Raw genomic sequence first — 57,671 nt, forward strand, 5'->3', positions numbered from 1 at the left:
GGGGGGGGGGGGGGGGGGGGCCGCGGGTCTGCGGGGCGGGGGCGGCACTGTGGGGCTGGTTTCGGCGGCCCCGGGGGGCGGGCGGCCCCGGGGCCCGGCCCCCCCCCCGGCGGTCCGACGTCCCGTCAAGCCGTCGGAATCCGACGGTGGACGTCTTGGACCAGGTGGCTCATGGACACCCGGAAGACCTCGGCCTGATGGCCGCCCATGAACGAGGTGTGCCCGAACACCTCCAGCACGACCAGGCCGTGCATGTGCCCCCAGGCGCGCAGCATCAGGTGCACCCCGGCCGGCGGCAGCACGCCCAGCCCGCTCGGCGACAACTGCCCCAGGTGCGCGATGAGCTCCGGCGAGGGCCCGGGCATGTCGGCGGCCGCCAACTGCTCCGTCGTGAAGCCGGCGAACAACTCCCGTTGGAAGATCCCGCTCATGCGCTGCAAGGCCCGGGTGGTGGGGCCGCCGGGCGGCGCCGCGTAGCCGCGCAGCGGTGACCCGTAGATGAGCTGGAACCGCTCGGGGTGGGCGATGGCCCACCGGCGGTAGCCCTCGGCCGCGTGCACCAACCGCGGCACGGACGGGTCCTCGTGCGCACGGTCGACGGCCGCGAGCACCGCGTCGGCCAGGTCCTCGTACGCCTTGGTGATCAGCGCGGTGACGAGGTCGTCCCGGCTCGCGAAGTAGTGGTACAGCGCCTGCACGGTCATGCCCAGGTCGCGGGCGACCGCGCGCAGGGACAGGGCGTGCGGCCCGTTCTCGACGATGTGGCGCTCGGCGGCGCCCAGGATCTCCTGAGTGGCGACGGCCCGGCGCCGTTCGCGCAGGGTGGGCACTTTCGCGGTGGCTTCGGCGGGAGACATGACTCGACCGTACGCCGGCCCGTCGTGTGCCGTCAGCGAAAGTCTCACACCCGTAAAGAAATTCTCACACTGCCAAATCTTCTGCCGTCTCACTACCGTCGTCGCAGTGACGAGGAGCGCGGACGCGCGATCCCCTCCCGTCCCGAGTCGGCCTCTGCGCACCCGTGTTGGTGCGTTCCGGTCCGCCCACCGACGCCCCCACGGGCGGCACCCGGCCCCGGACCGGGGAGGCACTGCTTCCTCACCGTCCTTCACTGTCTTTCGCCACCTTTCACACCCTTCACCGTCCTGCACCGTGGACTGCACACAAGGAGAACGTGCGTGTTTGAACGCATAGCCGAACTGACGATCCGCCGGTCCAAGCCGGTGCTCGTCGTCGCCGCCCTGCTGGTGGTGCTGATGGGCGCCGTGGGAGCCGGCGCGTTCGGCAAGTTGGCCGGCGGCGGCTTCGACGACCCGGCCGCCGAGTCCACCCGGGCCGGGCAGGCGATCGAGGAGGAATTCGGCGGGGAGACGAACCTCGTCCTGCTGGCCCGGACCGCACAGGGCCGCGTCGACGCGCCAGCCGCCGAGCGCAGCGGCCGGAGCTTGGTCGCCGCCCTGAAGGAGGAACCGGGCCTCGGCAACGTCATCTCGTACTGGGACGCCCAGAACCCCGCCCTCCGTTCCAAGGACGGCCGCGAAGCCATGGTCCTCCTGCACGTGAAGGGCGACGAGAAGGAACAACAAGAGGTGGTGGAGCAACTTGTCGACACTCACGCCGGCTCCCGGGACGACGGGCTCACGGTCCGGGCCGGTGGCGCCGCCGCCGTCAGCAGCGACCTGTCCACGCAGGTCGGCAAGGACCTGCTGCTGGCCGAGGCGATCGCCGTGCCCCTGACGCTCCTGCTGCTCCTGGTCGTCTTCGGCAGCGTCGTCGCAGCCCTGCTGCCGCTGCTCATCGGTGTCATCGCGGTCGCCGGCACGTTCGCCGTGCTCGCCGTACTCGGCGGCGTCACGGACGTCTCCACCTTCGCCGTCAACCTGACCACCGCGCTCGGGCTCGGGCTGGGCATCGACTACGCGCTGCTGATGGTCAACCGGTTCCGGGAGCAACTCGGCACGGGCGCCGCAGTGGACGAGGCCGTACGGCACACCGTGCGCACCGCGGGCCGTACGGTCGCGTTCTCCGCCGCGACGGTGGCCGTGGCGCTCGCCGCCCTGCTGGTCTTCCCGCAGTACTTCCTGCGGACGTTCGCCTACGCCGGGGTCGCGGTCGTCGTCATCGCCGCCGTCGGCACCCTGTTCGTGATGCCGGCCGTGCTGAACGTGCTGGGGCACCGGGTCAACAAGGGGCGGGTGCCGCTGCCGAAGCCGGGGCGCGCCGGCACCCGGGCGCCGCTGTGGGGACGGCTGGCGCGCACCGTCATGCGCCGGCCCGCACTCACCTCGCTGCCCGTGCTCGCGGTCCTGCTGGTGGCCGCGAGCCCGCTGCTGGGCATCGGCTTCGGCACGCCCGACCAGCGCGTACTGCCCGAGGACGCCGGCAGCCGCCAGGTCGCCACGGCGCTGGAGCGCAACTTCGAAGGCAACGACGACGCGGCCGTCCGCATCGTCATCGACGGGCCCGTGGACGGCGCCGCCCTGGGCGCGTACGCGACCCGGCTGTCCGACCTCAAGGACGTGATCCGGGTGGAGGCCGCGACCGGGACCTACGCGAAGGGCTCGACCGCGTCCGCCGGCCCGGGCGCCGCGGCCCTCGGCCGGCCCGCCGCCCAGCGGATCAACGTGGTGACCGCGCTCGCCCCCAAGTCGAACGAGGCCCAGGACCTGGTCGAGCAAGTGCGGTCCGTCGCACCGCCGCAGGGTACCGATCCGCTGGTGGGCGGCACCGCCGCCGAGCAGGTCGACTCCAAGGACGCGATCGCCGACCGGCTTCCGCTGGCCGTCGCGCTCGTCGCCCTCACCACCTTCTTCCTGCTCTTCCTCTTCACCGGCAGCGTCGTCCAGCCGCTGCGCGCGCTCGCCCTCAACCTGGTCAGCCTGGGCGCCGCGCTCGGCGTGATGACGTGGATCTTCCAGGACGGGCACCTGTCGTCCCTGCTCGGATTCACCCCGCAGCCCATGGACGTGTCGATGACGGTGCTGCTGTTCTGCATCGCCTTCGGCCTCTCGATGGACTACGAGGTGTTCGTCACCAGCCGCATCAAGGAACTCCACGACCAGGGCGCGGACAACGAGTCCGCGGTGGTCGACGGCCTCGGGCACACCGGGCGCATCGTCAGCGCGGCGGCCTGTCTGCTGGCGGTCAGCTTCCTCGCCTTCGGCACCGCGGAGGTGAGCTTCATGCAGATGTTCGGCCTGGGCACCGGGCTGGCCATCCTGATAGACGCCGTCGCCGTGCGCGGCGTGCTGCTGCCGGCCGCGATGCGACTGCTCGGCCGCTCGGCCTGGTACGCGCCCGGCCCGCTGCGCGGGTTCCACGCGCGGTTCGGCCTCAGCGAAGGCGATCCCGCGCCGGTCCGCGCACCCGCCTCCGGGGCGTCGGAGTCGAAGTCCCGGGCGAACAGCGCGCCGGGAGTCTGAGGGCGCGTCCGCACGGTCGGGTCCGGTGCCGTCCCCCGGGCCCGACCGTCGGGTCCGGGGTCAGACGGTGCCCAGGGCCCGGCTGAGGGCGTCGATGGCCTGGGTGATGGCGGCTTCGGCCGCTTGGGTGCCGCGCAGCGCGTTGAGCATCACGAAGTCGTGGATGATCCCCTGGTAGCGGGTGGCCGTCACCGGCACGCCGGCCGCGCGGAGCTTGTTCGCGTACGCCTCGCCCTCGTCCCGCAGCACGTCTGCCTCGCCGGTGATGACCAGCGCGGGCGGCAGGCCCGCGAGCTGCTCGGTGCTGGCCCGCAGCGGGCTCGCGGTGATCTCCGCACGGGCGGCGGGGTCGGTCGTGTACTGGTCCCAGAACCACTGCATGGCGTCGCGGCGCAGGAAGTAGCCCTCGGCGTACTGGCGGTAGGACCCGGTGTCGAAGGCGGCGTCGGTGACGGGGTAGAACAGCACCTGCTGGACGAGGGGGACGCCGCCGCGCTCCTTCGCCATCAGGGTGAGGGCGGCTGACATGTTGCCGCCGACGGAGTCACCGGCGACGGCGATGCGGCTGGCGTCCAGGCCCTTGGCCGCGCCGTCGGTGACGACCCAGCGGGCGACGGCGTAGTTCTGCTCGATGGCGACCGGGTAGCGGACCTCGGGCGAGAGGTCGTACTCGGGGAAGACCACGGCCGCGTGGACGCCGACGGCCAATTCCCGCACCAGCCGGTCGTGGGTGCGGGCGTTGCCGAACACCCAACCCGCCCCGTGGATGTAGACGATCACCGGAAGGGTTCCGGTGACCCCGGCGGGCTTCACGATCCGGGCCCGCACGGAGCCGGTGGGGCCGCCGTCGACGGTGATCCACTCGTCGTCGACGGCGGGTGCTTCGACGTCGCCGGACTGCACCTCGTCCACCGTCTTGCGGCCCTCCACCGGACCGAGGTCGAAGAGGTACGGCGGGTTCGCGGTCGCCGCGGCGAACTCCGCGGCGGCCGGTTCGAGCACGGGGGAATTCGGAACGTACGCGGACATGGTCACAGCCCCTTTCAGGCTACGAGGGGGTACGGACCTCCGATGCGGCCGAAACCCGCCCACCTTGCCGGTGAACCGGCCGACTCCGTGCGCCGCCCCGGCCGCGCCGCGGTCGGGAGGCCCGAAGACCCACCTGTCGGTGCCCAGCTCCAGCACTGTGCAGGACCCGGGTCCGGCACGCAGCGGGACGCCGCCCGTGCCCGGGTCCCGGGGGTTCACCCGTGCATTGATCGCTTCCGCAGGAAGCTTCGCAAATTCTCCCGCTCCACGGCTGTGCTGATCGTGCACATCCCTGGTCCGAAAGTGCACATTTCAACGATGCTCATGCGCCGGGTCCGTCGTTCGGTGCCGCGAAGGGGCCGTCGGCCGCGAACGCGATGCGGGCGAAGTTCTCGGCGATGCGCCGGTGGCCCGCGGCGTCGGGGTGCACCGCGTCCGGCAGCGGCAGCTCGGCGTGGTCCGCCTCGCCGTAGAGCTCGCGTCCGTCGAGGTGGTGGAGGTGCGGGTCGTCCGGCGAGCGCTGCGCCACGATCCGGGCGAGCGCGTCGCGGATCACGCGGAGCGTCAGGCGTCCGGTGGCGACTTCGGCCGGGTCGCCCGTCGCCTTGAACCGCGGGGCGCCGCCGGAGAAGTCGGGCATGAGGGGGCCGGGGGTGTCCTCGTGGACGGGGCAGAGCACCGACGAGACGACCAGCAGGGGCGTCGTCGGATGCCCTTCCCGGATGGTGTCCAGGAAGCCGTGGACCGCGGGGACGAAGGCCCGCAGCCGCATCGCGTCGGTGTTGACGACGTTGATGCCGATCTTGACGCTGATCAGGTCGGCGGGGGTGTCCCGCATCGCCCGGGCGGTGAACGCGTCGAGCAGCGCACCGCCCCCGAAGCCCATGTTCACCAACTCCACCCCGCCCTGCGCGGCTGCCAGCGCCGGCCAGGTGGTGCTGGGGCTCGCGGCGTTCGAGCCGTGGCTGATCGAGCTGCCGTGGTGCAGCCACACCCGCCGTCCGTGCTCCGGCGCCGGCTCCACCGGAGCGTCGGTGCGCAGCGCGATCAGCTCGACGCCCTCGGTGTGGGGCAGCCAGATCTCCACGGTCTTGTCGCCCGGGGGCAGCTCGGCGAACCGGGCGGTGCCGGGCGGGCCCTCGTGCACCTCGACGGACTGGGTGGCGAAGTCGATCGTGCGGACGGTGCCGCCCGGAACGGTGGCCTGGCCCGTGAGCCGGCCGTCGACCAGCAGGTCGTAGGGGCCGTCCGGGGGAGTGGGCAGGCCCTGGTAGGCCCGCTTTACGGGCAGCGCGTCCAGCGCGACGGCGGTGGCGCGGGTGCGGAAGACCAGCCGTACGCCGGACGGCTGGGCCTCGGCCATCGTCAACTGCTCGTCGGGGATCTGCCGCCGGGCCGCCGGCGGCAGCCGGTGCGGCAGCAGGCCGTGCGCGGTGCGCTCCAGGTCCAGCGCCCCGCGCAGCAGATCAGCGGTGACGGGGGTGGTGATCCAGTCGTCCTCGGTGCTCATCGCCTCAGCCTAGATGTCGGGTCCCGGTGACTCCCACCGGCTTTCTTCCTGCCGGGCGCTGTCGTGAGCTGCTCGGTCACCACGGGGTTCCCAGGTCACCGGAAAGTGCGTTCTTCCACGTCAGGCTTGGCTCTCCTACGGTTTCCCAGTAACCAAGAGAGATCGCGTGTGCAAGGAGTCGTGCAACATGCCCATCAGCCTGATCAACCCCGGCGGACTGCCCGAGGTCGAGGTCTACAAGCAGGTGTCGATCGCCACGGGGTCGAGGTTGGTCCACGTCGCGGGGCAGGTCGCGGTGGACCCGGACGGGAACACCGTGGGCGCCGGCGACCTCGCCGCCCAGGTCGAGCAGAGCTATCTCAACGTCGGGACCGCGCTGGCCGCGGCCGGCGGCTCCTTCGACGACCTCGCGAAGCTCAACGTCCACGTCGTCGGTTGGACGCCCGACCAGATGCCCCTGCTGCTGGAGGGGATCGCCCGGGCGGCCCGCAGGATGGGCACCACCCCGATGCCGCCGGCCACCCTGCTGGGCGTCGCGGCGCTGGCGAGCCCCGACTACCTCGTCGAGGTCGAGGCCACCGCGGTCCTGGACTGAACCCGCCGCGACGACGGACCGACCCCCGCCGCTCGGTGCGGTGGGGGCCTGCGGTGCCGATGAGGCCGGTGGGGCCGTCAGTCGGTCGGCGCGTCCGGGGCGGCGAGGAGGACCACGCGCTGGTCGCCGATGGCGTGCGGACGCCACGCGAAGTGGTCGCGCGCAGCCGGACGCAGCTCCCGACGCATCCTCGCGTGCCCGGGTGGCCCTCGTACCAGAAGTTCACCGGGGTGGAGACGGCCGCCCGCCCGGTCTGGGCCGCGCCGCGCACGGAACCGGGGGTACGAAGTGGGGGCGCCCCCCCATGCTCGGGGCCGGCCCGGGACGCACGCATCACGGAGGGGCACCGAAGCATCGGGGCCGTCAGGCGGAGAGGCGCGCCGCCCGGACCGGGGCCGTACCGCTCCCTCACCCCCCGGCGGCCCGCGCCGGCCGGGCCGGCAGGGCGCCGGTGTCCGCCCGGGACGGCCCGTCGAGCGCGAAGGACCGGTTCACCTTCAGGAAATCCGGATGACGGCTGCCGCCCCGTCCGGCATGCTCGGTCCGTGTCCAGCTTCGAAGATCTTGTCGCCGAGGGCGCGGCCGTCCCCACGGAGGGCTGGGACTTCTCCTGGTTCGCCGGCCGCGCGAGTGAGGAACGCCCGTCCTGGGGGTACGCGGGGCTGCTCGCGCAACGCGTGGCGCGGGCGCGGGCGGTGCTCGACATCCAGACCGGCGGGGGCGAAGTGCTCGCCTCGGTGCCCGTCACGCCACCGGTCCTGGCGGCGACGGAGTCCTGGCCGCCGAACGTGGACATCGCCCGACGCCGGCTGGCGGAGCGCGGCGGCACGGTGGTCGAGGTCGACGACACGGCGGACCTGCCGTTCCCCGCCGACCACTTCGACCTGGTGGTGAGCCGACATCCGGTGGCGACCCGTTGGGACGAGGTCCGCCGGGTGCTGCGCCCGGCCGGTACGTACCTCTCCCAGCAGGTGGGGCCGGGAAGCGTGCGGGAGTTGACCGACTTCATGATGGGGCCCGGCGCGGTGGCGCCCCACCGGCCCCTTCCGGAACTCACCACGTCGCCCGGAGCGAGCGCGATGGCCACGGTCGCCGTGGCCGAGGCGGCGGGCCTTGAGGTGGTGGACGTGCGCCAAGAAGCGCTGCGGATGGAGTTCCACGACGTCGCGGCGGTGGTGCACTTCCTGCGCAAGGTGATCTGGATCGTGCCGGGCTTCACGGTGGATGCGTACCGCGAACGACTGGCGGAACTGCACGACTTCACTCGGCGCCACGGGCCCTTCGTGGCCCACTCGCAGCGCTTCCTCATCGAGGCCCGCAAGGGCTGACCGGCGGGCGGAGCCCCGTGCCCCCGCCCACCGGTGCGCCGCATGGTTACACCGCTCGCCAGGTGACGGGGAGTTCGTGGACTCCGTAGACGTTGGTGTGGTCGCGCATCGGCACCTGCTCCGGCGGCACGGCGAGACGCAGCGTCGGGAACCGGTTCAGCAGCGCCGGTATCGCGACGCGCATCTCCACCCGGGCCAGTTGCTGTCCCAGGCACTGGTGGATGCCGTGGCCGAAGCCCAGGTGCCCGTTGGCCGCGCGGCGCAGGTCGAGGGCGTCGGGCTCGGGGAAGCGCTGGGGGTCGCGGTTGGCCGCCTCAACGGAGAGGGTGACGGACTCACCGGCCTTGATCAGGTGCCCGTCCACGCGCACGTCCTCCAGGGCGGCCCGCACCCCCGTCGGCGCGATGGTCAGATAGCGCATCAACTCCTCCACGGCACCGTCGACGAGGTCCGGATCGCCGCGCAGGGCGGCGAGTTGCTCCGGGTGGCACAGCAGGGCGAAGGTGCCGTGCGCGATCATGTTGGCGGTGGTGTCGAGGCCGGCCGCCAGCAGGAAGCCCGCCACGCCGGTGAGTTCGTCGTCGGTGAGGTCGCCGGTGGTCAGATCGCTGAGCACGTCGTCGGTCGGCTCGGCGCGCTTGCTGAGGACCAGTGCCCGTACGTACTCCTGGAGCGCGACGTAGGCGGCGGTGCGCTCCTCCTCGCCGGCCGTCAGGTCCATCAGCGGCGCCGTGTGGCCCTGGAGGACTTCCCGGTCGGAGGTCGGGACGCCCAACAACTCGCAGATCACCAGCGCGGGCACGGGCTGTGCGAACGTCCGCACCAGGTCGACCGAGGGCCCTTGGCTCGCCATGAAGTCCAGCTGCGCCGCGGTGATCTCCTCGACGCGGTCGGTGAGTTGCCGCATCCGCCGTACGGTGAACTTTCCGGCGAGCAGTTTTCGGTAGCGGGTGTGCTCCGGGGCGTCGATGCCCGTCATGTCGCCCAGTGGCGCCGGGGGGAGGCCGCCCTCGTAGGGGCCGGGCAGCGGGAAGTGGATCAGCTCGTACCGCGAACTGAACCGCTGGTCGCCGAGGATCGCACGGACCGCGGAGTAGCCGGTGGCCAGCCAGCCGAGGTGGCCGTCGGGGTAGGTCATCCGGCGGAGCGGCTGCTCCTCGCGGTACCGCGCGAGGTCGGCCGGCGGGTCGAAGGGGCAGCCCTTGGAGCGGTCCGTCGGTAAGCCGGACAAGGGGCTCGCTCCCCCCAGGGGATCGGTGACCCTCGTGGATGCTTCGTCGTGCATGCGTGTCCTCCTATAAGGGATCGGAAGCCGGCGGCCGGGGCGAGCGACGCCCTGGTGCGCGGATCGCCTCGACCACGCGGTGATGGCTCCATTGAGCTGCCATGCTAGGCCACCATGGTGCCACTGTCACGCCAATGGCGCCATTCTGGCTCCATCTCGCCATCTCCTTGTTTGCCGGCTTCAGGGTGCCTGATGCGGGCGATGTCTTCTTGTGTGGCGCCATCGGCTCAGATTTTTGTGCCGGATTGGCTTGGATTGGCGTCACTCCTGGCGTGCGCGATTTCCGCCCCTCGGGCGGAGTGCCGGGTTCCCTGCGTCGACATCGCGCCGTGAAAATTTGGACAAACTATAACTTTTCCTCTAATTCCTGAGCGAAAGCGGGTGTTGGTGGTCAGGTGGGGAGAGTTCGCCGCGCAGTGGGCCCTTATTCCGTGACGGAACCGTGATGGGACGCACATCACTTACGAGCCCGCTTAGTGGATCGCTGCCGGTGCGCGGGCCCTGCGGAGGGGCGCTGGCGCCAGGCCGGCCGCCGATGCTCCCACTATCGCGCTTAGCAAAGAGGTCGTTGTCAGGATTCCGCGCTGCCGTTAAGAATCTGGCGCACCGCCGCCACCGGAGCGCTTTACGGCTCCTGTCCGTGCGCGGCTTCCCCACTCGAAGGGTGCTTCGGCATGTCCACTACCCGTCTGCGCATTCGCCGCCCGCTCGCGGCCCGCAAGACCACCGTCGGAGGTCTCGCCGTCGCCGGCGCCGCGGCGCTCGCCCTCTCCCTCGTGCCCGGGACGGCATCGGCCGCCACCACGACCGCCGCCCCGGCCGCCACCGCCACCGCGGTCGCCACGGCCTACCCGAACAACCTGAACGGTTGGATCACGGAGGCCCTGGACGTCATGGCCGCCAACGGCATCCCCGGCAGCTACGACGGCCTGCACCGGAACATCATGCGAGAGTCCAGCGGCAACCCGCTGGCCATCAACAACTGGGACATCAACGCCGTCAACGGCACCCCGTCGAAGGGCCTGCTCCAGGTCATCGACCCGACCTTCCAGGCGTACCACGTCGCCGGCACCCCGAAGGACCCCTTCCACCCGGTCGCCAACATCGTCGCCGCGGCCAACTACGCCGCCGACCGCTACGGCTCGATCGACAACGTCTTCGGCGCCTACTGACCCGCCCCCACCGATCCGCCGGATCGCCGGCGGTGACCTAGCGGGCCGCAAATGCGTTGCCCCGCACCCACCCCGTCTCACTAAACTCGCACCGCACGCCGCCACCACATCGCGGCGAGCGGGAATCCACGACGAGTCGAGACGAGGGGAGCAGGCCGTGCGTCAGCGCATCAGCCCCACCGCTCCCCGTGCCCGCTACGACGTGATCCCGGTGTCCTCGCGCTCCCGGTGCCGGCTGCGCGCCCGCCACCGGAAGTCCGTGCCGAACGCCTGACGCCCTTGAGCCCCCGCCGCCCGGCGGAGCCGTGCCCCGTCCCCGGGTGCACCGCCCCCCCGGGCGCGGGCTCGGGGCGCGCGGCCCCCACCCGCGGGCCGTGCCGTTCCGTCCGTCCATCGCGCTGACCTGTTCCCGAAGACCTCGGAAGGCCAAGCGCCGTGCGCGACGACCCGACACGCCGTACCACCACCGACCTGACCGCCGTCCGCAACCTGGGCATCCTCGCCCACGTGGACGCGGGCAAGACCACCGTCACCGAGCGGATCCTCTACCTCACCGGCGCCACCCACAAGCGCGGCGAGGTCCACGACGGCACGACCGTCACCGACTTCGACCCGCAGGAGCGCGACCGCGGCATCACGATCTTCGCCGCCGCCGTGAGCTGCGACTGGGACGGCCACCGGATCAACCTGATCGACACACCGGGCCACGTCGACTTCGCCGACGAGGTCGAGCGCTCCCTGCGCGTGCTGGACGGCGCCGTCGCCGTCTTCGACGCCGTCGCCGGCGTGGAGCCGCAGAGCGAGTCGGTGTGGCGCCAGGCCGACCGGTACGGCGTACCGCGCATCGCGTTCGTCAACAAGATGGACCGCGCGGGCGCCGACCTCGACGCCGCGGTCCGCTCCATCCGAGAACGCCTGCACGCCGTCCCGCTCGCGGTCCAACTGCCCATCGGCAGCGAAGGCGGCTTCACCGGAGTGGTGGACCTCGTCCGGATGCGCGCCCGGCAGTGGCGCGCTGGCGACGACGCCGTCACCGACGCACCCGTACCCAACGGGTTGCGGGCCGAGGCCGTACGCCGCCGCCGACAGCTCGACGAAGCCGTGGCCGAACTCCACCCGCAAGCCCTGGAGGAGTACTGCACGGGCGCCGCGGTCTCGGACGCGACCCTCGCCCGTGCGCTGCGGGAGCTGACCCGCAGCGGCGCGGCCGTGGCCGTGCTCTGCGGCTCGGCGTACCGCAACATCGGCATCGAACCCCTGCTGGCGGCGGTGGCCGCCTGGCTGCCCTCGCCCCTGGACGTACCACCGGTACGGGGCGGGGCCGCCGGCGCCGGCGAAGAGCGGGCCGCCGATCCGGGCCAGCCCTTCACCGGACTGGTGTTCAAGGTGACCGCGACCCCCACCGGGCGGCTGACCTTCCTACGGGTGTACGCCGGCACGCTCCGCCGCGGCGACGTCGTCCTGGACGCCGGCGCACGGCGCAGCGAGCGCATCGGCCGGATCCTGCGGGTCCGGGCCGGCCGGCACGCCGAGGTGGAGTCGGCCGTCGCCGGCGACATCGTGGCCGTGGTCGGGGTCAAGGCCGCCCGGGCGGGTGCGACCCTGTGCGACCCGGCTGCGCCGCTGGTGCTGGAGCCGCCGCCGGTCGCCGACCCCGTGGTTTCGGTGGCCGTCGAGGCGCGCCGCAGCCTGGACACCGACCGGCTGGCGCTGGCGCTCGCCCGGCTCGCCGAGGAGGACCCCTCGCTGAGCGTGCGCACCGACGCCGAGACCGGTCAGACCGTGCTGTCGGGGATGGGGGAGCTGCACCTGGAGGTGGCCGTGGAGAAGATCCGCCGCGACCAGGGCCTGGAGATCGGCGTCGGCCGGCCGCAGGTCGCCTACCGGGAGACCGTCGTCGGCACGGTGTCCGGGCTGGTCCACCGGCACGTCAAGCAGGACGGCGGCGCCGGCCAGTTCGCGCACGTCGTCATCGACGTGGCCCCGCTGCACCCCGATGGGGCCGGCGGCGCCGGGGCCGGGGACGCGGAGCACTTCGCGTTCCGGTCGACCGTCACCGGCGGACGGGTGCCGCACGAGTTCGTCCGCGCGGTCGAGGCGGGCTGTCGCGACGCCCTGGCCGAGGGGCCCGTCGGCGGCCACCCGGTCACCGGGGTGCGGGTGACCCTCACCGACGGCGCCACCCACGTGAAGGACTCCTCCGAGACGGCCTTCCGCACCGCGGGCCGCTTCGCCCTGCGCGAGGCGCTGCGCACCGTGCCCATGGCGCTGCTCGAACCGGTGGTCGAGGTCACGGTCACCGCGCCCGACGACGCCGTCGGCGCGGTTCTCGGGGACCTCGCCGCGCGCCGGGGCCGGGTGACCGGCTCCACCACCCGGGCCGGCACCTCGGTGGTCACCGCCACGGTGCCGCTCGCGGAACTGTTCGGATACGCGTCACGGCTGCGCGGCCGGACCCAGGGCCGCGGCACCTTCACCACCCGGGCCACCGGGTACGCGCAGGTCCCGGCGGGCGCCCACCCGCAGTCCGCGCCGACGTAGGACCCGCACCGCCAGCGGGTGCCCCCGTGCAGCACCGCACGGGGGCACCCCTCGCGGGCCCCGCCCGAACACGCCCGTACGGACTGCGGGTCGGGTAGCGTCGGCGCCGCAACGCCCCCTTGAGGGCCGGGCGTTGGAGGTCTCTCGAAGCGTGGGGGTGGCGCGATGTCAGGGGGGCGGACGAGGGCACGGGGCGACCGGGGCGGGCGGCGGCGCGCACCCCCGGACGCTCGACGCCCTTAAGGACGGCCGGATCGCCGCCGAACGGGCCGGGAAGGCGGGCCGCCCCGACGAAGCCGCCCGTCGCTACCGACGCCTGGTCGCCGCAACGACACCGCTGCTCGGCCCCGACCACCCCCGGGTGCTCCACCTGCGCCACCAACTCGCCCACTGGACGGGGGAGTCGGGGCAGCCGGACACCGCGATCGCCATGCTCACCGACCTCGCCGACGACCAAGAGCGGCGCCAGGAACTGCAGAACTGCTCCGCGGGGAGCCGCACTTCACCCCGGCCAGCGACGTGTTCTCGCTCGGCACCCTCCTCGCCCGGTTGAGCCTCGGCCGCAGCCCCTGGGGCACGGACAGCGCGTCCGTGGTCCACGCCATCCGCTCCGGCACGCCCGACCTGACGGGTCTGCCGCCCGCGCTCGCGCGGATCGTCCGCGAGTGCCTGCGCGCCGACCCGGCCGCGCGCCCCGCGCCCGCACAGGTCACGACGGCGCTGGTGCCCGGCGCGGACAGCGGCGTCGTCCATCCGCCCCGGCTGACCCCGCAGGCGCGGGACCTCGTCGCCGAACACACCACCCTCGCCGCGACGCAACGGCTCCCCACGCTCGGTTACACCCGCCACGCCGACACGACCACGCTGCCCCCCCTCATCCGTCTGCGGGTCACAGACGGGGTTTTAGGGGCGTAGGAAAACGGCGGCTACGTCCACCCGCACAGGGAAGCGCGCGGGCTTTTGCGGACGCGACCCAGTGCCCGCCCGTCCATGGCCCGTCGGGACGACCGCATCGAACCCGGGCGTGCTTCGTACGTGAAGCGGAACGGGGGAGAGGCGAGTGCGAGGCCGATTCCACGCGGAGGAGGCGGACCGCGCCGAGGACGGACACCGGAACCGACGGGGACCCGAGCACCACTTCCCCGACCGACTACCCGGGTGCGCGGTACGCCGGCGACGGACCCGGCGGCGCTGACGTGGCGCGAGGACCGGTTGGTGAACGGGCTGCGCGAATTGCCCGTCGACTGCTGACGGACTGACGGACTGACGGACTGACGGACTGACGGGCTGACGGGCTGACGGGCTGCGCAGGGCGGCGTCAGGACAGCGGAGAGGGGCGACGGGGCGGGGGCAGGGCGCGCAGGAGTTCCCACAGCGGGGTCGAGCCGGCGGCCCACTCGCCGAGGAGGTGCCGGTCCACGAGGTGGAGCCGCTGGGAGCGGGCGAACTCGACGGCCTTGGCCGTGATGCGGCCGTTGGTGACGAGGACGACGACGTCGCCGTGGTGGACCGGACGTCCCGTCCCGTTGAGCACGTGCAGGTCGGGCGTGCCGACCGCGGAGCCCTTCAGGCCGGCCTTGCGGTGCTTGCACTGGAGCACCCACAGCCGGCCGAAGGGGTCCGTGGCCTTGACGTCCGCGCCGTTGTCGCCGGCCCCGCCGACCCGGGTCGCATCGGCGCAGCCGTCCCGGTGCATCAGGTCCCGGACCGCGTCCTCGAACTGACGGTGGTGCAGGGCGTCGATCTGCGGCAGGGCGTAGCGCAGTCCCTGCTGCCGCACCCGTTCCCACCGCTGGTGCTCCTGCCGGCGTCGTACCCAGGCGACACCCGACATCAGCGCGGCGGCGAGCAGGACGAAGCCCACCACCGGGCGCTCGACGAGCCAACGCGCCACGGCCACCGATGCGCTGACGGCGCCGACCAGCAGGACGCCCCACAGCACGAGTCCGTCCGAAGCTCTCCCGCGCCGGGCCCGACCGGGACCCCTTCGGCGCGGCCGGGGCCGCGGCCGGCTGCGCTGTCGGTGGCCCTGCGGGCGCCGCCGAGGGGGCCGGCGCGCGCTCATCGGGTCGTCCTCGCGTCGTGCGTCACCACGTTCTCCTCATCCCGAAGCCGCCTCGGATCAGGCCCGTCCACCCGGAACTCCTGTGTAGCGGGAACCCGCCCCACGGCACACGGGAGTTACCGCTCCTTGACGGAAAGTGGTCGGGTGGCCGGTTTCTGCGTCGGTGATCGAGCGGAAGGCTGCAACAGGGGTGCCCTCTTGTGGAATGCGCGAACTCCCGTCAATCTTTGGTGCGGCAGCAGGAGTTGACATGCTCCTGACGTCTTTGGGGTGCGTTACGACGCATCCGCGGACGGCCCCGGGCCACCGTGCCCGGAACCGCCCGCACTCCCCCCACCAGCGCACCATCGACGAGGAGGAACCCTCAGATGGCAGTGACGCAGCACGACGGACCGCGGACCGCGGGCCGTTCGCGGCGCAAGCTCTCTCCCCTCGGCGCGGCCCTCGCGGGCGCCCTCACCCTGGGCCTCGTGACCGCGCTCCCCGCGACCGCCGCGCCCGAACCCCAGCGCGAAGGCCGGATCGTGGACGCCGGAGCACCCGGCGCGGTCAAGGACAGCTACATCGTGACCCTGCGGGACGGCGGAGTGCGGTCCGCCTCGGCGGAGGGCAAGGCGATCGCGAAGAAGTACGGCGCGAAGATCGAGCGCACGTACAGCACCGCGCTCAACGGCTATGCCGTCAGAGTCTCCGAGGCGCAGGCGAAGAAGCTGGCCGCGGACCCCGCGGTGGCCGCCGTGGCGCAGGACCAGACGGTCAGCATCCAGGCCACCCAGACCAACCCGCCGTCGTGGGGGTTGGACCGGATCGACCAGAAGCGGCTGCCGCTCGACCAGCGTTACACCTACCCGGACTCCGCCGGGCAGGGCGTGACCGCGTACGTCATCGACACCGGCGTGCGGATCTCCCACCGGGACTTCGGCGGCCGGGCCGTGAACGGCTACGACGCCGTGGACAACGACAACGTCGCCCAGGACGGCAACGGGCACGGCACCCACGTCGCGGGCACGGTCGCCGGCACGTCGTACGGCGTGGCCAAGAAGGCGAGGATCGTCGCCGTGCGCGTCCTCAACAACAGCGGTTCCGGCACCACCGCGCAGGTCGTCGCCGGCGTGGACTGGGTGGCCCGCAACGCCGTCAAGCCGGCCGTCGCCAACATGAGCCTGGGCGGCGGGGCGAACACCACCATCGACAGCGCGGTGCGCCGGGCCATTGCCGCCGGCGTGACCTTCGCCGTCGCGGCCGGCAACAGCAACGCCAACGCGGCCAACTACTCGCCGGCGCGGGTGACCGAAGCCATCACCGTGGGCTCCACCACGAACACGGACGCCCGCTCCAGCTTCTCCAACTACGGCTCCGTGCTGGACATCTTCGCCCCGGGCTCCGGCATCGCGTCCGCCTGGCACACCAGCGACACGGCGACGAACTCCATCTCGGGCACGTCGATGGCGTCGCCGCACGTCGCCGGCGCCGCGGCGATCTACCTGGGGGCGAACCCGTCGTCCACGCCCGCCCAGGTCGCCTCGGGCCTGATCGCCGCCGCGAGCACCGGCGTGGTCACCAACCCGGGCACCGGCTCGCCGAACCGGCTGCTGAACGTCGGCTGACGTAGCCTTCCCGCACCACGGTCCGAACGTGGCCGGCTACCGCACTGTGCGGTAGCCGGCCACGCCCGTGCAATCAGCCGTCGTGGCGTACGACGGCGTCCACGCGAGGTGCGGTCGTTCGTGCGGACGCCGCCGGTGCGGACGCGGCGGCCGCCCGGCCGGCCATTCGTGCGTCCCGGCGCTCCAACCGGCCCGCCCACACCGCGCAGGCCAGTCCGGCGAGGCCGAGTGCGGCACCCACCCAGGCGACCGAGGTGTAGCCCCAGTTCGCACCGATCGTCGCGGCGCCCAGCGCCGGGGCCACGGTGTTGCCGATGTTGAACGCCGCGGTGTTCGTGGCCCCGACCAGGGTGGGGGCCCCGGGGGCGAGCGTGAACACCCGGGACTGGAGCGCGGGGTTGGTGACGTACCCCGCGAACCCGAGGACGAAGACCAGGACCAAGGTGACGGCGACGTGCCGGGCGGTGAGCGCGAGCAGCGCGGACGCCGCGACGAGCACGACGAACCCGGCGATCAGGGTGCGCACGCCGTGCGTCTCGGCCAGCCGTCCGCCGGCGGTCATCCCGATGAGCCCGCCGACGCCGAAGAGCGCGAGGACGGCGGGCACCCAGCCCTCGGGCAGCCCGCTCACCTCCGTCAGCAAGGACGCGAGATAGCTGAAGGTGACGATGACGGCCCCGAAGGCGAAGGTGGTGACGGCGTACGACAGCCACAGTTGCGGTCGGGCCATCGCCCGCAACTCCGACCGCACGGTGGTGGCCTGTCCGGTGGCGCCGCGTCCGCCGGGGACGGCGGCCAGGGTGCACAGCAGGCTGACGAGGGTGAGCGCGGCCACGCCCCAGAACGCGGCCCGCCAGCCGGCGAACTGGCTCAGCACGGTGCCGGCCGGGACCCCGGCGATGGTGGCGAGGGTGAGCCCGGCGGCGACCACCGCCACCGCCCTGCCCTTGGCGTTCGAGGGGACCAGCGCCACGGCCGTGGCCACCGCCACGCCCCAGAAGCCGGCGTAGGCCAGTGCGCTGACGACCCGGGTGACGAAGAGGAGTCCGTACCCGGGTGCGAGCGCACCCACCACGTGCGCGGCGATGAAGACGGCCTGGAGCGCCACGAGCGCGGTGCGGCGCGGCCAACTGAGGGTGGCGACGGCGAGCAGGGGCGCGCCGACCACCATGCCGATCGCGAAGGCGGAGATGAGCAGGCCGGCGTCGGGGATCGAGACGCCGAGGTCGTCGGCCATGTCGGGGAGCAGCCCGGAGAGCATGAACTCCGAGGTCCCCTGGGTGAAGATGCCCAGTCCGAGGACGTAGACGGCCAATGGCATGAAAGTTCCTCCGGGGTGCGGGTGGGGTGGGTCAGGGCGACACGGCGAGCCGACCGCGGCCCGGCGGTGGCGAAGGGCGGGCCGCGGAGCATGACGCTAGCACGTTATGAAGCGGCTGCTTCAAAACGTTTTCGCCCGGGAGGCAAGGGAGTTGGCGGCGGCGGGGCGTCGTCGCGGCGGCGGACTGGACGGGTTTTCGTGCGACCGCTCCAAAACTTGTTAGGGTCGGAACATGGCCAGGCCCAGGAAGTTCGACGAAACCCGCGCGGTCGGCTCGGCGATGGACGCCTTCTGGCGCCGCGGCTACCGGGCCACCTCCACCCGCGACCTGAGCGAGAGCACCGGCATCGGCCCGTCGAGCCTGTACAACACCTTCGGCGACAAGCGGCAGCTGTATCTGCGCTCCCTGCGCCAGTACTTCGACACCCGGACCGTCGCGCAGACGGCGGCGCTGCGCGCAGCGGGATCGCCCCGGGCGCGGATCCGGGAGATGATGGCCGACGCCGTCGACCTCGACCTCGCCGGCACCGGACCCGCCGGCTGCTTCTCCATCAAGGCGCTCATCGAGATGGGCCACAGCGACCCGGACGTGGACGCCGAGTTGGCCCGGCACTTCGGCGCCGTGGAAGAGGCACTGCGCGAGACCGTCGCGGACGGGCAGGCCGCGGGGGAGTTCGCCCCGGACGGCGACCCGGTCGTGCTCGCCCGCCGGGTGATGAGCACGTACTACGGACTGCGGGTGCTGGTCCGGATCCACCAGGACCGGGAGGCGCTGTTGGACGTCGTCGACAGCGCGCTCGACGCATTGGGGCCGACCGCCACTCGGTGATCGACGCCCGCGCGCTGCGCGGCCCGATCACCGCGGTCCGCTGGCACCCCCGTCACGTGTGCCCGATGATCTTCGGGCGGACGACCCGCGTGGGGTGTGCCCCCCCGGTCGTGCCGCCGCAGCACACCGTCCGAGGAGAGGTCCAGGCCCATGACCGACACCGAACGAACCCGCCGGCAACAGGAGAGCGTCCTGAGTCGCCGGGCCGCGCTGCTCGGCGCAACCGCGGCGGCGGTCCCGGCAGTCGCCGTCACCGAGGCCACCACCGCGCACGCCGCGCCGACGCCGGTTCTGCCCGCGGGCGGCACGAGCTGGATCGACGTGACCGCCGCGCCCTACGGAGCCAAGGGGGACGACGCCTCCGACGACGGCGCCGCGCTCCAACGCGCCTTCGACGCCTGCCCGGAGGGCGGCACGGTGTACCTGCCCACGGGCAAGTACAAGACGACGCGCACGCTGCACATCCGCCGCCGCAACATCACCATCCGCGGCACCCACGCCGGCCGCTGGCCGTACGAGACGGCCGCGCCGTCCTGCATCAAGCCCATGTACGAATCCTTCACCGGCCCGGCGCTGCTGCGGATCGAGGACCGCAGCGAGCGCGGCGACGAACTGGACGTCGACGGCGTGCGGCTGGTGGACCTGGCGCTGAACGGGGTGTCCCAGAAGGGCGGCGTCCACGGGCTGCACGCCAGCGGACTCGTCCGGGACCTGCGCATCGACCGTTGCACCTTCTGGCAGTTCACCGGCCACGGCGTCTACACCAGCCGGGTCACCCGCGCCGACGGCAAGGGCTACTTCCCCAAGGGGTGGCGCCTGAACGAAGTCACGTGCTGGAACCTGAAGCCCGGTGCGAACGGCTTCCACCTGGAGCCCTTGACGGACGCGCAGCTCACCGACTGCCTCGCCGGCGAGTGCGACACCGGCTTCTACCACTACGCGCCCGGCGACGTCACGTACACCTCCTGTCGCAGCGTCTTCAACCGCAACCACGGCTACCACCTCGACCGCTACAGCGACGGCATCATCTACAACGCCTGCTCCACCGACCGCAACGGCGGCGACGGCTGGCACCTGAGCGCCCGCGAGGCGGCGAACCGCCCCGTGCTGATGACGGGGTGCTACGCGCGCCGCGACGGCCGCCACGACCCCGGCGGCGGCGCGGGCCTGCGGGTCGCGGGCACCGCGAACACGCCGCATCCCCCGGTGATCGTCGCGGGCTTCGTGGCCACGACGGGTCGGAACGACGCGGGCGACGGCCAGCACTCGCCCGCGTACGGCCTCCGCAACACGAACGGCGGCTTCACGTCCGTGAGCGGAGGGTACTTGGAGGGGGTGGTGGCCGGCACGCTTGAGGAGGGCGGCGTCCTGACCCACGACGCATCCGTCCGCACACAGCGCCCGCGCCAGTAGCCCCGGCGCCCCGGTGACGGGTTGACCGCGCAGTTCCGCCGCCTCGTCCCCAGAGGGCCCGGGGGACCACCAGCGTCCCGGGGGTGGATTGCCTCGATGCTCACCTGCAGGCCGGTGGAGGGTTGTTCGCGCAGTTCCCCGCGCCCTTGATGTGCTTGCCCCAGTTGGGTACGTGCAGGGGGACTGTTCTACGGCCGGAGGGTACGGGAAAGTGCTGGCCTCTGAGCATGAGCGACATGTGCCGTCCCGCAGATGACTGACAACCCCCAAGCCCCCAGGGGCGCGGGGAACTGCGCGAACAGGACTCCGCTGGGGGCGGGCGGGGGTCACGGTGGTGGGTCGTCGGCGATGCGCAGTGCCTCGGGCACCGGCGGAGACGAGAGCGCCGCGGCCGGGGAAAGCGCCGCGCCCCGCGCGAACGCCGTCGTGAATCCACGCTCGCCCAGACGCGAGCGCGTCGTCGACTCGGCGCGGCTCACGTCACCCCGCTCCGCCGCGGCGAGCGGCGCGCCCGTGGTCGCGCGGGCACCATGCGCCGCACCCAGGAGCAGCGCCGCCGCCTCGTCCGCGCCCGCGAGGGCCAGCGCGCAGGCCAGGCCCTCCAGGGCGAGTGCGACCGCCCGCAGGTCGCCGGTGGTGCGGGCGACTTCGTACCCGGCCCGCTGCCGCCGCAAGGCTTCCACCGCGTCCCCGCGCATCTCCGAGGCGAAGCCCAACTCCGCCAGGATCAGCGCGTTCCCGCCCTCCAAGCCGACCTTCCGGTGCCAGTCCAGCACCTCCTGCATGTGGCGCTCCGCCGCGTCGAGGTCGCCTTCCCGGCGGGCGCCGAGGCCCAGCCCGATGAGGGCGTTGATCTCGCCGGAGCGGAAGTCCAGCGCGACCGAGGCGCGCAGCGCCTGTTCGTGGTGGTCGCGTGCGGACGCGAAGTCGCCCGTGAGGAGGGCGAGTCGGCCGAGCCCCGACAGCAGCTCCGGCGTCTGGGTGGACAGCCCGAAGCGCCGCGCCGTCGCAAGGCCCTCCTCCCGCAGCCGCCGGGCCGTCGCGTACTCCCCGTGGATCTCGGCGACCGCCGTCAGCGGGAAGACCAGCCGCAGCTTCCCGCAGTCGTCGCCCAACGCGTCGAACAGCGCCGCGCCCCGCGTCGCGTCGCCCTGCGCCCCCGCCAAGTCGCCCCGGAGCAACCGCTGCACCGCACGGTCCGCCAGCGCGGCCGCTTCGCCCCACCGGTCGCCCGCCGCCCGGAACCCGTCGAGCGCCGGCCCGGTCAGCGCCTCGCTCGCAGGTAGGTCACCGGTGCCCTGGAGCGCGTGGCCCAGGAACCAGCGGGCCCGGGTCAGCGCCGTGCCCGCGGCGGCGTCTCCGCACTCCCCGGCCGCCGCGGTCTCCTCCAGCGCCGCGGCGATCCACGACGCACGCTCCGCGCTGTCCCCGGCCATGATCGCGACACCGGCCCGCAGCACGGCGACCCGGGCCCGCAGCGCGGCCGGGCCGCCCGGCGCGTCGAGGACGTACGTCAGGTACCGCCGCGCCTCGGCGAGTCGGCCCCGCAGCACCCAGTACCACGACAGCGCGTCCACGAGCCGCAGGGCCCGCTCGACGTCGCCCGCCGAGACGGCGGCTTCGACGGCCCAGCGCAGATTGACGTTCTCCGCGTCCAACCGGGTCAGCCACGCCAACTGCTCCGCGCCGCGCAGCAGCGGCGCCACGGTTTCGACGAGCCGGGTGTCGTGGTCCAGGTGCCGGGTCCGCACGGCGTCCAACTCGCCCGCTTCCCGCAGCCGCTCAAGGCAGTACGCCGCCACCGACTCCAGCAGGCGGTACCGGGTGCCGTCCCCGGTGACCTGCACCAGGGAGCGGTCCACCAGCCGGGCCAGCAGGTCCAGTACGTCGACGTCGGCCACCCCGTCGCCCGCGCACACCGCCTCGACCGCTTCGAGGGTGTAACCGTCGGCGTGCAACGCCAGTCTGCGCAGCACCGTCCGTTCGGGGGCGCCCAGCAGCTCCCAACTCCAGTCGATCATCGCTCGCAGCGTCTGCTGGCGCGCGGGGGCGCCCCGCCGTCCCGCGCTCAGCACCCGGAAGCGGTCGTCGAGGAGGCTCAGCAGCCGGTGCACGCCGAGGGCGCGGACGCGGGTCGCGGCCAGTTCCAGAGCGAGCGGCAGCCCGTCCAGCCGTCGGGCGATCGCCTCGACGGCCGCGCGGTTGTCGTCGCCGAGCCGGAACCCGGGCGCGCCGGCCGCGGCCCTGGCCGCGAAGAGTTCCACCGCGCCCCGCACGGACAGCGGCGGCACCGCCCACAGGGTCTCCGGCGCCAGCGCCAGGGACTCCTGGCTGGTGGTGAGGACGACCAGCCCGGGGGCCTCCCGCAGCAGCCGTTCCACGAGCGCTGCGGCCCGGTCCACCACGTGCTCGCAGTTGTCGAGGACCAGCAGCATCCGACGGCCCCGCAGCACCGCCGCGAGCCGGTCGTCCGCCGAGCCCGGCGGCCGTGCTCCCCACACGCCGTCGTCCCGCAGACCGAGGGACGCCGCCACGACCTCCGCCAGGTCCCCGCCCGCACCGGCCAGTTCGACGAGCCAAGCGCCGTCGGGGAAGCGCTCGACCATCCGGTGCGCGACCGCGAGCGCCAACCGCGTCTTGCCGACGCCGCCCGGCCCGGTGAGCGTCACCAGTCGACGGCACGCCAGCAGCCCGCAGACCTCGTCGACCGCCGTGCCACGGTCCACCAGGTCGTCGAGCGGGGCGAGGACGTTGGTGGCGGGCGCGGCGGCCCGTGCCGAAGGCGCATCCCGCGCCGGCCGCACCCCGCCGTCCGGGCGGGGCGACGCGTCCAACTCGGGGTCCTGCCGCAGCATCGCCGTGTGCAGGGCGACCAGTTCGGGGCCCGGATCGAGCCCCAACTCGTCGGAGAGCCGGCGCCGGAACGACTCGTACGCCGCCAGCGCTTCGCTCTGCCGTCCGCTGCGGTACAGCGCCCGCAACTGGACCGCCCGCAGCCGCTCCCGCAGGGGGTGGCGCGCCACCGGCTCCCCGAGCTCGGCCGCGACCGCCACGTGCTCGCCGCGGCCCAGTCGCGCCTCGGCCCGGTCCTCCACGGCGGCCAGGCGCTCCTCCTCCAGCCGGTGCGCAGCGGCCCGTACGAACGGCTCGTCGGCGAAGTCCGCGAACGCCGGCCCCCGCCACAGCGCCAGCGCCCCGTCCAGCAGCCGCACGCGCTCCGCGGCGTCACCTTCCGCCCGCGCCCGCTGCACCAGCGCCCGGAAACGGTCGGCGTCCACCGCGCCGGCGGACGCCACCAGTTGATAGCCCGGCGCCCGGGACGCGACGAGGCCCCGGCCGCCCGGCTCGGCGTCCTCCAGCACCCGCCGCAGCTGCGAGACCTTCGCCTGAAGCGCCCGCAGTGGATTGCCCGGCGGACGATCGCCCCACAGGTCGTCGACGAGGCGGTGCACGGCCACCGGGCGGGCCGGATCGACCAGCAGCGAGGCGAGCAGGGCCCGCACCTTCGCCTCGGGGACCCGCACCGGCTGTCCGTCGGGGCCCCAGACCGCGACCTCCCCGAGCACGCCGAACCCGATGCCCGAAGCCCCGCCCTCCACGCGCCTGCCCAACTCCCCGCGCACGCCGCCCCTCTCCCGTCGACCACGCCGCTGACTGCCGCTCGCCACCCTGTCACACCGTCCCCGACCTGGTCCGAACACTTCCCGAACAGCATCCGAGCCGTTCCCGAAGCGCCCGGCTCCAGTCTCTTCACCACGACCTCCCGCAGCACGCGGCAGGCGAACGCACCGAACGGACGGAGAGACCCATGAACCGCCTCCACGGCAAGACCGCCCTCGTGACCGGAGCCAGCCGGGGCATCGGACGCGCCATCGCCCGGCGGCTCGCCGCCGAAGGGGCCCGGGTGGGCGTGCACTACGCCCGTGACGAGATCGCGGCGAAGAAGACCGTCGCCGCGATCGAGGCCGCCGACGGCAGCGCCTTCGCGCTGCGCGCCGAACTCGGCGTCCCCGGCGACGCCGTCGCCCTGTGGGCCGCCTTCGACGAGTACGCCGACGGAGTGGACATCCTGGTCAACAACGCGGGCGTGGTGGGACACGGCACCATCGACGAAGTCAGCGAAGACACCTACGACCGGGTCTTCGCCGTCAACGCCAAGGCCCCTTTCTTCGTGATCCAGAAGGGCCTGGACCGGCTGCGTGACGACGGACGCATCGTCAACATCTCCTCCGGCGTCACCAAGGTCGCCTTCCCCGGCATGACGGCGTACGCCGCCGCCAAGGGGGCCGTCGAGGTGCTGACGCTCACCCTGGCCAAGACCCTGGGCCCCCGCGGCATCACCGTCAACGCCGTCTCCCCGGGCACCATCGAGACCGACATCCACCCCTGGATGGCCGACCCCGAAGCCAAAGCGGCGGCCGCCGCCTACTCGGTCTTCGACCGGGTCGGCCAGCCCGAGGACGTCGCCGATGCCGTCGCCTTCCTCGCCTCGCCCGACGGCCGCTGGGTCACCGGCCAGAACATCGACGTGAGCGGAGGGTCCGGCCTTGGCATCTGACACCGCCCCCGCGGCGCCCCGCCACGCGCACCGCACGCTCCTCGTGCTCGCCCACCCCCGCCCCGACTCCCTCACCGGCCAGGTCGCCCACCGGCTGCGCGACCACCTCACCTCCACCGGCGCCACCGTCGACCTGCTCGACCTCCACGCGGAGGGCTTCGACCCCCGACTGACGCCCGTCGACGAACCCGACTGGGAGGACCGCGAGAAGCGGTACTCGCCCGAGGTCCACCGGCACATGGACCGCGTCGCGGCGGCCGACGACATCGTCGTGGTCTTCCCCGTCTGGTGGTTCTCCGTGCCGGCCCAGCTCAAGGGCTGGATCGACCGGGTGTGGAACTACGGCTTCGCGTACGGCCGCAGCAAGCCCCGCCTCGCCGGCAAGCGGATGGTGTGGCTCGGGCTCGCCGGCGACACCGCCGAGCGGTACGCCTCATCCGGCCTCGGCGCCGCACTCGACCTCCAACTCCGCGTCGGAGTCGCCGAGTTCTGCGGCATCACCGACGTCACCGTCCGGCTGCTGCACGGCACCGAACTCTCCGGCGTCCCGCCGCACCAGCGCTCCGCACGCGTCCTCGACGTCCTCGCCCAGGCACAGGCGGCCGTGGCGCACGCCCCGCGCACCCCCGACCACCACGAAACGCAGGTCCTGACATGACCGCCGTACCCGCCCCGCCGCCCGGCGCCACGGTCCGCCGCCCCTGGCTCGGACTGGCCGTACTGCTGCTGCCCGTCACCCTGATGACCGCCGACCTCGGCGTGCTCTGGCTCGCCACCCCCCACCTCGCCGGCGACCTCGCCCCCACCGGCGCCGAACTCCTGTGGATCACCGACATCTACGGCTTCCTCACCGCCGGCACCCTGGTCGTGATGGGGACCCTCGGCGACCGGATCGGCCGCCGCAAGCTGCTGCTGTACGGCTCGACCGGATTCGTCCTCGCGTCCCTCGTCGCCGCGTACGCCACCAGCCCGCTGGTGCTCATCCTGGCGCGCGCCCTGCTCGGAGTCGCCGGCGCCGCCGTACTGCCCTCCACGCTCTCCCTGATCAGCCACATGTTCACCGACCCGCGGCAACGGGCCAGGGCCGTCGCGATGTGGGTCACCGCACTGTCGGTGGGCCTGGCGATCGGCCCCGTCGTCGGCGGAGTCCTGCTCGACCACTGGTGGTGGGGATCGGTCTTCCTCATCGGCGTCCCGGTGATGCTGCCGGTGCTCCTGCTGGCGAAGGTCCTGCTGCCGGAGTACCGCGACCCCGACGCGGGCCGGCTCGATCTGACCAGCGTCGCCCTGTTCCTGCTCGCCGTACTGCCGCTGATCTACGCGGTGAAGGACGCCGCCCACGGCTTCGGCGCGACGACCGCCGCCGCACTCGCGCTCGGCGCCGCCTTCGCCGTAGCCTTCGTCCGCCGACAGAACCGACTCGCGCACCCGCTCCTGGAGTTGCGACTGTTCCGCAACCGGGCCTTCACCGGTGCGCTGCTCGCCCTGCTGCTCGGGATGACCGCCCTCAACGGCGTCGAGTACCTGGTGCCCCAGTACCTCCAGGCCGTCGCGGGCCGCTCCCCGCTGGAGGCCGGGCTGTGGCTGCTGCCCGGAGCAGCCGGCCTCGTCGCCGGCTCCCAACTGACCCCGGTCCTGGTCCGCACGGTCCGCCCCGCGGTCGTCATCGTCGCCGGCCTCGCCGTCGCCCTCGGCGGATACGCCACGGTCGCCACCGGCGAAGGGGTCGTCACCGCCTCCCTCGCCCTCGCCGTGATCATGTTCGGGGTGGCGCCGATCAGCGTCCTCGGCACCACCCTGGCCGTCGGCTCGGCACCGCCGGAGAAGGCGGGCGCGGCGGCGGCGACCGGTCAGACGGCGTACGACCTCGGGCTCGCCCTCGGCATCGCCGTGACCGGCAGCGTCGCGGCGGCCGTGTACCGCGGCGGGATCCCCGCCGACGCCCCGGCCGAAGCGCGCGACACCATCGGCGGTGCCCTCACCGCCGCCGAACGCCTGCCGCAGGGCGCGGAGGCCCTCGTCGCCGCCGCCCGGGAGGCGTTCACCCACGGACTCCAGTGGGCGGCGCTCGTCAGCGCCGGCTTCGCCCTGGTCACCGCCGGCCTGGTGTGGGTCCTGCTGCGGCACGTGCCACCGGTCAGCGGGAGCGCTCCTGCGGAGCGAAGGGATCCGGCGCCCGACCGGTCCACCGGTGCAGCACCGCGCGTCCCGTCTGGAGCGTGACCCCGTCGGGGGAGCCCCCGGCACTCGCGGTTCCCGCGTCGGCGACGTAGTGACGTCCGTCGCCGAGCGGGACGAGGCCGTACTGACCCGCCGACAGGTACCCGTGGACCCCGGAGGCCCCGTCGTGCAGCCCGGCCGGCACCAGCGAGACGAGCCGGCCCCGCTCCGGCTGCGCCTGGCCGCGCACCGGACCCCAGCGCGCCGGCTGCTCGCCGTCGACGACGAAGAGCGAGTAGTTCGGGAACGCCGGCTTCTTGCCCCGGTACACCGCCATCAGCCAGTTGCCGCTGTCGGCGTCGTACGCCAGGTTCTGCACCCCGTACGTGGTGTTGCCGGTGTACGCGAAGAACTTGCCCGCCGGGGCTGCGGGGCCGCTGGTGTGCGGGGCGTCCTCGGTGAGCGGCCGCTCGTAGGCGTGCCAGGACGCCACGTCGTACTGGAGCAGCACCTGGTGGTCGTTGTCGGTGCGGGAGGAGTTCGCGTACACCCCGTACGCGACGGTGAGCCGGGTCGCGTCACCGCGGCCGAGGTCCGGGCCGAAGGCGAGGCCGTCGATGCCGCTGCAACCGTAGCGGTGGTCCGGGGTGTTGCCGGTGTTGCCGTCGAAGACGCCGTCGCCGTTCATGTCCGCGGCGTAGTCGTCCGCCACCTCTTCGAGGTGGACCGTGGTGAGCACCCCGGTGGACTGGGCGTCCATGCCCATCCGGGTGATCCGCGCCCCGTCGAAGATCGCGACGTAGAAGGAGCTCGCCGTCTTGTACTCCAGCGAGCCGTACACCCGCCCGTCGTCGGGGTTGACGTCCAGGTCCCCCAGATGACCGGTGATGCCGGTGACCGAGCCGAGCGGTCTGCCCTTGAGATCGGTCTTCACCAGCAGGTTGGTGAAGGAGAAGTACATGTGTCCGGCTGCCCTGTCCAGGGCCATGCCCTGGAGGTGACCGGAGCGCCAGGCGCCGCCGTCGACGGCGGCGGGCAGCGGTGCGTCGTCGTCGGGCGCACGGTCCGACCCGGATCCGGCCCGGGCGTGCGCGGTGCCCGCCAGGGCCGTCGAGACGAATGCGGCGGAGGTGAGCAGCGCGGTGAGCCGGGTGCGCAGGTGCCTTCGCATGGGTCCTCCGATGGCGAGGGGTGGGGCGCGGAAGGGGGACGCGGCGGACGGACGGTCCGTCAGGCCCGGCCGTGGGCGACCCGGGAACGCCGGGCCACCGCGTCCAGGGCCACCGCGAGGAGCAGTACCCCGCCGGTGACCATGAACCGATACGCGGAGTCGAGATTCAGCAGCGTGAGTCCGCTGGAGATCGACTGGATGACGAGGACGCCCAGCAGGGCGGCGAACGCCGTGCCCCGCCCGCCGAACAGGCTGGTGCCGCCGATGACCGCCGCCGCGATCGCATTGAGGTTGACGTCCCCGCCGCCGCTGCTCTGGTTGGCCGCGGCCAACCGGGCGGCGGCCAGGATCCCGCCGATCGACGCGAGCGCGGCACAGAGCACGAAAGCCGCGGTGAACACCGTCTGCACCCGGATCCCGGCGCGACTGGCCGCCTCCACGTTGCCGCCGACCGCGTACATCGCCTTGCCGAACGCGGTGCGCGCGAGCAGGTAGTGCACCACCAGCACCAGGGCGAGGAAGAAGACGAACATCCAGCCCACGCCCCGGTCCCGGTTCAGGTACCAGACCGCGACCCCGAGACCGACCAGCAGCGCCAGGCTCCGGGCCGCCAGCAGGCGCCGGGGGACCGCGGGCAGCCCTGCCCGGCGCCGTTCGGCGGCCCGCGCGCTGCCCGTCGCGTACAGCACCCCCGCACCGATCACCACGAGGCAGTACGCCAACCAGGGCGGTAGGAAGTGCAGCTGGGCGAAGTTCACCAGGCCCGAGTCGAACGGCAGGTTGATGGAGCCCTTCGGCCCCAGGACCCACAGTTGCACCCCGAGGAGGCCGAGCAGCCCGGCCAGGGTGATGACGAAGCTCGGGACCCCGATGCGGTTGTGCACCTGCGCGTAGAACCAGCCGATCAGACAGGCCAGCAGCACGGACGCGCCCACCGCCACCCACGCAGGCAGCCCCCGGTCCACGAAGAGGACGGCGAGCACCGCAGCGCTCAGCCCGCTGATCGAACCGACGGAGAGGTCGATCTGTCCGACCAGGAGCACGCAGACGACCCCCAGGGCGATGATGCCGACCGGGGCGCTCTCCAGCGCCAGGTTCGTCAGGTTGGCGCTGGAGAGGAAGACCGGGTTCAGGATCTGCATCACGGTCCAGATCACCACCAGCCCGGCGATGACGGGCAGCAGACCGAGGTCGCCGCCGCGCAGCCGGGCGACGCCGGCCCGCCACGAGGGACCGAGCCCGTACCCCTTCGTCACCGGCGGCTCCGGTGCGCCCTTGGTGAGGTCCGGTCGGGCGTCCTCCCGGGGCGCGGTCGATGCGGCCGGCGCGGCGTGCGTCGCGGCGGGCTTCGCTTCGCTCATGACGCGGCCTCCCCGTCGGCGGTGGTCGGCGCGGAGCGCCCGGTGCGGTGCCGTCCGGTGCGCCGGGTCACCACGTTGTCCTCGGCGCCCGTGATGGCGGCGACCAGTTCGGCCGCGGTGGCCCGCAGGGCGTCGTACACGCCGTTGTTGCGGCCCAGGCGCAGCACGGCCACGGTGTCGGCGACGGCCTGCACGTCCGCCATGTTGTGACTGACCATGATCACGCCGAGGCCCCGCTCGCGCAGCCGGTCGATCAGGTTCAGCACCTCGGCCGTCTGGGCGACGCCGAGCGCGGCCGTCGGCTCGTCCAGGATGATGACCTCGGGGTCGCCGAGCAGGGTGCGCGCGATGGCGACCGTCTGCCGCTGACCGCCGGAGAGCGCCGCCACCGGCAGCCGCACCGACGGGATCTTCGCGGAGAGCTCCGCCAGCAGGGCGCGGGCCCGCACCTCCATCGTCACGTCGTCCAGGCGCAGCCCGCGCACCTCGCGGCCGAGGAAGAGGTTCTCGACGACGTTCAGGTTCTCGCACAGGGCCAGGTCCTGGTACACGGTGGCGATGCCCAACTGCTGTGCAGCGGCGGGGGAGGGGATGGTGACGGTCCGGTCGGCGAACCGGATGACGCCGGCGTCCGGGGCGTGCACCCCCGACAGGACCTTCACGAGCGTGGACTTCCCCGCGCCGTTGTCGCCCACCAGGGCCACGACCTCGCCGGCGGCGACGTCGAGGTCCACTGCGGTGAGGGCGGCGACGGCGCCGAAGGACTTGCTGATCCCGCGCAGGGACAACAGCGGGCCCCCGGGGTCCCGGCGCGGGGCGGGCAGGGGTGGGGACAGAGCGGACATGACCATCCTCATTCGTCGTCAGGTTGTCACGTCGTCGCCGCTACGCGGCTTGCAGCGCCGTCACTTCAGGCCCAACTCGGCGCAGCCGCGGGCGTACGGAGCGGTGCACACGTCGGCGGACTTCAGCGGCTTGCCCGCGCCGACGAGCACCTCGGCCAGGTTCTCCCTGGTGACCACGGTGGGGGTGAACAGCTCCGAGGGGGTGTCGAACAGCGTCGCGTTCGCCTTCGGGCGCTCGCCGCGGACGAACGCGTGGGCCGCGACGGCAGCCGACTCGGCGACGGTCTTGATGGGCTTGGAGATGGTGTTGTACTGGTCGCCGTTGACGATGCGCTGGGCAGCGGCCAACTCCGCGTCGTTGCCGGTCACGGGCGGCACCTCGACCCCGGCCGCCTTGAACGCGGATATCGAGCCGCCGCCCGTGCCGTCGTTGGCCGCCACCACGCCCGCGATCCGCCCGGGGAACTTGCTGATCTGGCCGCTCACCCAGCTCTGCGCCTTGCTCGGCTCCCAGGCGGGGGTGTCGTACTCGGCGAGCAGCTTCAACCCGCTGGCGTCGACCGCGCTGTGCACGCCCTTCTTGATCAGCCCGGCCGCGGCGTCCGTGGGCGAGCCGTTCACCTGGAGGATGCCGCCGCCGGCCGGCAGCGGGCCGCTGCCCTTGAGGTGGTCCACCAGCGACTGGCCGATCATGGCGCCGATCTTCTCGTTGTCGAACGAGACGTAGTGGTCGGCGCGGACCGCGGGGACGGGGCGGTCGTACGCGATCACCTTGACGCCGCGCGACTGCGCGGTGCGCACCGTCGTCGCGGCGGCGGCCGAGTCCACCGGGTCGAGCACGATCACCTTGACGCCCTGTGCCAGGGCCGAGTTCGCCTGCTGTTGCTGCTTCGCGGCGTCACCGCCGGCGTTCTGGTACAGCACCTCGCAGCCGCCGCAAAGCTCCTTCATCTTCGCCTTGAACAGCGGCGCGTCGTACAACTCGTAGCGGGTGGAGGCGAGGTCGGGCATCAAGAAGGCGATCTTCGCGTTCTTCGTCGACCCTCCGCCCGACCCGCCGGACGCCTCGGACGAGCAGGCGGTGGCGGAGCCGACGAGGGCGGTGGCGAGGAGGGCGACGGCAGACGTGCTCAGCGGGAGTTGCTTCACTGCGGTTCTCCTTGAGTTCCGCCCGTGGCGCGGCATGCGGAGCAAGGGCGGTCGACGGGGGAAGCGAGAGTCACCGGAAGCGATGCGGGGGCCGGGCCGGAGGGCGGGTCCACAGCCGGTCGGCCCTGGGGCGCGCGGAAAAAGTAACACCGTGCGCGTTAGTACTGTCAATGCTTATGTCAGAAGCAACAGCCCGGGATCGTGAGCAGCACTCAACTCCCGTGTCACAAGGCCGGCTGCGGACCGTGCGCCGACCACCGCTGACGGGCGCGGGCCAACTCGGCGCGGTAGCGGGCGTATCCGTCCTCGTACCGGCCGCGGTGTTCGGGTCGGGGCTCGACGCATTGGTGCCGCTGCGGGGGAGCCGCGGCTGACGGCGTCAATACGGCCCGGGCCACCTGCGCCGCGCCCAGCGCCCCCACCTCCGCCTCGACGGGGATGCGCACCGGCCGGCCCAGCACGTCGGCGACGAGCTGCGCCCAGAGCGTCGAGCGGGTCCCCCCGCCGCACAGGGCGAGCGTGCCGCTCAGCCCGGCGACCTCCAGGCAGTGCCGGGCCGCGTAGCCGATGGCCTCGCACACCGCGCGCACCACGTCCGCCCGGCCGGTGCCCAGGCTGAGCCCGTCCAGCCGGCCCTTCGCGGCCGGTTCGACGAACGGGGCGCGCTCGCCGGCCTCGGAGAGGAACGGGAAGGCGAAGGCGCCGCGGGCGCCCGGCGGGCTCTCGGCGAGCAGCGCGTCCACGTCCGCGGTACGCGCCCCGACCAGTGCGAGCGCCCATTCCAGCGCGGCCGTGCCGACCATCGCGGGCATGGCGCGCAGCCACTGCCCCGGGGTGGGCGTGCAGAGCCACATCCCGGCCGGCTCGGCCCGCGGATCGAGGTCGACGCGATCGGTCAGCACCTGGCTCGCGAGCGTCGTGCCCAGGATCAAGAGGCCGTCGCCCGGCTCCCGCACGCCGCTGCCGATGGCACAGGCCGGCAGGTCGTACGGCCCCGCCAGCACGGGCAACCCCTCCGGCAGGCCCACCAGCGCGGCACCGCTGCCGTGCAGCGCGAGCACCGTGCCGGGCGCGGCGGGCTCCGGCAGCAGGTGCGCCTGGCGCTCGACCCCGCAGGCGGCCAGCGCCTGCGGCGCGTACCTGCGGGTGCGGGGGTCCAAGAAGGGCAGCGTCGCGTCGGAGGCGTCCAGGCACACCGCGCCCGTCAGCCGCTGCGCCACCGCGTCGACGCAGTACCCGGCCACGGCGGCACGGGCGAGGCTGTCCGGCTCGTGCTCCTGGAGCCAGTTCAGAAGGGGGCCGTGGCAGCCGGGGAACATCCCGGAGCCGGTGTGCGCGTACGCCGCGCGGACGGTGCCGTCGTCGAGCCAACGCGTCACCAGGTCGGCGGCGCGCGCGTCCATCCAGGAGATCGCCGGCCGTACGGCGTCGCCTGCGGCGTCCCGCAGCCACAGGCCGTCGCCCTGCCCGGTCAGGGCCACCGCGGCCGGGGCCCGCCCCAACTGGGCGGCCACCTCGCGCACCACCGCGCCCACGCTGTCCACGACGTCGTCGAGGTCCTGCTCCACCCGGCCGTCGGGCAGCCGGTGCAAACGCGAGGGGCGCGCCGCCGCGGCGATGCCGACGCCCTCCTCGTCGAAGGCCGCGGCCTTGGTGACCGAGGTGCCGACGTCGACGCCGATGACCACGCCGCTGCTCATCCTCGTGTCCTCCCCGCTCCGGACGGCCCGGGCCCGCCGTGCGCCGGGGCGGCCCTCACGTCCGGCCCGCCACGAGCACGCCCGGATTCGCCGGGTGGGCCAGCGGCTCGCCCCGTACGAACCGGCCCACTTCGGCGGCGGTGATCGCGGCGGCGCGGTGCGCCGTCTGCTTGGTGGCGCCCGCGAGGTGGGGCGTGGTGATGACGTTCGGAGCGTCCCGCAGCGGCCAGTCGGCCGGCGGCGGCTCGACGTCGTACACGTCGAGGGCGACGGCGCCGAGCCGGCCGCTGCGCAGCAGCTCCGGCAGCGGGGTGTGGTCCAGCAGGTCGCCGCGGGCGGAGTTCACCAGGACCGCGCCGTGCGGCAGCAGCCCGAGGCGGCGGGCGTCGAGCAGATGGCGGGTCTCTTCCGTCAGCCGGGCGTGCAGGCTCACCACCGAACTGCGGCGCAGCAGCGCGTCCAGCTCCACCAGCTCCACGCCGTCGGCGGCGGTGGCGGTCGGATCCGCGTACGGATCGGCGACCAGCACCCTGGCGCCGAAGGCCAGCAGCACCCGGGCCACGATGCGGCCGATGGCGCCGTAGCCGACCAGGCCGACCACGGCGCCGTTCAGCTCGGTGCCGCCCTCCTCGTACGCATACAGGTCACCGCGCCAGACGCCGCGCTTGAGGTCCGCGTCCGCGGTGGCGATGCGACGCGTGGCGGCGAGCACCAGGCCCACCGCGAACTCGGCCGCCGCCGGGGCGTTGCGCCCGGGGGCGAAGCTGACGGCCACCCCGTGGCGGCTGGCGGCGGCGAGGTCCACATTGACCGGGCCGCCCCGGGACACGGCGACGAACCGCAGCTCGGGACAGGCCGCGAACACCCGCTCCGTGAACGGCGCCAGTTGGGTCACGCAGACGGAAGCGCCCGACAGCGCATCGACGAGCAGGTCCTCCGTTCCGCTTGCCTCCGCGACGGCCCCGACCGGGCCGAAGGGTTCGTGCGGCCAGGGCAGCGTCAGCTCGGCGAACTCGGGGGACTTGCGGCCCGGGCGGGACAGCTCCTGGCTCAGTGCCGCGCGGATCAACTCGGGACGGACAAAGTGGTCGCCTGCGGCGAGGATGCGCATGAAGTCAGGTTCCTTCTGCGAGGAAAGCCGGGGGAGCCGTGACCTCGGCCGCACCGGGGTCCGGGCTGCGGAACATCTGTTAAATTTAACAGCGCCAAAGTGAGCCAGCAATGCATTTCCCGCAGCCTGTTGGCGCATTCGACGATCTTTCTTCACATTTCTTCACGATCGTGGGCATCGCCGCGTACCGTGCATCCGGCTCACGACCCAACCGTGCGCCCCCAACCGTCGAAGTCGAACAGGAGCGTCGTCATGGCCGCCCGCCTTCTGCTGGTACGGCACGGCGAGACCGAATGGCACGCGGAGAACCGCTACGCCGGCGTCTCGGACGTGGCCCTGACCGCGAAGGGCGTCGCGCAGGGCGAGGCCCTGGGAGCCTGGGCCCTGCGCTCGGGCGTGGACGCCGTGGCCTGCTCCCCGCTCAGCCGCGCCCGGCTCACCGCCCGCCCGGCCGCCGCCGCCATCGGCGTCGCCCCGGAGGTCGTCGAGGACCTGCGGGAGGTCGACTTCGGCTGGGGCGAGGGCCGGACCGTCGCCGAGATGGCGGCGGAGGACCCCGAGGCCGTACGGCGCTTTCGCGAGGACGCGCAGACGGGCGCCTTCCCCGGCTCCGAACCGCTGCCGCGGGCCGCGGCGCGCTCGACCAGGGCCCTGCGCGAGCTGGCCGACCGCCACCCGGGGCGCACCGTCCTGGTCGTCGCCCACAACACCCTGCTGCGCATCGCCCTGTGCGAGCTGCTCGGGCTGCCGCTCGGCCGCTACCGGCGCGTCTTCCCGAGGCTGGACAACGGGGCCGTCACGGAGGTCGTGCTCGGTGCGGGCGATGCGGCGCTGCGCTCGTTGAACGTCCCCACCACCACGGCCCCGACGCCCGCGGCGGAGCCCGGCACCCCCACGGGAAGCTGAAGCCGATGACCAAGCGAACCGCCGAAGAGCGCCGACGGCTCATCGCCGACCACGTGGTGGAGCACGGCACCGCCACCGGAGCCGTCCTCGCCCAGCTCACGGGCGTCAGCCTGATGACCGTCCACCGGGACCTGGACGACCTGGAGCGGCGCGGGGTGCTGCGGCGCTTCCGGGGCGGGGCCTCCGCCCTGCCGTCCACGGTCTTCGAGTCGAACCTCGACTACCGCCTCGGGGTCAACACCGAGGAGAAGGCGGCCGTGGCGCGGGCCGCCGCCGCCCTCGTCGAGCCCGGCATGTCGGTGATGCTCGACGACTCCACCACCGTGCTGGCCATGGCCCGGCTGCTGGTCGACCTCGCCCCGCTCACCGTGGTCACCAACGCCCGTCGGGTGGTGGACGTGTTCACCGAGTGCGAGGGGATCCGGCTGATCGCCCTCGGCGGGGAGTACTCGCGCACCCACGACTCCTTCCTCGGCATGCCCTGCGTCGAGGCCATCGAGGCGCTCTCCGTTGACCTGGTCGCGGTCTCCACCTCCGCGCTGGACGCCACCATGACGTACCACCAGGAACAGGACGTGGTGCTGGTCAAGCGGGCGATGCTGGCGTCGGCCGCGCACAAGGTGATGCTCATGGACCACACCAAGCTCGCCCGCACCGCGCTGCACCGGGTGGGGCCGGTGCGCGACCTGGACCAGCTCATCGTCGACGACGGCGTGGGAGTCGAACTGCTGGGCAAGCTGCGCGAGCGGACCAAGGTGAGCGTGGCGGGCGTCGCACCTGACGCCTGACGCCTGACGCCTGATGCCTGACGTCCTGCCCGCACCCCGTGCCGCATGCCTGACGTGCCCCTATCGAGGGTGATGGATCGCGTGTTAATTTCACAAGGGTGAGAACAGGACCGGTCGGAGGCGTCCCGCCGGCGGCCGTGCGCACGGGAAAGGACCCCTCCTCCCATGAGCAGTGGCGCCTGCCGCAGCGATGACGCACGTCCGGTGGTCGCCGGCGTCGACGTGGCCACGGCCTCCGTGCGGGTGCTGTGCGTCGACGACCGCGGCCGGGTCCGCGCCGAAGCCCGGGAGCACCTGCCCGCCCCCGAGCGCGGCGTCGGAGGTACGAGCGAGCAGGACGCCCGGCAGTGGTGGCCCGCCGTGCGGTCCGCACTGCGCCGCGCCACGAACGCGCTGCCGGCACACGGCCGCGAGGTCGGTGCGGTGTCCGTCGCCGCCACCTCCGGCACGATCGTCCCCGCGGGACCCGACGGCGAACCCCTCGGCCCCGCCCTGATGTACGACGACCGGCGCGCGGCCGACCTCAACGCCGAGGCGCAGCACGTCGGCAGCGTCCGCTGGGCCGCCCTCGGCCTCGCTGTCGGCCCCACCGCCGCCCTCGGGCGCGCCGCGTGGTGCCTGCGCACCTACGGCCCCCGGCTCCGGCACGTACTGCACACGCCCGAGCTGATCGGCCGTCACCTCACCGGCGGTCCCGTCCCCGCCGACTGGAGCCATGCGCTCAAGACCGGCTACGACCCCCGCGCCGGCGAGTGGGCGCACGAAGTCTTCGCCGCCCTCGACTTCCCACTCGACCTGCTGTCCGCGGTCCAGGCGCCCGGCACGTGCGCCGGCGCGGTGGCAGCCGAGGCGTCGGCCGCCACCGGGCTGCCCGTCGGCTGCTCCGTACGGCTCGGGATGACCGACGGTTGCGCGGGCCAACTCGCCACCGGGGCGGTCGAGCCGGGCAGGTTCGTGGGCGTGCTCGGCACGACCTACGTCCTCAAGGGCGTCTCCACCGACCTGGTGCACGATCCCGCCGGCGCCCTCTACAGCCACCGCCACCCCGACGGCTGGTGGTTGCCCGGCGGAGCGTCCAACACCGGCGGCGAGGCCCTCGCCGACGTCGCCCCGGGCCGGCTCGCCGAGCTGGACCGGGCGGCCCGGCTCCGCGGCCCCGCCTCGTTCCTGCGCTATCCGCTGCGCCGGGACGGCGAACGCTTCCCCTTCGTCTCGGGTGCGGCACGGGGCTTCGCCACGGCGCCCGCGCGGGACGAGGCGGACGCGTACCGGGCGGCCCTGGAAGGGGTCGCCTTCGTGGAGCGCCTCGCCGTCGAACGCGTCGAGGAGTTGGGGATCCCGGTGTCCGGCCCGCTGCACGCGGCGGGCGGCGGCAGCCGCAGCCCGGTGTGGACCGCGATCCGGGCGACGGTGCTGGACCGCCCCGTCCGGCTGGCCGAGCGCGCGGAGACGGCGTACGGCGCGGCGCTCCTGGCCGCCGTCGGGACGCTGCACGAGGACCTGCGGACGAGCGCGGCGGCCATGGTCAGGCCCGGCGAACTCGTGGAGCCGGTCGCCGCGGAGCGCGTGGCCCTGGACGACGCGTACCAGCGCTTCCGCTCCGAACTGCGGGACCGGGGCTGGCTCGACCAGTAGGCCGTGTCCGCGAAGCCCGCGCACGTCCCTGCGTCTCTGGAGGGGCCGCCGTTTTCCCGCGGGTCAGGGATGCTGGGCCCGTGCCCGTAGGGCAGAGGGCGGAACTGCGCGAACAACCCACCACCGGCCGGTGGAGACCCACGCTCCCGCAGGGAAACGGCGGCCATGTCCACGCGCGCAGCCAAGCGCACCGGGCCGCACGGCCGTGCGGCCGACCCGGTGCGCGGGTCGGCCGCAGGCTTTGACGCGGTGAACTGGGCGGCGTCGTCAGAGCGTGACGTCCGAGCAGGTGTAGAAGGCGAAGTCGGTGTCGTCGACGTTCCAGACGCCGACGATCACGTGCCGGCCGGACTTCTGCGGCAGCACGCCGGAGTGGCTGACGGTTGCTCCCGGCCGCGCCCCGCCGAACGGGACGGTCAGGAAGGGCTGCGTCTCCAGGTCCGCCCGGGTCAGCGGCTTGCTCGGGTCGTAGCCGTCCTTGGTGACGTAGTAGCGGAAGTCCGTCGTGGCGTGACGGGCGGTGATCCGCCAGACGAAGTTGTGGGACTGGCCGCCCTGGAGGGCCGTGGTGGGCCAGGCGCCGCCGCGGGGGTCGTCCAGTTCGGAGAAGCGGGCGTTGCCGCCGGAGCAGATGGCGCCGTCGGCGGGGCCGCGCTGCGGGAAGCCCTTCGGGCCCTCGACGCTCCAGGGCTCCCACTCGACCTGGCCGCAGTCGGCCACGGCACCGGTGCCGCAGAGCTGCTGGCGGCTGACGGGGGAGTCGACGTACCCGTGACCCTGGGCACTGCCGGAGGTGGCGAACAGGGCGGCGCCCGCGATGCCGACGCCGAGCAGCGACGACACGAACTTTCTGCGCATGCTTCGCTCCATGAGGAAGTGGGGGGATGTGGGGGTGCGGCGCGTGCAACCGTGGGGGGCGACGCGCCCTGCGCAGTTCTGCGGTCTAGACCAAGTCGGAGCGTAGCCCTCCGAGTTGGGGCTGTCCATCTTCCCTGTTCGCGCGGCGGACGCCGGGCCCGATGGCCGACGAGGCGCCGTTGACGCTCCGATGACCACGTGTCAGCGTCGCGGAACGCACGTCACGGAACGGAGCCCGACCGATGCGGTGGGCACCCGAAGGGGCGTGGAGAACCCGAAGGATCCGCACGAGAAGGGGACAGTCATGAGAACGCGCAGACCCAAGGTCGTCCCGGCAGTCGCACTCGCCGTTTCCGCCGCCGTCCTCGCCGTCGGCCTGGCCGGCCCGGCGCAGGCGGCCCGGTCCGCCCCCGCCTCCGCACCCGCTTCCGCCGCCGCGCTCCGGCTCCAGGCCGATCCGACGCCGGAGGAGCAGGAGAAGCTCCGGGAGATCGCCGCCTCGATCTGGACCCCGGAACTGGCGGCCGGCTGGAACATGAACGCGGACGTCGCCGACGTGCTCTCCCAGGCGACCGACCGCATCATCCAGTGCTCCGCGGCGTACGCACTGGTGCCCAAGCCCCCGGGCTTCCGCCCCGGTCTCGGCTATCTCGTCTCGTACTGGAAGAACATCCGGGACTACTTCCTCGCGGTGCGGGGCGACCGCCAGTACAAGGCGTGCGTGGTCTCCACCGCGGCGTACTACCGCTCCATCATCGAGATGGCCTCCGCGGGCATCTGAGCCCGGGGGCGTACGGCGGCGGACCCGCGCCGTACGCCCCGCTCCGGCCTCGCCTCCGCCGGCCCGCCCCGCTCAGTCCGCGAGGAAGTCGTCCGGCGTCGACCGGGCGAGGTCGGCGAGCGTGGCGAGCGCCTGGGAGAGCACGTCCGGCGTCGGCGAGCAGTAGCCGAGCCGGACCGCGTCCACGCTGCGGTGCCTGCCGACGGTGAACGCGGAGGACGGCAGCACCCCGATGCCGTGTCGCGCCGCCGCCGCGACGAAGGCGTCCGACTGCCAGCCGTCGGGCAACTCCCACCAACAGTGGTACGAACGCGGGTCGGTGCGCACCGTGAAGCCGGCCAGCCGGCGCCGGGCGATCACCTGCCGCTCCGCCGCCGCGCGCTGCTTGGCCCGTACGAGGGCGGCCACGGTCCCGTCCGCGTGCCACCGGGAGGCCGCCTCCAGCGCGAACGCCATGGGGAGGTTGCCGCCCGCCCGCAGCGCGGTGGCCAGCGGGGCGAGCACCGCCCGGGGCGCCACTGCGAAGCCGAGCGTGAGCCCGGGGGAGATCCGTTTGGAGAGGCTGTCGACGAGCACGGTCCGCTCCGGGGCGAGCGCGGCGAGGGGCTCCACGTCGTCGTGCAGGAACGCCCAGATGGTGTCCTCGACGGCCGTGACGCCCAGCCGCAGCAGGACGTCCGCCAACTGCCTGCGTCGCTGCGGCGGCATCGTCACCGACAGCGGGTTGTGCAGGGTGGGCTGAACGTAGAGGGCCTGCAGCGGAGCGCTGCGGTGGGCCTCCTCGACCGCCTCGGGCACCAGCCCCGCACCGTCCACCGCGAGCGGGACGAGCACGACGCCGAGGCGGGCGGCCATGGCCTTGACGCCGGGGTACGTCACCTCCTCGACGCCCAGCCGGCCGCCCGGCGGCACCAGCGCGGAGATCGCCGCCGTGATCGCCTGCCGGCCGTTGCCGGCGAACAGAACTCGCGCCGGGTCGGGTTGCCAACCGCCGCGGCGCAGCAGGTCCGCCGCGCTCTCGCGGGCCGCGGGAGTGCCGGCGGCGCCGGAGTGGCGCAGCACCGTCCCGAGGGCGTCGGGGCGCAGCATCCGTCCCAGCCCGGGGGAGAGCAGTCGGGCCTGCTCGGGGACCACGGGGTGGTTCACCTCCAGATCGATCCGGGCGCCCGTCGACTCCGTGGGCGCGCCGGCGGTCGCATCGGCCGGCGCCCGGACGAAGGTGCCGCGCCCCACCTCGCCGACGGTGAGCCCGCGACGGGCCAACTCCTGGTACACCCGGCCGGCGGTGGAGGTGGCGATGCCGTGCCGACGGGCGAACTCGCGCTGCGGGGGCAGCCGGTCGCCCGGGCGCAGCCCGCCCGCCATGATCGTGTCGGCCACCTCGTTGGCAACGCTCTGATAGTCCGTCACGGCCCCGTCCCCTCAAGTCCCATCCCGGCGCATCCAATCACGCAATTGCACCGAGGGCAATGGTCGGTATTGCCTCCGATCAATGATGGCGCCTACACTCGGCACTGCCCGGCATGGGGACGGGCGGCACGGCGTTCGGGGGTGGGCCGTGGACCGCGTCGGTGTGTGACGCAGCAGCGCAGCCATGAGGAAGGAACCCGTGGTTCGATGAACGCGACACCGCGGACGCAGTCGACTCCGGTGCACTCCTCTCCATCCCCTTCCTCCTCCCGTGGCTCCCTCGCCGCCTTCCCGCCGCCGCGGTGCAATCGCTGCGACTTCGGTGCGCGCCCCTTCGGCCGGGGTGCGGCCGGGGAGTTGCTGCGCGAGTACGCCGCCCGCTGGCAGCGAGTGCTGGTGGACCCCGGCACCACCGAGCGACGCGTCGGAGCGCTCGCCTGGTCCCCGCTCGAACACGGCTGTCACGTACGGGACATGTGCCTGCTGTTCCATCGGCAGCTCGACGCCACCCTCGGTGCGCCGGACGGGTCGGGCGCGCCCGCGAGCGCCGCTGTGACGGTCCCGGACGGCGCTCGGGGGCTCGACGTCCCCGGGCTCTACCGGGACGAGGACCCGCGTCAGGTCGGCGAGGAGTTGGGGCGGGCCGCGGACGCGCTGGCGCGGCGCTTCGACCGGCTGACGGACGAGGACTGGGAGCGCCTGGATCCGCGCTTTCCCGACGACTGCCTGACCGTCGACTTCTTCACCCGGCACTTCTTTCACGACGTCGCACACGACCTCGGCGAAGTGCTGCGCGCCAGCGTCTGATTCGGCGCTCGGTCCGCTTTCCCGAACTCTCCTTGCGCCAACGGCTGTTGGCGATTTCCCGCGTCGGATGCCTTCCTCGGTCATGTGATGTGTGCCATGGTACACATCACATGGTTCTGCGTGCGCATGTCAAACAGGCTGGGCCGGCCTGTTCGGACGGCGCCCCACCCCGGACGCTGACCGCGACCCCGCGCACGCCACTCACCCTCATCCGGACCGCACCCCGGTCCGCCCCCCAACCTGGAGGCTGCGCAGTGAGACCGCAGACCGAACGGCATCCCTACCTCGCCGCCCTCGTCGTGGCGCTCGCCCTGTGTCTGGGGGTCGGCGCGCTCCCCGCGTCGGCCCACGCCCGTACCGCACAGGCCCAGCCCGCGGTCGCCGACGGCTCCACCGCCGACGGGGCCGCCGACGACGGGCACGGCGCGGACGGTGCGCCGCCCCTCCCGCTGGCCGTGCGCGACACCGGCGTCGACCCCGACCACGTGGGCGGTCAGGCCCTCGCGCCCGAGGACCGGCCGCCCCTGCCGTCCGCCAAAGACGCCCTGCGGCGCGACTACGACGACCCCGTGGCGCCCGCTCCCCGGCCCCGCCCCTCGATGCGGGGCTCCGCAATGGCCAACGCGGCCTGCGTGCCCGAGGACTTCGCCGGCCGGACCGGAGCCGCCCTGGTCCGCCAGATCACGCAGTCCACGACCGAGTGCGTCGGCACGCTCTTCCAACTCACCGGTGACACCGCGCGCGGAGCCTTCCGCGAGGCCCAGATGGTGACGGTCGCCCAGGCGCTGCGGGACGGCTCCGCCGCGTACCCCGGCAACGGCAGCACCGGCATGCCGCAACTCGTGCTCTATCTGCGCGCCGGCTACTACGTGCACTGGTACCACCCCCAGGCCGTCGGCGACTACGGGCCCGCGCTCACGGCGGCCATTCGCGCCGGCCTGGACGCCTTCTTCGCCAGCCCCCGCTCCCGCGACGTGACCGACGCCAACGGAGAGACCCTGGCCGAGGCGGTCACCCTCATCGACAGTGCCGAGGAGAACGCCCGCTATCTGCCCGTCGTCCACCGGCTGCTCGACGACTACTCCCCGGCGTACGACGCGTCCTGGTACATGCTCGCCGCCGTCAACAACGTCTTCACCGTGCTCTTCCGCGGCCACCAGGTGCCCGAATTCGTCAGCCGTGTGCAGTCGGACCCGAGCGTGACGGCGACCCTGCACCGCTTCGCCTCCGGGCACCTCGCCCTCCTCGGCACCGACCGCTCCTACCTGGTGACCAACGCCGGGCGGGAACTCGGCCGCTTCCTCCAGCACGAAAAGCTCCGGGGCACCGTGCGGCCGCTGGTGACGGACCTGCTGGGCCGCACGGCGATCACCGGCCGCACCGCGCCCCTGTGGGTCGGCCTCGCCGAGATGGCCGACGCGTACGACCGGGCGAACTGCGCCGCGTACGGCGTCTGCGACCTCCAGCGCCGGCTGACCGAGGCCGTCCTGACCGTCGACCACTCCTGCGGCGCGAGCCTGCGCATCCGCGCCCAGCAGATGACCGCCGCCCAACTCGCCGACACCTGCACGAGCCTGACGGGCCAGGACGCCTTCTTCCACTCCGTCGCCAAGGACACCGGGCCCGTCGCGGGCGACCGCAACACCCGCCTGGAGGTCGTGGTGTTCGACTCCAGCGCGGACTACCAGACCTACGCCGGAACGATGTACGGCATCAGCACCGACAACGGCGGCATGTACCTGGAGGGCGACCCGGGCGCCGTCGGCAACCAGGCGCGGTTCATCGCGTACGAAGCCGAGTGGCTCCGCCCCTCCTTCGAGATCTGGAACCTCAACCACGAGTACACGCACTACCTGGACGGCCGCTTCAACATGCACGGCGGCTTCGCGGACAACATGGCCACCCCCACCGTCTGGTGGATCGAGGGCTTCGCCGAGTACGTCTCCTACGCCTACCGGAAGGTGACCTACGACGCCGCCATCGCCGAGGCCGGCCGCCGCACCCACGCCCTGAGCGCGCTCTTCAACACGACCTACGCCCACGACACCAACCGGGTGTACCGCTGGGGCTACCTCGCAGTGCGCTACCTGCTGCAATCGCGTCCGGACGACGTGGCGACCGTGCTCGGGCACTACCGCACCGGCGCGTGGAACGCGGCCCGCACCCACCTCACGGACACCGTCGGCACCCGCTACGACAGCGACTGGTACGCCTGGCTGTCCGCCTGCGCCGCCGGCAACTGCGACGTCGCCCTGCCCGAGTGCACCGACGCCGACGCACGGCAGCTCGAACGCGGCTGCGTCCGCAGCGGAGTATCGGGCCGGGCCGGTGACCTCGCGTACCTGTACGTGCGGATACCGGCCGGGGTCCCCGAACTCACCGTCACCACCTCCGGCGGCAGTGGCGACGCGGACCTCTATCACAACGACCGGACGTGGGCCACCAAGACGGACCACACCGCCCGGGCCACCGGCGCCGGGACGGCCAAGACCCTGACCGTCAAGGCGCCCGCACCCGGCGTGCACTACTTCAGCCTGGCCGGCACCACGGCGTTCTCGGGCGTGACGGTGGCCGCGAAGTTCTAGGTCGCGTCCGGAAGTCTCGCGCGCCCCTGTGTCTGTGGACATGGCCGCCGTTTCCCTGCGGGAGCGTTGGTCTCCACCGGGCCGCAGAGACCAACGCTTCCGCGGGGAAACGGCGGCTACGTTCGCTCCCGCAGGGAAGCGCGCGGGACTTTCCGGACACAACGTAGAGGGTGTCCGCAGGGCACAGGGGTGGGCTCCGGCGGCAACTCCCGCCGGAGCCAGCTCCTTTGACGATGCAAGGGGCGCTGTCCGCACCCTTGGCACGCTCTGAGCCATGTGACATATTACTGCGCATGGCAGCCCAGGGACGCTCTGTGGAACGGGATCCGGACGTGGTCGTCGTCGGCGCCGGCGTCATCGGCGCGGCCTGCGCGTACTACGCGACGCGGGCCGGCCTGCGCGTCACCGTCGTCGACCGCGGCACCCCCGCGGGCGGCACGACCGGCGCGGGGGAGGGGAACCTCCTCGTCTCCGACAAGGAGCCCGGCCCCGAGCTGGAGTTGGCCCGGCTCTCCCTGCGCCTGTGGCGCGAGCTCGCCGCCGACCTCACCGACGGGACGGACGGCTTCGAGTACGAGGCGAAGGGCGGCCTCGTCGTCGCCGGCGACGACGCCGAACTGACGGCGTTGCGCCGCCTCGCCGTCCTCCAGCGCGCGGCCGGCGTCGACGCCCGGGAAGTCCCCGACGACCGGCTGCACGACCTCGAACCCCACCTCGCCCCCGACCTCGCGGGCGGGTTCCACTACCCCGAGGACGCCCAGGTGCAACCGGCCCTCGCCGCAGCCCGGTTGCTGCGGGCCGCCCGGAGCGCGGGCGCGGAGGTCCGCATCGGCGAAGAGGTCGTCGACGTGCTCACCACGCCCGGCGGCGCGATACGCGGCGTGCGCACCACGCGCACGGAACTGCGCACCCCCGCGGTGGTGAACGCCGCCGGCGTCTGGGGCGGCGAAGTGGCCCGGCTCGCCGGCGCCCCGCTGCCCGTACTGCCGCGCCGCGGCTTCGTCCTGGTCACCGAGCCCCTGCCGCCGCTGGTGCGGCACAAGGTGTACGCGGCGGGGTACGTCGCCGACGTGGCCAGCGGCTCCGCCGCGCTCCAGACCTCGCCCGTGGTCGAGGGCACCCCCGCGGGGCCCGTGCTCGTCGGCGCCAGCCGGGAGCGCGTCGGCTTCGACCGCACCGCCTCCGCCGAGGTGCTGCGGCGCCTCGCCCGCGGCGCCGTCGACCTCTTCCCCGTCCTCGCCGGCGCGTCCGCGATCCGTACGTACTGCGGGTTCCGGCCCTACCTCCCGGACCACCTCCCCGCCATCGGACCCGACCCCAGGGTCCCCGGACTCCACCACGCCTGCGGACACGAGGGCGCCGGCATCGGACTGGCGCCCGCCACCGGGCTGCTCGTCGCCCGGTCGCTCACGCAGTCCCCGCCCGGCGTCGATCCCGCGCCCTTCCGTCCCGAACGCTTCGCCCCGCCGCAGTCGCCCTCCGCGCTGCCGCGCCGGGACTGCGCCTGACCCGCCGCGCCTCGTCCTCCCGCCCGGAGTTCCGCCCGAAAGGAGTGCCCGTGCCGCTGCCCCGCAGCCACGACGACCCGGCCCGCCCCGGCCCCCCGGCCGCCTTCACCGTCGAGTACGACGGAGCGCCGCTCCCCGCACTGCCGGGACAGTCCGTCGCCGCAGCCCTGTGGGCCGCCGGCGTCCTCGCCTGGCGGACCACCCGCGACGGCGGCCGGCCGCGCGGCGCGTTCTGCGGCATCGGAGTCTGCTTCGACTGCCTGATCACCATCAACGACCGCCCCAACCAACGCGCTTGTCTGGCGCCCGCCCGCGCCGGGGACCGCATCGCCTCCCAAGAGGGGACCGGCCGTGGCCGCTGACGCCCGGCCGAACGCCGCAACGCAGCGGACGCCGCACGAGGACGGCTGGGACCTCGCCGTCGTCGGAGCAGGCCCGGCCGGACTGACCGCCGCACTGACCGCCGCCGACCGGGGCCTGACGGTGGCGCTGATCGACGCCGCGCCACGGCCCGGCGGCCAGTACCACCGCCACCCGCACCCCGCGTCGGGCCGAGCCCCCGCCGGCCGCGACCGGTCCGCCTTCGGCACCCAGCGCCGACGGCTCGACGACCACCAAAGGGCCGGGCGGATCACCTACTTGCCCGACCGCCAGGTGTGGTCGGTCCAGCGCACGCCGACACCCGGCGCGCAGCCCCGCTGGGCGCTGCGGACCACCGCCACCGACGGCCACCCGGCCGCCGACGTCCCCACGGTCAGGGCCCGCGGACTGTTGCTCGCCACCGGAGCGTACGAGCGCCAACTCCCCTTCCCCGGCTGGACCCTGCCCGGAGTGGTCGGCGCCGGCGGAGCCCAAGCCATGCTCAAGGCCGGACTCGTCCTGCCCGGTCGACGCGTCGTCGTCGCCGGCAGCGGCCCCCTGCTGCTCGCCGTCGCCGCCACGCTCCTCGAAGCCGGCGCCCGCGTCCCCGCGCTCGTCGAAGCCGGTGACGTGCGGCGGTACGCCCGCGAGCCGCGCGCCCTGCTCGCTGGCCTCACCAAGTCAGGGGAAGCGCTACGGCTGGGGGCGACCCTGCTGCGCCACGGCGTGACCCCGCACACCCGCACCGCCGTCACCGCGGCGCACGGCGACGACCGCGTGGCGGCCGTCACCCTCGCCCGACTCGACGACGCCTGGCGCCCCGTGCCCGGCAGCGAACGCACCGTCGACTGCGACGCCCTCGCCGTCGGCCACGGACTGGTGCCCCAACTCGACCTCGCCGGTCAACTCGGCTGCGCCACCCGCCCCGCCTGCGACGGCACGCCGGCCCTCGTCGTCGACGCCGCACAGCGCACCAGCGTCCCCCGCGTGTGGGCGGCCGGCGAACCCACCGGCATCGGCGGCGCTGACCTCGCCCGCCACGAAGGCGAACTCGCGGCCCGCGCCGCCGCACTGGACCTCGGCGGACGGCCCCGCCCGGCCGGCGCCCCCACCGCGCTGCTGCGGCGCCGGCGCGCCCTGCGCCGCTTCGCGGACACGATGGCACGGGTGCACCGCCCCGGCCCCGGATGGACGCACTGGCTGTCCGACGCCACCGACGTGTGCCGGTGCGAAGAGGTCACCGCGGGCGCCGTGCGCACCGCCGTGCGCAAAGACGGCGCCGCCGACCCGCGCACCGTGAAGCTCCTGACGCGCGCCGGCATGGGCTGGTGCCAGGGACGGATGTGCTCGCCCGCGGTGGCGTGCCTGGCCGCCCAGGGGGACGGCGCCGCACCGCTGCCCACCACGCGCCGACCGCTCGCCTACCCGGTGACCCTCGAAGACCTCGCCGCGCTGCCCCCGGAACCGGCGGCCGGCACCGACGCCCCGGCGGCAGGTCCGCCCGCCCCCACCACGTGAAGGAGCACTCGATGACCGAGCACCAGCACGGCCCGGCCCACCCCTGGCGGGGCGTCATGGTCGCCACGCCCGTACCCCTGCGCCCCGACCTCGGCGTGGCACGGGACGCGTTCGCCGCACACGTCGCGCGTCTCGTCGCAGCGGGGTGTGACGGCGTCGTGGTGAACGGCTCGCTGGGGGAGTACCAGACCCTCACCGACCAGGAGCGCGACGACGTCGTGCACACCGCGGTCGCCGCCGCCGGCGACGGCAGCCGGGTGATGGCCGGCGTCTCCGCCTACGGCAGCGCCGAGGCCCGGCGCTGGAGCGAGCGGGCCGCCGCAGCGGGCGCCGGCTCCGTGCTGCTGCTGCCGCCGAACGCGTACCGCGCGGACGCCGACGCGGTGCGCGACCACTACGCGGAGGTGGCGCGGGCGGGGCTGCCCGTGGTCGCGTACAACAACCCGTACGACACCCGCGTCGACCTCAGCCCGGCGCTCCTCGCCGACCTGTACGCGGACGGGAGCATCGTCGCCGTCAAGGAGTTCACCGGTGACGTGCGGCGGGCGTACGAGATCGTCGAACGCGCCCCCGGGCTCGATCTGCTCATCGGTGCGGACGACGTGGCCCTGGAACTGGCGCTCGCCGGCGCCAGGGGCTGGATCGCCGGCTTCCCGAACACCTTCCCCGAAGCTTCGGTCGCGCTGTACCTCGCCGCGGTGACCGGGGACCTGCCCCGGGCGCTGCCGCTGTACCGGGCCATGCACCCCCTGCTGCGCTGGGACTCCAAGCCGGAGTTCGTCCAGGCCATCAAGGTGTCGATGGACGCGGTCGGCCAGTACGGCGGTCCGTGCCGCCCGCCGCGCGGCCCGCTCGCCCCCGCCGACGCGGCCACCGTGCGCGACATCACCGAGAAGTTGGCCGCCGAAGGGCTGCGCTGACGTCCCGGCAACCCCGTCAGCAGGAGAGCACGACCGAAGGGAGCAGGAGCCCACCATGCGCAGCCGCCGCACCATCCACGTCGTCGACTCCCACACCGAGGGCATGCCCACCCGGGTGGTGACCGGCGGCATCGGCACCGTCCCAGGCGCCACCATGGCCGAGCGCCGCACCCACTTCCAGCGCCACCTGGACCACCTGCGCACCTTCCTCATGTACGAGCCGCGGGGCCACGCCGCGATGAGCGGGGCGGTCCTCCAACCGCCCACCCGACCGGACGCCGACTGGGGAGTGCTCTTCATCGAAGTGTCCGGACTGCTGCCGATGTGCGGACACGGCACCATCGGCGTCGCCACCGTCCTCGTCGAGACGGGCATGGTCACCGTCACCGAACCGGTCACCCGGGTACGGCTGGACACCCCGGCCGGTCTCGTCGTCGTCGACGTGGCCGTGGAGGACGGCGCCGCCGTCGGCGTCACCCTGCGCAACGTCCCCGCGTACAGCGTCGCCCTGGACCGCGAGGTCGAGGTGCCCGGCTACGGGTCGGTGACCTACGACCTCGCGTACGGCGGCAACTTCTACGCCATCGTGCCCCTGGACTCCGTGGGGCTGGCCTTCGAGCGGTCCCGCAAGGACGACATCCTGCGCGCCGGGCTCGCCCTGATGGCGGCCGTCAACGAGACGGACCGGCCCGTGCACCCCGAGGACGCCGGCATCGCGGGCTGCCACCACGTGCAATTCCTCGCCCCCGGCTCGGACGCGGTCCGCTCGCGGCACGCCATGGCCATCCACCCCGGATGGTTCGACCGCTCGCCGTGCGGCACGGGGACCTCCGCACGGATGGCACAGCTGCACGCCCGCGGCGAACTCCCGCTGGAGCGCGACTTCGTCAACGAGTCGTTCCTCGGCACGTCCTTCACCGGACGGCTGGTCGACACCGCTCAGGTCGCGGGCCGCCCCGCCGTCGTGCCGACGGTCACCGGCCGGGCCTGGATCACCGGCAACGCCCAGTTCTTCCTCGACCCCACCGACCCGTTCCCGGACGGATTCCTGCTGTGAGACGTCCGAGTGCTGCGGTACGGAGTCGATCCGGCATCGTTCGGTGCAACAGGGCCGCCAGTACACCATTATGACGAGGCGTCATGACGGTCTGACGCACCGGGCGACGGCCGACGGCGCCCGGATCCGGTGCCCGCCCGGTGTGTATGATCGCCAATACGTGACATTGCACAGCGAGTCGTACGCCCGGCCGCGAAGGGAGTCTCCGCCATGTCCGAGCCCACGCGGCGCAATCTCGTGTCCGTTCAGGAGAACCTGCGCGACCAGGTCGCCAACGCGCTGCGCGCGGCGCTCATCGCGGGGGAGTTGCGGCCCGGCGTCATCTACTCGGCGCCCGCCCTCGCCGCCGACTTCGGCGTCTCGCCCACCCCCGTGCGGGAGGCGATGCTCGACCTCGCGCGCGAAGGCATGGTGGAGGCCGTGCGGAACAAGGGCTTCCGGGTCACCGAGATGACCGAGGCCGACCTCGACGAGTACACCGAGATCCGGGCGTTGATGGAGATCCCGATCGTCGGGCGCATCACCCGCACCGCCAGCGCCGAGCAGTTGGAGGCGTTGCGACCGGTCGCCGAGGACATCGTCACCGCGGCCCGCGAGCACGACCTGATCCGCTACCTGGAAGCCGACCGCCGCTTCCACCTGGAACTGCTCGCCCTCGCCGGCAACCGCCACCTGGTCACCGTCGTCGACGACCTGCGCAAGCGCTCCCGACTGTTCGGCCTCACCGACCTCGACCACGCGGGCTCCCTGGTCGACTCGGCCCAGGAGCACGTGGAACTGCTCGACACCATGCTGACCGGCGACGCCGAAGCCGCCCAGGACGTCATGCGCCGCCACCTGGCCCACGTGCGCTCCCTGTGGGCGGCCGACCAGGGCCCCGCCGGCGCCCCGGACGCCGCCGCGCTCCACCTGGACGGCGCGAGCTGACCGGACGGACACCTCCGTCCCACCCCCCCTCCCTCCCGCGCGCACTTCACCTCAAGTGCGCGCGCAGTCATGTCCGTGAGAGGTCTCCGCGGCGGCCCTGAAGAGTTGTTCCCTGCGGTACTTCGCGCGCCTTCCACGATGAAATCGCACGCCGATTATGAAAACCTTCTCATGGGTTTGTGAAAGAAATCTCATTGCTTCTTTTGCTTAAACGGAAAATTCCTTTCCCACTTCTTTGCGTGGTGTCCGTTTAGGATTCTTGGAAATCGGAACTCCAAGTCGTGTGTCCATCTAGGGAGGTGCGCCCATGGAGTCGTTGAGGCAACTCGCCGCTCATCTGGGTTTAGATCTGATAGCTGTGAGTCTGCTGACGTTCGCCGTCTACTATCCACGGCACCGCCGCCGGGACCTGCTCCCCGCCTACCTCGCCCTGAACGCAGCGCTGTTCACCGTGGTGGCGGCGCTCGCCCAGGTCGGCGGCAACGGCGGGACGGCCCTGGGCTTCGGCCTTTTCGGCGTACTGTCCATAATCCGGCTCCGCTCCGATTCCATCCAACACGAAGAGGTCGCCTATTACTTCACCACCCTGGTCATCGGACTCATCTGCGGTCTGCCCCAACTCGAACTCCGCGAGGCCGGTGCCCTCACCCTGCTGCTCCTACTCGTCGTCTATGCGGCAGACCATCCGAAGCTGTTCGCCAGGTCCCGCAGGACCGTGGTCACGTTGGACGCCGTGTACGAAAGCGCCGATGACCTCCGGGCCGATCTGGGCCTGCGCTTGGGCGAACCACTCAACTGGACCGTCATGCAGGTGGACTACGTCCGCGACCTGACCGTGGTCGACGTGCGCTACCGGACGGCGAAGCCGCCCGCGAAGGCCACCCGGCGCACGACGGACGCCCACTCGGACGAGTCCGCCCGCACCACCGGGCCCGAGCGCACCGAAGAGCCCTCCCTGGAGGCGGTGTGACCCTCGCCGTCGCACCCCGCCCGGGGCGCGCCGCCCGCGCACCACGCATCCCACCAGCCCCGCGCACCGGCCAACTCGTCCTGCCCGAACTCGACGCCGTGGCCGAGTCCGTCCTCGCGGCGGCACCCATCTCCCTGAAGGAGGTCCAGGAGCGCGCCGAGCTGATGGCCCGCTTCGACAAGGCGTACCTCGTCCCCGCCGGGGTCTTCACCCGGCTCGTCGCCCATCTGACCGACCGGGCGCGCCCCGACGGGCCGTTCCGGGTGCTCACCATCGAGGACCGCCGCTGGTTCGCCTACCACTCCGTCTACTACGACACCCCCGACTGGCGCTGCTTCCACGAGCACCGCCAAGGACGCCGGCTCCGGTTCAAGATCCGCGAGCGGGTGTACCAGGACTCCGGACTGCGCCAGTTCGAGATCAAGCTCAAGAGCGGCCGCGGCGAGACCGTCAAGCACCGCCGCCCGCTCACCGGCGCCGACACCCCGCTGGACGCACCGTACCGGGACTTCCTCGCCGGACACCTCCGGGCCGCGTACGGACTCAAGCCGCCCGCGTCCCTGGCGCCGTCGATCGTCACCGACTACCGGCGCGCCACGCTCGTCTCCGACGGCGAGCGGATCACCTGTGACACCGGACTGCGCTGCCACGACGTACGGGCCGACCGCCACGTGCGCTGCGATCCGGGGCTGGTCCTGGTGGAGACGAAGACCACCGGCCACCTCACCGAAGCCGACCGCTTCCTACACGCCCACGGCGTGCGCCCCGCGGTGTTCACCAAGTACTGCGCGGCGATCGCCGCGCTGCACCCCCGGATGCCGGCGAACCGCTGGCGCCGGGCCGCCCGGCTGGCCTTCGCGGCCGACGGGACCACTGACGTCGGCTGAGCACGAGAGCCGACGAAGCGCCGCCGGGGCGTGGGCCCGTCCCGGCGGCGCATCGCCGTGCCCAGGGTCGTGTCCTACGACTTGCGGGCCACCCCGCCGAGGGCGATGACCTCGCCGTCCGTGACCGCTCCTGGCTGTGGGCGCCAGCGGGCGAGCGGAACCACGCCCGGCTCCAGCAACTCCATGCCCTCGAAGAATCCGGCGATCTCCGCCGGACTGCGCAGGTGGTAGGGCGCGGCGCCGCTGGAGTTGTACAGGCGGGTGGCTTCGGCGTTGCCCTCGTGGGTGTTCACGCTGTCGTTGAAGACGAGGTAGCTCCCGGACGGCAGCGCGCTCAGCAGCCGGTCCACCACCGACCGGGCGCCTTCGTACGTGGCCACGTGTCCGATCACCTGCATCAGCGTGAGCGCCACCGGCTGGGACAGGTCCAGGGTCCCCGCCGCCTTCGCGATGACCGCCTCGGGGTCGTGCAGGTCCGCGTCCACGTAGTCGGTGACGCCCTCGGGCGTGCTGATCAGCAGCGCACGGGCGTGGGCGAGGACGAGCGGGTCGTTGTCCACGTACACGATCCGCGACGAGGGGGCGGCCCGCTGGGCGATCTGGTGGGTGTTGTCGGCCGTGGGCAGCCCGGTGCCGATGTCGAGGAACTGGCGGATCCCCCGCTCGGTCGCCAGGTGGGTCACCGTACGGGCGAGGAAGGCGCGGGAGTCGCGGGCGAGGTCGACGATGCCGGGGAAGTACTGCCGGAACTCCTCGCCGAGGTGCTGGTCGACGGGGTAGTTGTCCTTGCCGCCCAGCCAGTAGTTCCACACCCGGGCGGAGTGCGGAGCGCCCGTGTCGAACTCGGGGTAGCGCGTCTCCTCCGGTCCCGCGTCCGGCTTCTCGGCTGTCATGAAGTGAACCTCCCGGCTGTTGCTCTTCGACTGCTCTTCGACCCTGCGTACGTTCGCTGCCCCGTTCGTACTGCTGCTCCAACCTAGTGCTGGAGGAACCCGCTTGGGGACCGGGGTCGCCCGATGGCCGTCGGTCGGCGCGGAGCGAGGTCCGCGGACGGCCGCGGCGCGCGCTTGACACGTGTGCGCGGTACACGAAAAAGTAAACGTACGTTCAGTCGCCGCTCGGAGGGGAAGCGTCGTGGGCATCGAGATCACCGGCCAGGTCCAGTGGCAGGCGTGGCAGGACCGCGTGCTGCCTCCGGTCGAACGGGTCGCCCCCGGCTTGTGGTCCGTGCCGGTGCCGATCCCGGACAACCCCCTGCGCTACGTGCTGGTCTACGCCCTGGAGGCGGACGACGGCCTGGTGCTGGTGGACGCCGGCTGGGACGACGACGCCTCCTGGGCGGCGCTGACCCGGGGGATCGCCGAGATCGGCGCCGACGTCGGGGACGTGCGCGGGGTCCTGGTCACGCACTTCCACGGCGACCACCTCGGGCTGGCCGGGCGGGTGCGCGAGGCGTCCGGCGCGTGGATCGCCCTGCACGAACTCGACGCGGCCGAGGTGAAGAACCTGCCCGCCGGCATCGACGAGTGGATCCGGGTGGTGGGCGGCCACCTCCAGGAACACGGCGTCGCGGCGGACGAGGCGCACAGCACCGTCGAGGCCATGGAGGTGGCGCGCTTCCTCACTCCTGCGCTCGCCGACCGCGTCCTTGCGGACGGCGACGTGGTGCGCGCGGGCGGCCGTGAGTTGCGCGCGGTGTGGACCCCCGGCCACACGCCAGGACACACCTGCTTCTACGAGCCGGCCGCCCGACTGCTGTTCTCCGGCGACCACGTCCTGCCGAGGATCACCCCGCAGATCGCGGTGTTCCACCAGGACGGCGGCGATCCGCTGGCCGAGTACCTGCGCTCCCTCGGCACGCTGGACGGGCTCGACGTCGACGAGGTGCTGCCGGCGCACGAGTACCGCTTCCGGGGGCTGCGCCACCGCACCGCCGTCATGGTGCGCCACCACGTGGAGCGCCTGGCTGAACTGCTCGCCCTGGTGGAGCGCGCTCCGGGCACCACGGCCTGGGAGTTGGCGGCCCTGCTGTCGTGGTCCCGGCCGTGGGAGTCCTTCTCACAGGTGAATCGTCGTTTTGCGCTGAGCGAGACCCTGGCCCACCTCGTGACCCTGGAGAGCCGGGGCGAGGCGCACTGCTCGCGCGGGGTCCCGGTGCGCTGGTACGGCGGCGGCGCCCCGCAGCGGTGAGCTCAACCGCCTTTTCCAGCCGATTCGCTTCGGAAATCCGCCGTGTTCGGTGAACTGATGCATGGCTGTTGCACGGTGTATTCGGGTGAGGTCGAGACCAATGGCGGTGCCGGCTCCTTTGGGCTCAGCGCTGCGGAGTGCTGAGCCCACCCCGTCATAAGGCGGTTCCAGTGGAGCGTTGGAGCAAATCCATCTTTTGCGTGACAGATCCGACAGTTGTTAACGGGCGGACGCCTTTTGACATTGACACAGGCATGCCCATGGATGTTCGATCGTGTGGTTTCGAGCTGCCAATCGGGGGAAACATGGAGTTTAGCGACCTGTTGTTGCCCTACGATAGCGAAGCGGACCTCGGCAGACTCTGCTCCGTACTCGACGTCTTTGCATCAGGCGAGGCGCGTGCCGTTGTGATCGAAGGCGCGGCCGGCTGCGGTAAGAGTGAACTGCTGGAATCGCTCACCGCCCATTTGGCCGGCTCCGGCGCCCTGGTGTTACGGGCGACCGCCGTGCCCGCGGAGTCCGCATTGCCCCTGGGGGTGATGAAACAGCTGGTCACCAGCCTTTCCTTACCCGCGGGTGTGCGAGGGGAGCTGCTGGAGGCCATCGGGGGGCAGGAGTGCGCCGCACCCGACCGCAGCAGTCGCACCCTCTCGATGCGCACCCTACGAATGCAAAGGTTCTGCACCCTACTGCGCCGTAGCGTCCAAGACCGTTCGCTCCTGATAGCGGTGGACGACCTCCAGCACATCGACATTCCCTCCCTACAGTGCCTGCTCTATATGGCGGGTCGCTCGCGCGCGTTGCGATTGATGACGGTGTTCACGGAGACCGTCCAGGCGACCCGTCACATTCCGGCCCATCGGATGGAGCTCCTGCGGAATCCCAAGTACCGACGGATTCCGGTAAAGCGTCTGAATTCCACTCAGGTGGCGAGTGCGCTCGGCGAAGCCACGAGTTTCGTGCCCGACGAGGCAACTGTCGATCGCTTCTACGAGATTTCCGGGGGAAATCCGTTACTGCTGCGGGCGCTGTTGGAGGACTGCGCGGAGGCGCAGGACAGGGAGACCGACGTACTGGACCCCTGCGTCGGCGGGCTGCCGGGCAGTGCGCTCACCCACGCCGTCACCACCTGTCTGAACCGCAGCGGGCAACTCGCCGTGACCGTTGCCGAAGGGCTCGCGGTCCTCGGCGAAGCGCCCGACTCCGCGCTGCTGGCCCGGCTGTGCGGGCTGGCCCGCTTCTCCGCGATGCAGGGGCTCAGGGTGCTGCGGGCGGCCGGAGTCGTCACCGACCTGGGGTTCCGCCACCCCGTCGTGCGGACCGTGGTGTTGGAGAACATGGTGCCCGAGCGGCGCCGGGAGCTGCACCGGGTGGCCGCCCGGCTGTGCTATCTGGAGGGCGCGGAGGCGTCCCAGATCGCGCCCCATCTGGCCGCTGCCGCACGCGTCGACGACCCGTGGGGCGTCGGGGTGCTGCGGGACGCCGCCGAGGAGGCGCTGGTCGAGGACCGCGATCTGCTCGCCATCGACTATCTGGAACTGGCCCACGCCTTCTGCGTCGATCCCCGCCAGCGGGCCGACATCCGCATCCGCAGCGCCGTGGTCCGCCAGCGCAACGACCCCTTTGCAGCCCAACGGGCCGCCGACGAACTGCTGGGCATGCTGCGCGCCGGACAGCTGACCCCCGCCCAGAGCCTGGCCACCGCCGACGTGTTCTCGGGGTGCCGTCGCATCGACGGCGTCAACGAAGCACTCGCGGCGCTGCGCGGACCGGGCGACGGCGCCCCCGACGGACCCGCCGGTCGCGCGGCAGCGGTGATCGAGTACTGCCCGCCGTGGCCGGGGTTCGCCCCCGGCACCCGCAATCCGGCCCTGGAGTGGGAGGGCCGCAGCGCCCAGCGCGGCGAGGAGGGCGGCACCGCGGCCGAAGAGTTGCTGCGGCGGACCGTGCTCACCGACTCCACCCTGGCGACCGTCGGCAACGCCGTCCGGTGCCTGGTGTACACCGGCAGGCCGGCGGCGGCACGGCACTGGGTCGACGTGTTCGTCCGGGAGGCGGAACGGCGCGGCGCGGACGGCTGGTACGCGATGTTCGCGGGCATCAGGGCGGAGCTGGCCCTGATGACGGGCGACCTACCGGCGGCCGAGCGGTACGCCCGGGAGGGGCTGGAGCGGCTGCCCAAGCAGAAGCTGGGGACGCTCGCCGGCGGGCTGGTCGCCACCCAGGTGCTGGCGCTCACTCGGATGGGGGAGTACGAGGCCGGGGCGCGCCTGTTCGAACAACCGGTGCCGGAGGACTTGTTCACCAGCGAGCACGGGCTGACGTACCTGTGCGCCCGGGGCTACTACAACCTGGTCACCAATCGGCTCAGCAGCGCCTTGAACGACTTCCTCGCCATCGGGCGCCGGGTGCGGGACTGGGGCATCGACCAACCGCAGTGGATCCCCTGGCGCGGCGAAGCGGCGGAAGCGCTGCTGCGGCTCGGCGAGACGACGGAGGCCGAACAACTGCTCAGCGAGCAACTGTCGCTCCTGCCGGCCGGACACGAACGCGTGCGGGGCGTCACGCTGCGGCTGTTCAGCCAGACCGTGGAGGTACGAAGGCGCCCCGCGCTGCTGGTGCGGGCGGTCGCCCTGTTGCAGAGCGCGGGTGACCGGCTGCAACTCGCCCAGGCCCTTGGAGAGTTGGCGGAGAGCTACTGTTGGCTGGGGGAGGACGGTCGGGCCTGGGCGGCGCTGAGCCAGGCTCGGGGGTTGGCCGAGGAGTGCGGGGCCGAGCACCTGCGTGAGGCACTGCTGCTGCACCAGGGCCCGATCCGGAGCGAAGGGGCGCGGGCCGACGGGAGCTACGAGGACCAGTTGGCCCGGGCCGTCGCCCAGGAGGTCGTGAGCAACCAGTGGGACGGCGGCTGGCGGGCCACGCTCAGCAACTCCGAGAAGCGGGTGGCCGCGCTCGCCGCCGGTGGACACACCAACCGCGACATCTCGTCCCAACTGCACATCACCGTGAGCACGGTCGAGCAGCACCTGACGCGGATCTACCGGAAGCTGAGGATCCGGGGTCGCGACCAACTCCCGGTCGACCTGCAGTTCTGCGACGGCCCGACCACGAGCACCCCCTGTCGGACGCTTCCCTGACGTGCGGCCGGGGCCAGGGCCGATCTCGGCCGCCCCGGCGTCAAGGGAGCAGGGTGCGGTGGCCCCTCCGCAAGGTTGCTGAATTTCCGTTCAGCTGTGGATCGCGGCTCTGGATTAATCCGAGGTCGGCGTGAGAAGCCCGACCGGGCATCCGCATTGCCTTTTTCGCGTCGGGGTCGAAGATTCGGCGACGACGCTTCTTGCGTGCGTCGAGAATGGTAGGAGTCGCCGTGCGCGCCAGGCAACCCCTAAAAA

45 protein-coding genes and 1 pseudogene are annotated in these 57,671 nt (G+C 73.1%); 30 read left to right on the forward strand and 16 right to left on the reverse strand.

Annotated features, from left to right (window positions below; genetic code table 11):
* Positions 1-125: 125 nt before the first annotated feature.
* On the reverse strand, positions 126-857 hold the full coding sequence (locus ACH4E8_RS27175; RefSeq protein WP_398452804.1) for a TetR/AcrR family transcriptional regulator: 732 nt from the start codon (positions 855-857) through the stop codon (positions 126-128).
* Positions 858-1,178: 321 nt separating this feature from the next.
* Between ACH4E8_RS27175 and ACH4E8_RS27180 the strand changes: the two genes are divergently transcribed.
* The gene (locus ACH4E8_RS27180; protein ID WP_398452807.1) at positions 1,179-3,422 is read left to right on the forward strand and encodes an MMPL family transporter; all 2,244 of its coding nucleotides are present in this window, start codon (positions 1,179-1,181) and stop codon (positions 3,420-3,422) included.
* Positions 3,423-3,482: 60 nt separating this feature from the next.
* Here ACH4E8_RS27180 and ACH4E8_RS27185 read toward each other — a convergent pair whose 3' ends face one another.
* Positions 3,483-4,451, reverse strand: a complete 969-nt coding sequence (locus ACH4E8_RS27185; RefSeq protein WP_398452810.1) for an alpha/beta hydrolase — start codon at positions 4,449-4,451, stop codon at positions 3,483-3,485.
* A 322-nt stretch (positions 4,452-4,773) separates the two neighbouring features.
* On the reverse strand, positions 4,774-5,961 hold the full coding sequence (locus ACH4E8_RS27190) for a GDSL-type esterase/lipase family protein (RefSeq protein WP_398452812.1): 1,188 nt from the start codon (positions 5,959-5,961) through the stop codon (positions 4,774-4,776).
* Positions 5,962-6,148: 187 nt separating this feature from the next.
* On the opposite strand from ACH4E8_RS27190, the gene ACH4E8_RS27195 reads away from it, so the two are divergent.
* Positions 6,149-6,556, forward strand: coding sequence for a RidA family protein (locus ACH4E8_RS27195; RefSeq protein WP_398452815.1), 408 nt, complete (start codon positions 6,149-6,151; stop codon positions 6,554-6,556).
* A 545-nt stretch (positions 6,557-7,101) separates the two neighbouring features.
* Positions 7,102-7,884, forward strand: coding sequence for a class I SAM-dependent methyltransferase (locus ACH4E8_RS27200; RefSeq protein WP_398452817.1), 783 nt, complete (start codon positions 7,102-7,104; stop codon positions 7,882-7,884).
* 46 nt (positions 7,885-7,930) lie between these two features.
* Here the strand turns inward: ACH4E8_RS27200 and ACH4E8_RS27205 are convergent, their stop codons facing one another.
* Positions 7,931-9,169, reverse strand: a complete 1,239-nt coding sequence (locus tag ACH4E8_RS27205; RefSeq protein ID WP_398452819.1) for a cytochrome P450 — start codon at positions 9,167-9,169, stop codon at positions 7,931-7,933.
* A gap of 674 nt (positions 9,170-9,843) precedes the next feature.
* Here ACH4E8_RS27205 and ACH4E8_RS27210 point away from each other — a divergent pair.
* From ACH4E8_RS27210 to ACH4E8_RS27225, 4 genes are all read left to right on the forward strand, one after another.
* The gene (locus ACH4E8_RS27210) at positions 9,844-10,341 is read left to right on the forward strand and encodes a transglycosylase SLT domain-containing protein (protein ID WP_398452821.1); all 498 of its coding nucleotides are present in this window, start codon (positions 9,844-9,846) and stop codon (positions 10,339-10,341) included.
* A 435-nt stretch (positions 10,342-10,776) separates the two neighbouring features.
* The gene (gene fusA, locus ACH4E8_RS27215; RefSeq protein WP_398452823.1) at positions 10,777-12,882 is read left to right on the forward strand and encodes an elongation factor G; all 2,106 of its coding nucleotides are present in this window, start codon (positions 10,777-10,779) and stop codon (positions 12,880-12,882) included.
* 157 nt (positions 12,883-13,039) lie between these two features.
* Entirely contained in the window at positions 13,040-13,435 is a 396-nt protein-coding gene (locus tag ACH4E8_RS27220; RefSeq protein ID WP_398452826.1) for a tetratricopeptide repeat protein, read from the forward strand.
* A complete protein-coding gene (locus tag ACH4E8_RS27225) occupies positions 13,402-13,797 on the forward strand; it encodes a hypothetical protein (protein WP_398452828.1) in 396 nt (131 codons plus the stop codon). The genes ACH4E8_RS27220 and ACH4E8_RS27225 overlap by 34 nt, the downstream gene beginning before the upstream one ends.
* A 403-nt stretch (positions 13,798-14,200) precedes the next feature.
* On the opposite strand, the gene ACH4E8_RS27230 is transcribed toward ACH4E8_RS27225, so the two are convergent.
* Positions 14,201-14,824, reverse strand: a complete 624-nt coding sequence (locus tag ACH4E8_RS27230) for a restriction endonuclease (protein WP_398452829.1) — start codon at positions 14,822-14,824, stop codon at positions 14,201-14,203.
* A 491-nt stretch (positions 14,825-15,315) separates the two neighbouring features.
* Between ACH4E8_RS27230 and ACH4E8_RS27235 the strand changes: the two genes are divergently transcribed.
* Positions 15,316-16,554 (forward strand): S8 family serine peptidase, encoded by a 1,239-nt coding sequence (locus tag ACH4E8_RS27235; RefSeq protein WP_398452831.1) that lies wholly within the window; start codon positions 15,316-15,318, stop codon positions 16,552-16,554.
* A gap of 73 nt (positions 16,555-16,627) precedes the next feature.
* Here ACH4E8_RS27235 and ACH4E8_RS27240 read toward each other — a convergent pair whose 3' ends face one another.
* The gene (locus tag ACH4E8_RS27240; RefSeq protein ID WP_398452834.1) at positions 16,628-17,875 is read right to left on the reverse strand and encodes a Cmx/CmrA family chloramphenicol efflux MFS transporter; all 1,248 of its coding nucleotides are present in this window, start codon (positions 17,873-17,875) and stop codon (positions 16,628-16,630) included.
* A gap of 232 nt (positions 17,876-18,107) precedes the next feature.
* Here ACH4E8_RS27240 and ACH4E8_RS27245 point away from each other — a divergent pair, with 232 nt between their 5' ends.
* Together ACH4E8_RS27245 and ACH4E8_RS27250 are read left to right on the forward strand one after the other, a co-directional pair.
* Positions 18,108-18,704, forward strand: a complete 597-nt coding sequence (locus ACH4E8_RS27245) for a TetR/AcrR family transcriptional regulator (protein ID WP_398452836.1) — start codon at positions 18,108-18,110, stop codon at positions 18,702-18,704.
* 150 nt (positions 18,705-18,854) lie between these two features.
* The gene (locus tag ACH4E8_RS27250) at positions 18,855-20,117 is read left to right on the forward strand and encodes a glycosyl hydrolase family 28-related protein (protein WP_398452839.1); all 1,263 of its coding nucleotides are present in this window, start codon (positions 18,855-18,857) and stop codon (positions 20,115-20,117) included.
* Positions 20,118-20,443: 326 nt separating this feature from the next.
* Here the strand turns inward: ACH4E8_RS27250 and ACH4E8_RS27255 are convergent, their stop codons facing one another.
* Positions 20,444-23,716, reverse strand: a complete 3,273-nt coding sequence (locus ACH4E8_RS27255) for a BTAD domain-containing putative transcriptional regulator (protein ID WP_398452841.1) — start codon at positions 23,714-23,716, stop codon at positions 20,444-20,446.
* A gap of 209 nt (positions 23,717-23,925) precedes the next feature.
* On the opposite strand from ACH4E8_RS27255, the gene ACH4E8_RS27260 reads away from it, so the two are divergent.
* From ACH4E8_RS27260 to ACH4E8_RS27270, 3 genes are read left to right on the forward strand one after another with little or no spacing between them, the layout of a single operon-like run.
* Positions 23,926-24,675 (forward strand): SDR family NAD(P)-dependent oxidoreductase, encoded by a 750-nt coding sequence (locus ACH4E8_RS27260; protein WP_398452843.1) that lies wholly within the window; start codon positions 23,926-23,928, stop codon positions 24,673-24,675.
* Positions 24,665-25,333: an NAD(P)H oxidoreductase gene (locus ACH4E8_RS27265; RefSeq protein WP_398452846.1), complete on the forward strand. Its 669-nt coding sequence runs from the start codon at positions 24,665-24,667 to the stop codon at positions 25,331-25,333. The genes ACH4E8_RS27260 and ACH4E8_RS27265 overlap by 11 nt, the downstream gene beginning before the upstream one ends.
* On the forward strand, positions 25,330-26,898 hold the full coding sequence (locus tag ACH4E8_RS27270) for an MFS transporter (RefSeq protein ID WP_398452848.1): 1,569 nt from the start codon (positions 25,330-25,332) through the stop codon (positions 26,896-26,898). The genes ACH4E8_RS27265 and ACH4E8_RS27270 overlap by 4 nt, the downstream gene beginning before the upstream one ends.
* Here ACH4E8_RS27270 and ACH4E8_RS27275 read toward each other — a convergent pair.
* The 6 genes from ACH4E8_RS27275 to ACH4E8_RS27300 all read right to left on the reverse strand — a co-directional run bounded on the left by ACH4E8_RS27275 (position 26,813) and on the right by ACH4E8_RS27300 (position 34,172).
* Positions 26,813-28,006, reverse strand: coding sequence for a hypothetical protein (locus ACH4E8_RS27275; protein ID WP_398452851.1), 1,194 nt, complete (start codon positions 28,004-28,006; stop codon positions 26,813-26,815). The genes ACH4E8_RS27270 and ACH4E8_RS27275 overlap by 86 nt on opposite strands.
* A 59-nt stretch (positions 28,007-28,065) precedes the next feature.
* The gene (locus tag ACH4E8_RS27280) at positions 28,066-29,367 is read right to left on the reverse strand and encodes a sugar ABC transporter permease (RefSeq protein WP_398452853.1); all 1,302 of its coding nucleotides are present in this window, start codon (positions 29,365-29,367) and stop codon (positions 28,066-28,068) included.
* Entirely contained in the window at positions 29,364-30,212 is an 849-nt protein-coding gene (locus ACH4E8_RS27285) for an ATP-binding cassette domain-containing protein (RefSeq protein WP_398452855.1), read from the reverse strand. The genes ACH4E8_RS27280 and ACH4E8_RS27285 overlap by 4 nt, the downstream gene beginning before the upstream one ends.
* Before the next feature lie 60 nt (positions 30,213-30,272).
* The gene (locus ACH4E8_RS27290) at positions 30,273-31,397 is read right to left on the reverse strand and encodes a substrate-binding domain-containing protein (RefSeq protein ID WP_398452857.1); all 1,125 of its coding nucleotides are present in this window, start codon (positions 31,395-31,397) and stop codon (positions 30,273-30,275) included.
* A 188-nt stretch (positions 31,398-31,585) separates the two neighbouring features.
* On the reverse strand, positions 31,586-33,061 hold the full coding sequence (locus tag ACH4E8_RS27295; RefSeq protein ID WP_398452860.1) for an FGGY family carbohydrate kinase: 1,476 nt from the start codon (positions 33,059-33,061) through the stop codon (positions 31,586-31,588).
* Between the two features lie 55 nt (positions 33,062-33,116).
* Positions 33,117-34,172 carry a 2-hydroxyacid dehydrogenase gene (locus ACH4E8_RS27300; protein ID WP_398452862.1) on the reverse strand — a complete coding sequence of 352 codons (1,056 nt, stop codon included), beginning with the start codon at positions 34,170-34,172 and terminating at the stop codon, positions 33,117-33,119.
* Between the two features lie 252 nt (positions 34,173-34,424).
* Between ACH4E8_RS27300 and ACH4E8_RS27305 the strand changes: the two genes are divergently transcribed.
* The 3 genes from ACH4E8_RS27305 (at position 34,425) to ACH4E8_RS27315 (ending at position 37,501) form a co-directional block, all read left to right on the forward strand.
* Entirely contained in the window at positions 34,425-35,078 is a 654-nt protein-coding gene (locus ACH4E8_RS27305) for a histidine phosphatase family protein (protein WP_398452864.1), read from the forward strand.
* 5 nt (positions 35,079-35,083) lie between these two features.
* Positions 35,084-35,866, forward strand: a complete 783-nt coding sequence (locus ACH4E8_RS27310; RefSeq protein ID WP_398452866.1) for a DeoR/GlpR family DNA-binding transcription regulator — start codon at positions 35,084-35,086, stop codon at positions 35,864-35,866.
* Positions 35,867-36,031: 165 nt separating this feature from the next.
* Positions 36,032-37,501, forward strand: a complete 1,470-nt coding sequence (locus tag ACH4E8_RS27315; protein ID WP_398452867.1) for an FGGY-family carbohydrate kinase — start codon at positions 36,032-36,034, stop codon at positions 37,499-37,501.
* A 267-nt stretch (positions 37,502-37,768) separates the two neighbouring features.
* Here ACH4E8_RS27315 and ACH4E8_RS27320 read toward each other — a convergent pair whose 3' ends face one another.
* Entirely contained in the window at positions 37,769-38,359 is a 591-nt protein-coding gene (locus ACH4E8_RS27320) for a lytic polysaccharide monooxygenase (protein ID WP_398452869.1), read from the reverse strand.
* Positions 38,360-38,663: 304 nt separating this feature from the next.
* Here ACH4E8_RS27320 and ACH4E8_RS27325 point away from each other — a divergent pair, with 304 nt between their 5' ends.
* Positions 38,664-39,140 carry a hypothetical protein gene (locus ACH4E8_RS27325; protein ID WP_398452872.1) on the forward strand — a complete coding sequence of 159 codons (477 nt, stop codon included), beginning with the start codon at positions 38,664-38,666 and terminating at the stop codon, positions 39,138-39,140.
* Between the two features lie 72 nt (positions 39,141-39,212).
* Here ACH4E8_RS27325 and ACH4E8_RS27330 read toward each other — a convergent pair whose 3' ends face one another.
* Entirely contained in the window at positions 39,213-40,550 is a 1,338-nt protein-coding gene (locus tag ACH4E8_RS27330; RefSeq protein WP_398452874.1) for a PLP-dependent aminotransferase family protein, read from the reverse strand.
* Between the two features lie 207 nt (positions 40,551-40,757).
* Between ACH4E8_RS27330 and ACH4E8_RS27335 the strand changes: the two genes are divergently transcribed.
* From ACH4E8_RS27335 to ACH4E8_RS27380, 10 genes are all read left to right on the forward strand, one after another.
* Positions 40,758-41,357, forward strand: a complete 600-nt coding sequence (locus ACH4E8_RS27335; protein ID WP_398452876.1) for a hypothetical protein — start codon at positions 40,758-40,760, stop codon at positions 41,355-41,357.
* Between the two features lie 254 nt (positions 41,358-41,611).
* Positions 41,612-43,942 (forward strand): M9 family metallopeptidase, encoded by a 2,331-nt coding sequence (locus ACH4E8_RS27340; RefSeq protein ID WP_398452878.1) that lies wholly within the window; start codon positions 41,612-41,614, stop codon positions 43,940-43,942.
* A gap of 293 nt (positions 43,943-44,235) precedes the next feature.
* Positions 44,236-45,450: an NAD(P)/FAD-dependent oxidoreductase gene (locus ACH4E8_RS27345; RefSeq protein ID WP_398452881.1), complete on the forward strand. Its 1,215-nt coding sequence runs from the start codon at positions 44,236-44,238 to the stop codon at positions 45,448-45,450.
* 56 nt (positions 45,451-45,506) lie between these two features.
* On the forward strand, positions 45,507-45,812 hold the full coding sequence (locus ACH4E8_RS27350) for a (2Fe-2S)-binding protein (RefSeq protein ID WP_398453019.1): 306 nt from the start codon (positions 45,507-45,509) through the stop codon (positions 45,810-45,812).
* On the forward strand, positions 45,802-47,328 hold the full coding sequence (locus ACH4E8_RS27355; protein ID WP_398452883.1) for an FAD-dependent oxidoreductase: 1,527 nt from the start codon (positions 45,802-45,804) through the stop codon (positions 47,326-47,328). The genes ACH4E8_RS27350 and ACH4E8_RS27355 overlap by 11 nt, the downstream gene beginning before the upstream one ends.
* Before the next feature lie 11 nt (positions 47,329-47,339).
* On the forward strand, positions 47,340-48,248 hold the full coding sequence (locus ACH4E8_RS27360) for a dihydrodipicolinate synthase family protein (protein ID WP_398452885.1): 909 nt from the start codon (positions 47,340-47,342) through the stop codon (positions 48,246-48,248).
* A gap of 55 nt (positions 48,249-48,303) precedes the next feature.
* Positions 48,304-49,305: a proline racemase family protein gene (locus ACH4E8_RS27365; protein ID WP_398452888.1), complete on the forward strand. Its 1,002-nt coding sequence runs from the start codon at positions 48,304-48,306 to the stop codon at positions 49,303-49,305.
* A 210-nt stretch (positions 49,306-49,515) separates the two neighbouring features.
* Complete coding sequence (locus ACH4E8_RS27370; RefSeq protein WP_398452891.1) at positions 49,516-50,232, forward strand: GntR family transcriptional regulator; 717 nt, start codon at positions 49,516-49,518, stop codon at positions 50,230-50,232.
* A 307-nt stretch (positions 50,233-50,539) separates the two neighbouring features.
* Positions 50,540-51,202, forward strand: coding sequence for a DUF4956 domain-containing protein (locus ACH4E8_RS27375; RefSeq protein WP_398452893.1), 663 nt, complete (start codon positions 50,540-50,542; stop codon positions 51,200-51,202).
* Positions 51,199-52,089 carry a polyphosphate polymerase domain-containing protein gene (locus ACH4E8_RS27380; RefSeq protein ID WP_398452894.1) on the forward strand — a complete coding sequence of 297 codons (891 nt, stop codon included), beginning with the start codon at positions 51,199-51,201 and terminating at the stop codon, positions 52,087-52,089. Before ACH4E8_RS27375 ends, ACH4E8_RS27380 begins: the two co-directional genes overlap by 4 nt.
* A 74-nt stretch (positions 52,090-52,163) precedes the next feature.
* Here the strand turns inward: ACH4E8_RS27380 and ACH4E8_RS27385 are convergent, their stop codons facing one another.
* Positions 52,164-52,982: an SAM-dependent methyltransferase gene (locus tag ACH4E8_RS27385; RefSeq protein WP_398452896.1), complete on the reverse strand. Its 819-nt coding sequence runs from the start codon at positions 52,980-52,982 to the stop codon at positions 52,164-52,166.
* A 241-nt stretch (positions 52,983-53,223) separates the two neighbouring features.
* On the opposite strand from ACH4E8_RS27385, the gene ACH4E8_RS27390 reads away from it, so the two are divergent.
* The 3 genes and pseudogenes from ACH4E8_RS27390 (at position 53,224) to ACH4E8_RS27400 (ending at position 57,416) form a co-directional block, all read left to right on the forward strand.
* Positions 53,224-54,279 carry an MBL fold metallo-hydrolase gene (locus ACH4E8_RS27390; protein ID WP_398452899.1) on the forward strand — a complete coding sequence of 352 codons (1,056 nt, stop codon included), beginning with the start codon at positions 53,224-53,226 and terminating at the stop codon, positions 54,277-54,279.
* Between the two features lie 305 nt (positions 54,280-54,584).
* A pseudogene (locus ACH4E8_RS27395) lies at positions 54,585-55,076 on the forward strand (ATP-binding protein); the annotation flags it as partial.
* Positions 55,077-55,238: 162 nt separating this feature from the next.
* Positions 55,239-57,416: a LuxR C-terminal-related transcriptional regulator gene (locus ACH4E8_RS27400; RefSeq protein ID WP_398453021.1), complete on the forward strand. Its 2,178-nt coding sequence runs from the start codon at positions 55,239-55,241 to the stop codon at positions 57,414-57,416.
* Positions 57,417-57,671 lie beyond the last annotated feature (255 nt).

This window comes from Streptomyces sp. NPDC017979 (genome assembly GCF_044328175.1).
GTDB lineage: Bacteria > Actinomycetota > Actinomycetes > Streptomycetales > Streptomycetaceae > Streptomyces.

What these genes read in the sequence shown, in the direction of transcription:
- ACH4E8_RS27175 (WP_398452804.1), bottom strand. Translation starts at nt 857, where the DNA reads ATGTCTCCCGCCGAAGCCACCGCGAAAGTGCCCACCCTGCGCGAACGG.
- ACH4E8_RS27185 (WP_398452810.1), bottom strand. Translation starts at nt 4,451, where the DNA reads ATGTCCGCGTACGTTCCGAATTCCCCCGTGCTCGAACCGGCCGCCGCG.
- ACH4E8_RS27190 (WP_398452812.1), bottom strand. Translation starts at nt 5,961, where the DNA reads ATGAGCACCGAGGACGACTGGATCACCACCCCCGTCACCGCTGATCTG.
- ACH4E8_RS27195 (WP_398452815.1), top strand. Translation starts at nt 6,149, where the DNA reads ATGCCCATCAGCCTGATCAACCCCGGCGGACTGCCCGAGGTCGAGGTC.
- ACH4E8_RS27205 (WP_398452819.1), bottom strand. Translation starts at nt 9,169, where the DNA reads ATGCACGACGAAGCATCCACGAGGGTCACCGATCCCCTGGGGGGAGCG.
- ACH4E8_RS27210 (WP_398452821.1), top strand. Translation starts at nt 9,844, where the DNA reads ATGTCCACTACCCGTCTGCGCATTCGCCGCCCGCTCGCGGCCCGCAAG.
- ACH4E8_RS27235 (WP_398452831.1), top strand. Translation starts at nt 15,316, where the DNA reads ATGGCAGTGACGCAGCACGACGGACCGCGGACCGCGGGCCGTTCGCGG.
- ACH4E8_RS27240 (WP_398452834.1), bottom strand. Translation starts at nt 17,875, where the DNA reads ATGCCATTGGCCGTCTACGTCCTCGGACTGGGCATCTTCACCCAGGGG.
- ACH4E8_RS27245 (WP_398452836.1), top strand. Translation starts at nt 18,108, where the DNA reads ATGGCCAGGCCCAGGAAGTTCGACGAAACCCGCGCGGTCGGCTCGGCG.
- ACH4E8_RS27250 (WP_398452839.1), top strand. Translation starts at nt 18,855, where the DNA reads ATGACCGACACCGAACGAACCCGCCGGCAACAGGAGAGCGTCCTGAGT.
- ACH4E8_RS27260 (WP_398452843.1), top strand. Translation starts at nt 23,926, where the DNA reads ATGAACCGCCTCCACGGCAAGACCGCCCTCGTGACCGGAGCCAGCCGG.
- ACH4E8_RS27270 (WP_398452848.1), top strand. Translation starts at nt 25,330, where the DNA reads ATGACCGCCGTACCCGCCCCGCCGCCCGGCGCCACGGTCCGCCGCCCC.
- ACH4E8_RS27275 (WP_398452851.1), bottom strand. Translation starts at nt 28,006, where the DNA reads ATGCGAAGGCACCTGCGCACCCGGCTCACCGCGCTGCTCACCTCCGCC.
- ACH4E8_RS27280 (WP_398452853.1), bottom strand. Translation starts at nt 29,367, where the DNA reads ATGAGCGAAGCGAAGCCCGCCGCGACGCACGCCGCGCCGGCCGCATCG.
- ACH4E8_RS27285 (WP_398452855.1), bottom strand. Translation starts at nt 30,212, where the DNA reads ATGTCCGCTCTGTCCCCACCCCTGCCCGCCCCGCGCCGGGACCCCGGG.
- ACH4E8_RS27290 (WP_398452857.1), bottom strand. Translation starts at nt 31,397, where the DNA reads ATGCCGCGCCACGGGCGGAACTCAAGGAGAACCGCAGTGAAGCAACTC.
- ACH4E8_RS27295 (WP_398452860.1), bottom strand. Translation starts at nt 33,061, where the DNA reads ATGAGCAGCGGCGTGGTCATCGGCGTCGACGTCGGCACCTCGGTCACC.
- ACH4E8_RS27300 (WP_398452862.1), bottom strand. Translation starts at nt 34,172, where the DNA reads ATGCGCATCCTCGCCGCAGGCGACCACTTTGTCCGTCCCGAGTTGATC.
- ACH4E8_RS27305 (WP_398452864.1), top strand. Translation starts at nt 34,425, where the DNA reads ATGGCCGCCCGCCTTCTGCTGGTACGGCACGGCGAGACCGAATGGCAC.
- ACH4E8_RS27310 (WP_398452866.1), top strand. Translation starts at nt 35,084, where the DNA reads ATGACCAAGCGAACCGCCGAAGAGCGCCGACGGCTCATCGCCGACCAC.
- ACH4E8_RS27315 (WP_398452867.1), top strand. Translation starts at nt 36,032, where the DNA reads ATGAGCAGTGGCGCCTGCCGCAGCGATGACGCACGTCCGGTGGTCGCC.
- ACH4E8_RS27320 (WP_398452869.1), bottom strand. Translation starts at nt 38,359, where the DNA reads ATGCGCAGAAAGTTCGTGTCGTCGCTGCTCGGCGTCGGCATCGCGGGC.
- ACH4E8_RS27325 (WP_398452872.1), top strand. Translation starts at nt 38,664, where the DNA reads ATGAGAACGCGCAGACCCAAGGTCGTCCCGGCAGTCGCACTCGCCGTT.
- ACH4E8_RS27335 (WP_398452876.1), top strand. Translation starts at nt 40,758, where the DNA reads ATGAACGCGACACCGCGGACGCAGTCGACTCCGGTGCACTCCTCTCCA.
- ACH4E8_RS27345 (WP_398452881.1), top strand. Translation starts at nt 44,236, where the DNA reads ATGGCAGCCCAGGGACGCTCTGTGGAACGGGATCCGGACGTGGTCGTC.
- ACH4E8_RS27360 (WP_398452885.1), top strand. Translation starts at nt 47,340, where the DNA reads ATGACCGAGCACCAGCACGGCCCGGCCCACCCCTGGCGGGGCGTCATG.
- ACH4E8_RS27365 (WP_398452888.1), top strand. Translation starts at nt 48,304, where the DNA reads ATGCGCAGCCGCCGCACCATCCACGTCGTCGACTCCCACACCGAGGGC.
- ACH4E8_RS27370 (WP_398452891.1), top strand. Translation starts at nt 49,516, where the DNA reads ATGTCCGAGCCCACGCGGCGCAATCTCGTGTCCGTTCAGGAGAACCTG.
- ACH4E8_RS27375 (WP_398452893.1), top strand. Translation starts at nt 50,540, where the DNA reads ATGGAGTCGTTGAGGCAACTCGCCGCTCATCTGGGTTTAGATCTGATA.
- ACH4E8_RS27385 (WP_398452896.1), bottom strand. Translation starts at nt 52,982, where the DNA reads ATGACAGCCGAGAAGCCGGACGCGGGACCGGAGGAGACGCGCTACCCC.